The 55245-nt window shown below is 66.2% G+C and carries 52 protein-coding genes and 1 pseudogene (1 of these 53 only partly in view); 24 read left to right on the top strand and 29 right to left on the bottom strand.

Features of this window, described 5'->3' with window-relative positions; translation table 11 throughout:
• Both AB4Y43_RS22250 and AB4Y43_RS22245 read right to left on the bottom strand, forming a co-directional pair.
• Positions 1-535 carry the 5' portion of a peptidoglycan D,D-transpeptidase FtsI family protein gene (locus AB4Y43_RS22250; RefSeq protein WP_368728797.1) on the bottom strand. Its footprint begins 1250 nt before the window's first position, so 535 of the gene's 1785 nt are visible here — the first part of the coding sequence; its start codon is at positions 533-535; its stop codon lies off the left edge, out of view.
• A gap of 208 nt (positions 536-743) precedes the next feature.
• Positions 744-2291 (bottom strand): methyl-accepting chemotaxis protein, encoded by a 1548-nt coding sequence (locus AB4Y43_RS22245; protein WP_368728796.1) that lies wholly within the window; start codon positions 2289-2291, stop codon positions 744-746.
• A 417-nt stretch (positions 2292-2708) separates the two neighbouring features.
• On the opposite strand from AB4Y43_RS22245, the gene aepX reads away from it, so the two are divergent.
• The 3 genes from aepX to AB4Y43_RS22230 are packed head-to-tail and all read left to right on the top strand — an operon-like array spanning position 2709 to position 6688.
• Positions 2709-4415 carry a phosphoenolpyruvate mutase gene (gene aepX / locus AB4Y43_RS22240; protein ID WP_368728795.1) on the top strand — a complete coding sequence of 569 codons (1707 nt, stop codon included), beginning with the start codon at positions 2709-2711 and terminating at the stop codon, positions 4413-4415.
• Positions 4412-5611 carry a phosphonopyruvate decarboxylase gene (gene aepY, locus AB4Y43_RS22235; RefSeq protein ID WP_368728794.1) on the top strand — a complete coding sequence of 400 codons (1200 nt, stop codon included), beginning with the start codon at positions 4412-4414 and terminating at the stop codon, positions 5609-5611. Before aepX ends, aepY begins: the two co-directional genes overlap by 4 nt.
• A gap of 9 nt (positions 5612-5620) precedes the next feature.
• Positions 5621-6688 (top strand): 2-aminoethylphosphonate aminotransferase, encoded by a 1068-nt coding sequence (locus tag AB4Y43_RS22230; RefSeq protein ID WP_368728793.1) that lies wholly within the window; start codon positions 5621-5623, stop codon positions 6686-6688.
• A gap of 63 nt (positions 6689-6751) precedes the next feature.
• On the opposite strand, the gene AB4Y43_RS22225 is transcribed toward AB4Y43_RS22230, so the two are convergent.
• The 3 genes from AB4Y43_RS22225 to AB4Y43_RS22215 are packed head-to-tail and all read right to left on the bottom strand — an operon-like array spanning position 6752 to position 9899.
• Positions 6752-8209 carry a YfcC family protein gene (locus AB4Y43_RS22225; RefSeq protein ID WP_368728792.1) on the bottom strand — a complete coding sequence of 486 codons (1458 nt, stop codon included), beginning with the start codon at positions 8207-8209 and terminating at the stop codon, positions 6752-6754.
• A gap of 23 nt (positions 8210-8232) precedes the next feature.
• Positions 8233-9003 carry an IclR family transcriptional regulator gene (locus AB4Y43_RS22220; protein ID WP_069261780.1) on the bottom strand — a complete coding sequence of 257 codons (771 nt, stop codon included), beginning with the start codon at positions 9001-9003 and terminating at the stop codon, positions 8233-8235.
• Between the two features lie 8 nt (positions 9004-9011).
• The gene (locus tag AB4Y43_RS22215; RefSeq protein ID WP_083245007.1) at positions 9012-9899 is read right to left on the bottom strand and encodes an N-formylglutamate amidohydrolase; all 888 of its coding nucleotides are present in this window, start codon (positions 9897-9899) and stop codon (positions 9012-9014) included.
• A 441-nt stretch (positions 9900-10340) separates the two neighbouring features.
• Here AB4Y43_RS22215 and AB4Y43_RS22210 point away from each other — a divergent pair, with 441 nt between their 5' ends.
• Entirely contained in the window at positions 10341-11441 is a 1101-nt protein-coding gene (locus AB4Y43_RS22210; RefSeq protein WP_368682561.1) for a porin, read from the top strand.
• A gap of 17 nt (positions 11442-11458) precedes the next feature.
• Here AB4Y43_RS22210 and AB4Y43_RS22205 read toward each other — a convergent pair whose 3' ends face one another.
• From AB4Y43_RS22205 to AB4Y43_RS22175, 7 genes are all read right to left on the bottom strand, one after another.
• Entirely contained in the window at positions 11459-12688 is a 1230-nt protein-coding gene (locus AB4Y43_RS22205; RefSeq protein WP_368728791.1) for a PepSY-associated TM helix domain-containing protein, read from the bottom strand.
• Positions 12689-12951: 263 nt separating this feature from the next.
• Positions 12952-13101, bottom strand: a complete 150-nt coding sequence (locus AB4Y43_RS22200; RefSeq protein ID WP_176732810.1) for a hypothetical protein — start codon at positions 13099-13101, stop codon at positions 12952-12954.
• 121 nt (positions 13102-13222) lie between these two features.
• Complete coding sequence (locus AB4Y43_RS22195) at positions 13223-13810, bottom strand: NTP transferase domain-containing protein (RefSeq protein WP_069261784.1); 588 nt, start codon at positions 13808-13810, stop codon at positions 13223-13225.
• Between the two features lie 142 nt (positions 13811-13952).
• On the bottom strand, positions 13953-16184 hold the full coding sequence (locus tag AB4Y43_RS22190; protein WP_368728790.1) for a xanthine dehydrogenase family protein molybdopterin-binding subunit: 2232 nt from the start codon (positions 16182-16184) through the stop codon (positions 13953-13955).
• Positions 16181-17197, bottom strand: coding sequence for a xanthine dehydrogenase family protein subunit M (locus tag AB4Y43_RS22185; RefSeq protein WP_368728789.1), 1017 nt, complete (start codon positions 17195-17197; stop codon positions 16181-16183). The genes AB4Y43_RS22190 and AB4Y43_RS22185 overlap by 4 nt, the downstream gene beginning before the upstream one ends.
• A gap of 16 nt (positions 17198-17213) precedes the next feature.
• On the bottom strand, positions 17214-17930 hold the full coding sequence (locus AB4Y43_RS22180; RefSeq protein WP_368728788.1) for a (2Fe-2S)-binding protein: 717 nt from the start codon (positions 17928-17930) through the stop codon (positions 17214-17216).
• 513 nt (positions 17931-18443) lie between these two features.
• Positions 18444-19412 carry a LysR family transcriptional regulator gene (locus AB4Y43_RS22175; RefSeq protein WP_368728787.1) on the bottom strand — a complete coding sequence of 323 codons (969 nt, stop codon included), beginning with the start codon at positions 19410-19412 and terminating at the stop codon, positions 18444-18446.
• A 63-nt stretch (positions 19413-19475) separates the two neighbouring features.
• Here AB4Y43_RS22175 and AB4Y43_RS22170 point away from each other — a divergent pair, with 63 nt between their 5' ends.
• Positions 19476-20555 carry a zinc-binding dehydrogenase gene (locus AB4Y43_RS22170; protein WP_368728786.1) on the top strand — a complete coding sequence of 360 codons (1080 nt, stop codon included), beginning with the start codon at positions 19476-19478 and terminating at the stop codon, positions 20553-20555.
• Positions 20556-20629: 74 nt separating this feature from the next.
• Here the strand turns inward: AB4Y43_RS22170 and AB4Y43_RS22165 are convergent, their stop codons facing one another.
• On the bottom strand, positions 20630-21925 hold the full coding sequence (locus AB4Y43_RS22165) for an aspartate carbamoyltransferase (RefSeq protein WP_368728785.1): 1296 nt from the start codon (positions 21923-21925) through the stop codon (positions 20630-20632).
• Positions 21926-22114: 189 nt separating this feature from the next.
• On the opposite strand from AB4Y43_RS22165, the gene AB4Y43_RS22160 reads away from it, so the two are divergent.
• Both AB4Y43_RS22160 and dapA read left to right on the top strand, forming a co-directional pair.
• Positions 22115-22240, top strand: a complete 126-nt coding sequence (locus AB4Y43_RS22160; protein ID WP_256094458.1) for a hypothetical protein — start codon at positions 22115-22117, stop codon at positions 22238-22240.
• Between the two features lie 137 nt (positions 22241-22377).
• Entirely contained in the window at positions 22378-23232 is an 855-nt protein-coding gene (gene dapA, locus AB4Y43_RS22155; RefSeq protein WP_368728784.1) for a 4-hydroxy-tetrahydrodipicolinate synthase, read from the top strand.
• Between the two features lie 189 nt (positions 23233-23421).
• Here dapA and AB4Y43_RS22150 read toward each other — a convergent pair.
• The 6 genes and pseudogenes from AB4Y43_RS22150 to AB4Y43_RS22125 all read right to left on the bottom strand — a co-directional run.
• Positions 23422-23652, bottom strand: a pseudogene (locus tag AB4Y43_RS22150) (DUF2866 domain-containing protein); the annotation flags it as partial.
• A 263-nt stretch (positions 23653-23915) separates the two neighbouring features.
• Positions 23916-24116 carry a DUF3562 domain-containing protein gene (locus AB4Y43_RS22145; RefSeq protein WP_028202533.1) on the bottom strand — a complete coding sequence of 67 codons (201 nt, stop codon included), beginning with the start codon at positions 24114-24116 and terminating at the stop codon, positions 23916-23918.
• A gap of 269 nt (positions 24117-24385) precedes the next feature.
• Positions 24386-25447 carry an alkene reductase gene (locus tag AB4Y43_RS22140; RefSeq protein ID WP_069261792.1) on the bottom strand — a complete coding sequence of 354 codons (1062 nt, stop codon included), beginning with the start codon at positions 25445-25447 and terminating at the stop codon, positions 24386-24388.
• A 100-nt stretch (positions 25448-25547) separates the two neighbouring features.
• On the bottom strand, positions 25548-25871 hold the full coding sequence (locus tag AB4Y43_RS22135; RefSeq protein WP_368728783.1) for an ArsR/SmtB family transcription factor: 324 nt from the start codon (positions 25869-25871) through the stop codon (positions 25548-25550).
• Between the two features lie 232 nt (positions 25872-26103).
• The gene (locus tag AB4Y43_RS22130; RefSeq protein ID WP_368728782.1) at positions 26104-27366 is read right to left on the bottom strand and encodes an MFS transporter; all 1263 of its coding nucleotides are present in this window, start codon (positions 27364-27366) and stop codon (positions 26104-26106) included.
• 42 nt (positions 27367-27408) lie between these two features.
• Positions 27409-28878, bottom strand: coding sequence for a M20 family metallopeptidase (locus AB4Y43_RS22125; RefSeq protein WP_368728781.1), 1470 nt, complete (start codon positions 28876-28878; stop codon positions 27409-27411).
• Between the two features lie 130 nt (positions 28879-29008).
• On the opposite strand from AB4Y43_RS22125, the gene AB4Y43_RS22120 reads away from it, so the two are divergent.
• A complete protein-coding gene (locus AB4Y43_RS22120; protein ID WP_368728780.1) occupies positions 29009-29908 on the top strand; it encodes a LysR family transcriptional regulator in 900 nt (299 codons plus the stop codon).
• A gap of 11 nt (positions 29909-29919) precedes the next feature.
• Here AB4Y43_RS22120 and AB4Y43_RS22115 read toward each other — a convergent pair whose 3' ends face one another.
• Complete coding sequence (locus AB4Y43_RS22115) at positions 29920-30501, bottom strand: cytochrome b (protein ID WP_083245009.1); 582 nt, start codon at positions 30499-30501, stop codon at positions 29920-29922.
• A 263-nt stretch (positions 30502-30764) separates the two neighbouring features.
• Between AB4Y43_RS22115 and AB4Y43_RS22110 the strand changes: the two genes are divergently transcribed.
• Together AB4Y43_RS22110 and AB4Y43_RS22105 are read left to right on the top strand one after the other, a co-directional pair.
• Positions 30765-32246, top strand: coding sequence for a methyl-accepting chemotaxis protein (locus tag AB4Y43_RS22110; protein ID WP_368728779.1), 1482 nt, complete (start codon positions 30765-30767; stop codon positions 32244-32246).
• A gap of 144 nt (positions 32247-32390) precedes the next feature.
• The gene (locus tag AB4Y43_RS22105) at positions 32391-32825 is read left to right on the top strand and encodes a hypothetical protein (RefSeq protein ID WP_069261799.1); all 435 of its coding nucleotides are present in this window, start codon (positions 32391-32393) and stop codon (positions 32823-32825) included.
• 202 nt (positions 32826-33027) lie between these two features.
• Here the strand turns inward: AB4Y43_RS22105 and AB4Y43_RS22100 are convergent, their stop codons facing one another.
• Entirely contained in the window at positions 33028-33714 is a 687-nt protein-coding gene (locus tag AB4Y43_RS22100; RefSeq protein ID WP_368728778.1) for an NADPH-dependent F420 reductase, read from the bottom strand.
• 103 nt (positions 33715-33817) lie between these two features.
• Between AB4Y43_RS22100 and AB4Y43_RS22095 the strand changes: the two genes are divergently transcribed.
• Positions 33818-34789 carry a LysR family transcriptional regulator gene (locus tag AB4Y43_RS22095; RefSeq protein ID WP_368605703.1) on the top strand — a complete coding sequence of 324 codons (972 nt, stop codon included), beginning with the start codon at positions 33818-33820 and terminating at the stop codon, positions 34787-34789.
• Between the two features lie 5 nt (positions 34790-34794).
• Here AB4Y43_RS22095 and AB4Y43_RS22090 read toward each other — a convergent pair whose 3' ends face one another.
• Positions 34795-35628: an oxaloacetate decarboxylase gene (locus AB4Y43_RS22090; RefSeq protein ID WP_368728777.1), complete on the bottom strand. Its 834-nt coding sequence runs from the start codon at positions 35626-35628 to the stop codon at positions 34795-34797.
• A gap of 301 nt (positions 35629-35929) precedes the next feature.
• Between AB4Y43_RS22090 and AB4Y43_RS22085 the strand changes: the two genes are divergently transcribed.
• Positions 35930-36925, top strand: a complete 996-nt coding sequence (locus AB4Y43_RS22085) for a LacI family DNA-binding transcriptional regulator (RefSeq protein WP_368625897.1) — start codon at positions 35930-35932, stop codon at positions 36923-36925.
• Between the two features lie 35 nt (positions 36926-36960).
• Here AB4Y43_RS22085 and AB4Y43_RS22080 read toward each other — a convergent pair whose 3' ends face one another.
• A complete protein-coding gene (locus AB4Y43_RS22080; RefSeq protein ID WP_069261804.1) occupies positions 36961-37707 on the bottom strand; it encodes an IclR family transcriptional regulator in 747 nt (248 codons plus the stop codon).
• Positions 37708-37905: 198 nt separating this feature from the next.
• On the opposite strand from AB4Y43_RS22080, the gene AB4Y43_RS22075 reads away from it, so the two are divergent.
• The gene (locus tag AB4Y43_RS22075) at positions 37906-39093 is read left to right on the top strand and encodes an aminotransferase class I/II-fold pyridoxal phosphate-dependent enzyme (protein ID WP_342946669.1); all 1188 of its coding nucleotides are present in this window, start codon (positions 37906-37908) and stop codon (positions 39091-39093) included.
• Positions 39094-39131: 38 nt separating this feature from the next.
• On the opposite strand, the gene AB4Y43_RS22070 is transcribed toward AB4Y43_RS22075, so the two are convergent.
• Both AB4Y43_RS22070 and AB4Y43_RS22065 read right to left on the bottom strand, forming a co-directional pair.
• On the bottom strand, positions 39132-39365 hold the full coding sequence (locus AB4Y43_RS22070) for a hypothetical protein (RefSeq protein WP_069261806.1): 234 nt from the start codon (positions 39363-39365) through the stop codon (positions 39132-39134).
• Positions 39366-39402: 37 nt separating this feature from the next.
• A complete protein-coding gene (locus AB4Y43_RS22065) occupies positions 39403-39867 on the bottom strand; it encodes an Lrp/AsnC family transcriptional regulator (protein ID WP_069261807.1) in 465 nt (154 codons plus the stop codon).
• 136 nt (positions 39868-40003) lie between these two features.
• On the opposite strand from AB4Y43_RS22065, the gene AB4Y43_RS22060 reads away from it, so the two are divergent.
• A complete protein-coding gene (locus AB4Y43_RS22060; RefSeq protein WP_368728776.1) occupies positions 40004-40630 on the top strand; it encodes a LysE family translocator in 627 nt (208 codons plus the stop codon).
• 89 nt (positions 40631-40719) lie between these two features.
• Here the strand turns inward: AB4Y43_RS22060 and AB4Y43_RS22055 are convergent, their stop codons facing one another.
• Entirely contained in the window at positions 40720-41226 is a 507-nt protein-coding gene (locus AB4Y43_RS22055; protein WP_368728775.1) for a DUF1993 family protein, read from the bottom strand.
• A gap of 351 nt (positions 41227-41577) precedes the next feature.
• Here AB4Y43_RS22055 and AB4Y43_RS22050 point away from each other — a divergent pair, with 351 nt between their 5' ends.
• A complete protein-coding gene (locus AB4Y43_RS22050) occupies positions 41578-42174 on the top strand; it encodes a hypothetical protein (RefSeq protein WP_342946667.1) in 597 nt (198 codons plus the stop codon).
• Between the two features lie 352 nt (positions 42175-42526).
• Positions 42527-42796 carry an RNA-binding protein gene (locus tag AB4Y43_RS22045; protein ID WP_069261810.1) on the top strand — a complete coding sequence of 90 codons (270 nt, stop codon included), beginning with the start codon at positions 42527-42529 and terminating at the stop codon, positions 42794-42796.
• A gap of 17 nt (positions 42797-42813) precedes the next feature.
• Here AB4Y43_RS22045 and nadE read toward each other — a convergent pair whose 3' ends face one another.
• The gene (gene nadE / locus AB4Y43_RS22040) at positions 42814-43692 is read right to left on the bottom strand and encodes an ammonia-dependent NAD(+) synthetase (protein WP_342946666.1); all 879 of its coding nucleotides are present in this window, start codon (positions 43690-43692) and stop codon (positions 42814-42816) included.
• 293 nt (positions 43693-43985) lie between these two features.
• Here nadE and AB4Y43_RS22035 point away from each other — a divergent pair, with 293 nt between their 5' ends.
• The gene (locus tag AB4Y43_RS22035; RefSeq protein WP_368728774.1) at positions 43986-45128 is read left to right on the top strand and encodes a L,D-transpeptidase; all 1143 of its coding nucleotides are present in this window, start codon (positions 43986-43988) and stop codon (positions 45126-45128) included.
• A 34-nt stretch (positions 45129-45162) separates the two neighbouring features.
• On the opposite strand, the gene AB4Y43_RS22030 is transcribed toward AB4Y43_RS22035, so the two are convergent.
• Positions 45163-46077, bottom strand: coding sequence for a DMT family transporter (locus AB4Y43_RS22030; RefSeq protein ID WP_368728773.1), 915 nt, complete (start codon positions 46075-46077; stop codon positions 45163-45165).
• A 205-nt stretch (positions 46078-46282) separates the two neighbouring features.
• Positions 46283-47857 carry an ABC1 kinase family protein gene (locus AB4Y43_RS22025; RefSeq protein WP_368728772.1) on the bottom strand — a complete coding sequence of 525 codons (1575 nt, stop codon included), beginning with the start codon at positions 47855-47857 and terminating at the stop codon, positions 46283-46285.
• Between the two features lie 179 nt (positions 47858-48036).
• Here AB4Y43_RS22025 and AB4Y43_RS22020 point away from each other — a divergent pair, with 179 nt between their 5' ends.
• The 7 genes from AB4Y43_RS22020 (at position 48037) to AB4Y43_RS21990 (ending at position 54731) form a co-directional block, all read left to right on the top strand.
• The gene (locus AB4Y43_RS22020) at positions 48037-48792 is read left to right on the top strand and encodes a DeoR/GlpR family DNA-binding transcription regulator (protein ID WP_069261815.1); all 756 of its coding nucleotides are present in this window, start codon (positions 48037-48039) and stop codon (positions 48790-48792) included.
• Positions 48793-49219: 427 nt separating this feature from the next.
• A complete protein-coding gene (gene phnS, locus AB4Y43_RS22015) occupies positions 49220-50302 on the top strand; it encodes a 2-aminoethylphosphonate ABC transporter substrate-binding protein (protein ID WP_368616708.1) in 1083 nt (360 codons plus the stop codon).
• A 168-nt stretch (positions 50303-50470) separates the two neighbouring features.
• Positions 50471-51589, top strand: a complete 1119-nt coding sequence (phnT, locus tag AB4Y43_RS22010; RefSeq protein WP_321931419.1) for a 2-aminoethylphosphonate ABC transport system ATP-binding subunit PhnT — start codon at positions 50471-50473, stop codon at positions 51587-51589.
• Complete coding sequence (locus AB4Y43_RS22005) at positions 51567-52481, top strand: 2-aminoethylphosphonate ABC transporter permease subunit (protein ID WP_069261817.1); 915 nt, start codon at positions 51567-51569, stop codon at positions 52479-52481. The genes phnT and AB4Y43_RS22005 overlap by 23 nt, the downstream gene beginning before the upstream one ends.
• A complete protein-coding gene (phnV, locus tag AB4Y43_RS22000) occupies positions 52471-53346 on the top strand; it encodes a 2-aminoethylphosphonate ABC transport system, membrane component PhnV (RefSeq protein WP_254320699.1) in 876 nt (291 codons plus the stop codon). Before AB4Y43_RS22005 ends, phnV begins: the two co-directional genes overlap by 11 nt.
• A 73-nt stretch (positions 53347-53419) precedes the next feature.
• A complete protein-coding gene (locus AB4Y43_RS21995) occupies positions 53420-54103 on the top strand; it encodes a GntR family transcriptional regulator (protein ID WP_368728771.1) in 684 nt (227 codons plus the stop codon).
• A 73-nt stretch (positions 54104-54176) separates the two neighbouring features.
• Positions 54177-54731, top strand: coding sequence for a phosphonate degradation HD-domain oxygenase (locus tag AB4Y43_RS21990; protein WP_069261820.1), 555 nt, complete (start codon positions 54177-54179; stop codon positions 54729-54731).
• Positions 54732-55245 lie beyond the last annotated feature (514 nt).

Here is a 55245-nt window from a genome sequence, read left to right as displayed (position 1 = left end):
TGAAGCCCACCACGTGCGCCGCCGATTCACCTTCGGGGTAATAGCGCTTCGAGTCGGCGATCAGGGTGATGCCGCCCATGCCCATCTCGTCGATGTGCGCGGCGGTGTCGGCGTCCACCTGGCGCTTGAGCAGCACGAAGGAGCGGTCGCCGGCAACGCGCCGGTCCAGTTCCGCGAGCGGCATGTCGAGCAGGCGCGCGAGCGGCGCGTGCGCGGCGGCATCGAGAAGCCGCGGATTCACCCAGACTTCGAAAGTCGCAAGGCTCACGGCCAGCAGCGCGCCGTTGCGGTCGACGATGCGCCCGCGCATCGCGTCGAGCTCCAGCGTGCGCTGGTAGCGCTTTTGGCCCTGCTTCACGTAAAAGCCGTGATTGGCGACCTGAATCCAGAACGCGCGCCCGGCCAGCGCTGCAAAGGCCGCGAAGGTGATGAACACGATGAACTTCGAGCGCCACGCGGGCAGGCGCGGCGCAAGCATCGGGTGACGGGTCGCGGTGGCGTGCGGGTCGCGCGGCGGTTTCCTGGAACGGATCATCGGCAAGGCGGGGTGGAAGGCAGAATCACATTGTAAACATGATGTAATTGAATTGAAATGATGGGTGCGCACGGCGGCGAGGCAATTGGGCGCGCGAGCGGTGCAGGGGAGCGGGGGAGGCGCAAAGCGAACCGGGCCGCGAATGCGGCCCGGCGGGTAGGGATGCGTACCGGCGGCGAACCGGCGGCGAGCCGGCGTGGCGACAGCGTTACGCGTGCGCGGGCAAGCGGAAGCTCGCGATCGACTCGCGCAGCACGCTCACCTGATCCTTGAGCGAATGGGCGGCGGCTGCCGCCTGTTCCACGAGCGCCGCGTTTTGCTGCGTCACCTGATCCATCTCGCCCACGGCGCGGTTGACCTGCTCGATGCCGGCGCTCTGCTCGCGCGAAGCGTTGCTGATCTCTTCGAGGATCTCGTGCACGCGTCGCACCGACTGCACGATCTCGGTCATCGTCGCGCCTGCGTTGGTCACGAGATGCTGACCTTCGGTCACGGTGCCGGTCGACTTTTCGATCAGCGCCTTGATCTCCTTGGCAGCGGTGGCGGAGCGCTGCGCGAGGCTGCGCACTTCGGCGGCCACCACCGCGAAGCCGCGGCCTTGCTCGCCCGCGCGCGCCGCTTCCACAGCGGCGTTCAGGGCGAGGATGTTGGTCTGGAACGCAATGCCGTCGATCACGCCGATGATGTCGCCGATCTGCTGCGAGCTCGTCGTGATGTCGCCCATCGTGCGCACGACGTCGTCGACTACAGCGCTGCCGCGCGTCGCGACGTCGGCGGCCTGGCTCGCGAGCGACGCCGCATGCTGGGCGCTGTCCGCGTTCTGGCGCACGTTCGCCGTCATCTGATCCATGCTCGACGCGGTCTGCACGAGCGCCGCCGCCTGTTCCTCGGTGCGTTGCGAGAGATCCGTGTTGCCAGCCGCAATCTCGTTCGCGCCCACGTTGATGTTTTCGGCGCCGCTGCGCACGCGCGAGACGGTTTGCACGAGCGCCGTCTGCATCGTCGCGAGCGCGCGCATCAGGCTGGTCTCGTTCGTGCCCTGCACCTGCAGGCGCAAGGTGAGGTCGCCCTCGGCGATGCGATTGGCCGCGTCCACCGCGCCTTCCAGTTCACCGCCGATGCTGCTGCGCACGCTGCGCACCACGAGCACCATCACGGCCGTGGCGGCCCCGCCCAGCAGGAAGGTCATGCCGAGCCAGCGCAGCAGGCTGTCGTAGAACTCGGCGCGCACGTCGTCCATGTACATGCCCGTCACGATCACCCAGTCCCACGGCACGAAGCGGCGGCCGAAGCTCAGCTTGGGAACGGGCTCGCTGTGGCCGGGCTTGGCCCAGAGGTAGTCGAGGAAGCCGCCGTTCGGGCCGCTCGCGGCGTTCACGAGCCCGGTGAACACATGGGTGCCCGCGGGGTCGGTGAAGTCGCTCAGGTTCTTGCCGTCGAGCTCGGGCTTGATCGGATGCATCAGCATGACCGACTGCGAGTTGTTGATGCTCAGATAGCCGTCGGTGCTGTAGCGGATCGAGCCGATCACGGTCAGCGCCTGCTTCTGGGCGTCGGCTTCGGGCATGACGTTGCGCTGCGAGAGCCCGTAGTAGTAGTTGGCGATGCTCGTCGCTTCGTCGACGAGCGTGGTGAGCTGCGCGCGCCGCTCGCGGATCATCGCTTCGCGGCTTTGCCAGGCGCCAAAGGCGACGATCAACAGCAGGCCGATCCAGAGGATCGCGATCATCGAGCGGAGCTTTTTGTTGAGGGTCATGTTCTGCATGGTCGGTCGGATATTTCACAGGGCAGGAGCGGTGCGACTGGCGATGCGTTGCCGCCAGACTGTGTTTACGGCCCACGCAAACGTGCGCGAGACCCAGGGGGAACCCTGCTTAGGCAGCTTTTTCTTCATACAAATCAAAGTCCTTGATCTGGCGCATATGACGCGCTGCTGAAACGCCTGCGAACGCGCCGACAAAAGCCACAAATTTCACAGCAACTCCATGATTCGCCACTCTTTGCAGGGATCGACTGCGGATAGGAATCATTTCCGATATAGTCGCGACTTTGCCCCCGGCCTGCCTGACTTCGAGGCTTGCGATCAAGCCGGGATGAAGGACCTTTACCAACGATGCGACGCACACGGCGCAGCCCCGCTGCGGCCCGCATGACGTCCACTGGAGCAACAAGAATGAACGCACGCGAACCCGCCCTGGTCCCCGCCGCTCTTGCCACATCGCGCAGCGCGCGGCTGCGCCAGATGCTGACCAGCAACGAACTCGAATTCCTGATGGAAGCGCACAACGGCCTTTCCGCACGCATCGCGCGCGAGGCGGGCTTCAAGGCGATCTGGGGCTCGGGCCTCTCGATCTCCGCGCAGTTCGGCGTGCGCGACAACAACGAGGCGAGCTGGACCCAGGTGGTCGACAACCTCGAGTTCATGGCCGACGCGAGCGACCTGCCCATCCTGCTCGACGGCGACACCGGCTACGGCAACTTCAACAACGTGCGCCGTCTCGTGCGCAAGCTGGAGCAGCGCGGCATTGCGGGCGTGTGCATCGAAGACAAGGTGTTCCCGAAGACCAACAGTTTCATCGGCGGCGAAGCGCAACCGCTTGCCGACATCGACGAGTTCTGCGGCAAGATCAAGGCCGGCAAGGATTCGCAGACCGACGAGCACTTTTCGATCGTCGCGCGCGTCGAGGCGCTGATCGCGGGCTGGGGCATGGACGAAGCGCTCAAGCGCGCCGAAGCGTATCGCCAGGCCGGCGCAGACGCGATCCTCATCCACAGCAAGCTTTCGAAAGCTGACGAGATCCTCACGTTCGCGCGCGAGTGGGCGGGCCGCGGCCCGCTCGTGATCGTGCCGACCAAGTACTACAGCACGCCGACCGAGGTATTCCGCAAGGCGGGCATCAGCACGGTGATCTGGGCGAACCACCAGATCCGCGCGGCCGTTTCGGCCATGCAGGCCGTCACCAAAACGATTTACGACACGCAAACCCTCGTCGATGTCGAAGACCGCATTGCTACGGTCAACGAAATTTTCCGCTTGCAGGACGCCGACGAATACTCGGAAGCCGAAGACCGCTACCTCAGCGCCACGTCGCGCGGCGCGGGCTCGGCGATCGTGCTGGCCGCGAGCCGCGGCTCGGGTCTCGACGCCTACACGGAAGACAAGCCCAAGGTCATGCTGCCGGTCGCGGGCAAGCCGCTCCTGCGCTGGCTCGTCGACGCGTTCAAGAAGCAGTCGGTCAACGACATCACCGTGGTGGGCGGCTACAAGGCCGAAGCCATCGACACGGCGGGCATCAAGCTCGTGCGCAACGAGCGATTCGCGCAGACGAACGAACTCGCTTCGCTCGCGTGCGCGGTCGGTGCGCTCGACAACGACACGGTGATTTCGTACGGCGACCTTGTGTTCCGCAGCTACATCCTGCGCGATCTAGTAGAAAGCGAAGCGGACTTCAGCGTGGTGGTGGACTCGTCGCCCGAGTCGGAGAACAGCAGCACGCGCGACTTCGCATGGTGCTCGGCCGCCGACGAGCGCGATCTGTTCGGCAGCAAGGTGATCCTCGAGCGTGTGGCGAGCGACCCGGCCGCGAACGGCGCGGCCCCGCACGGCCGCTGGATCGGCCTCGTGAACGTGCGAGGCGCGGGCCGTGCGAAGCTCGCGAAGAAGCTCGCGCAGCTGCAGACGTGCGCCGACTTTGACACGCTCGACATGCCGGCGCTGCTCAACGCACTGATCGCAGACGGGGAGAAAATCGAAGTGCAGTACGTGCACGGCCACTGGCGCGGCGTGAACGACCTCGAAGACTTCCGCCGCGCGGGAGATTTCGCTCAGGGCGTCTATACGCACGCGCAAACGCCGCTGGGCGCGGAGGGCCAGGCATGATCGAAGCCGCACAATTCGTCGAAGCGGCGCGCTCGCGCGGCTTCGAGTGGTACGCCGGCGTGCCGTGCTCGTACCTCACGCCGTTCATCAACTACGTGCTGCAGGACGACTCGCTGCACTACGTGAGCGCGGCCAACGAAGGTGACGCGGTCGCGGTCATCGCGGGCGTCGCGCTCGCGGGCAAGCGCGGCATCACGATGATGCAGAATTCGGGCCTCGGCAACGCCGTGAGCCCGCTCACTTCGCTGACATGGACGTTCCGTCTGCCGCAACTGCTGATCGTGACGTGGCGCGGCCAGCCGGGCGTGCCCGACGAGCCGCAGCACGCGCTGATGGGCCCGGTTACGCCGCAGATGCTCGAAACGATGGAAATTCCGTGGGAGACGTTCCCCACGGAAGCCGACCAGATCGCGGCGGCGCTCGATCGCGCCATCAAGCACATGGACGCAACGGGCCGCCCGTACGCGCTCGTCATGCAGAAGGGCAGCGTGGCGCCGTACGAACTCGAGGGCGGCGGCGCGATGCCGGCGAAGCACGCGCTGCCGGTCGCGCAGGTCAAATGGACCGGGCGGACGCCTGATCAACTGCCCACGCGCCAGCAGGCGCTCGAGCACGTGATCGCGGCGACGCCTGCCGAGTCGACGGTGCTCGTCGCCTCGACGGGTTTCTGCGGCCGCGAACTCTACGCACTCGACGACCGCTCGAACCAGCTCTACATGGTGGGCTCGATGGGCTGCGTCACGCCGTTCGCGCTCGGTCTCGCGCTTGCGCGGCCCGACCTCAACGTGGTCGCGCTCGACGGCGACGGCGCGGCGCTCATGCGCATGGGCGTTTTCGCCACGCTCGGCGCCTATGGCCCCGCGAACCTCACGCACGTGCTGCTCGACAACGGCGTGCACGATTCGACGGGTGGCCAGGCCACCGTGTCGGCGCAGGTGTCGTTCGCGAACGTTGCCGCCGCGTGCGGTTACGCCGACGCCGTGGAAGGCGACGATCTCGCCATGCTCGACAGCGTGCTCACCGCCGCGCGCGAACGTGCGAAGCGCGCTTCGGATGTCGAAGGCACGCGCTTCGTACGCCTGACGATTCGCCGCGGTACGCCCGATGGCCTGCCGCGCCCCACGATCACGCCGCCCGATGTCAAGACGCGCCTCATGCGCCACATCGGCGCCGCCGTCGTCACGTCCGCTGAATAAGGAACTACCATGCTGCTGCTCAATCCCGGCCCGGTCACGCTCACCGAACGCGTGCGTCAGAGCCTCCTCCAGGAAGACCTGTGCCATCGCGAAAGCGAGTTCTTCGACGTGCAGGAAGAGGCGCGCACGCGTCTCGTGAGCGTCTACGATCTCGACCCCGCGCAATGGCAGGCCGTGCTCATGACGGGCTCCGGCACGGCTGCGGTCGAAAGTATGATCTCGACGCTCGTGCCCGCGAACGGCAAGCTGCTGATCGTCGAGAACGGTGTGTATGGCGAGCGCATCACCGCGATCGCGAAGCAGTATGGCATCGCGCATGAAGTGGTTAAGCACGACTGGATGCAGGCGCCGGATCTCGCGCGCATCACGGCCGCGCTCGACGCCGACAAGTCGGTCACGCACGTCGCGATCATTCATCATGAAACGACCACGGGGCGCCTGAACGATCTGCGCACACTGGGCGAAGCGTGTTGCGCGCGCGGCGTGCAGATGCTCGTGGACGGCGTGAGCAGCTTCGGTTCCGAAGCGATCGATTTCGGCGACGCGAGCATCGCGGCGGTGGCGGCCACGGCGAACAAGTGCCTGCACGGCGTGCCGGGCGCGGCCTTCGTCGTCGCGCGGCGCGGCGCGCTCGCGCAAGCGCATAGCCGCACGTACTATCTCGATCTCAAGCGTCTTGCCACGCTGCAGGACCAGCGCAATACGCCGTTCACGCCTTCGGTGCACGCGTACTACGCGCTCGTCGAGGCGCTGCGCGAACTCGCTGACGAAGGCGGCTGGCAGTCGCGTCACGCGCGCTATGCGGCGCTTTCCGAGCAGGTGCGCGCGGGGCTCGCTGCGCGCGGCATGGAAAGCGTGCTGCCGAAGGACGAATCGTCGGTGGTGCTGCGCGCGTTCCGCTTGCCCGCGGGCGTCGATTATCCCGCGCTACATGACGCGCTCAAGGCGCGCGGTTTCGTGATCTATGCGGGGCAGGGCGGCTTGTCGGCGGAACTGTTCCGCATCTCGACGATGGGCGACATTCACGCCGCCGATGTCGAGCGCTTGCTGGCCGCGTTCGATGAAGTGACGCGTTGAGGGCGTAGTTCGCAAGCGACTAACGGGCGGCTTCGGCTGCCCGTTTGCTTTTGTAGTCGCGCTTCAATATCCCGTGACTACCGCAAGCGCAAGGGTCGCAGAAGACAGCACGAGCAGCACGAGAAAGAGCGGCAGAATGAAGCGTATCCACTCGCCGAAGCCCACGCGCGCCGTGGCGAGATACGCGAGCAGCATGCCGGAGGTGGGCGTGACCATGTTCGTGAGGCCGCCGCCCAGCACGAATGCGAGCACCGAGGTCTGCCCGCTCACGCCCGAAAGCTGTGCGATAGGCCCGATGATCGGCATGCTCACCGCTGCCTTGCCCGAAACCGAAGGAATGAACACGTCGAGCAGCATCTGCACGGCCATGAGTCCGTTGGCGACCCAGACGCTCGAGCGTCCGTGCGCGAGGCGCGTGAAGTAGTCGATCAGCGTATCGAGCACGAAGCTGTTCTGGAGGATCAATTCGACCGATGCCGCAAGCCCGATCAGGAGACCCGCGAGTACCATGCCCTTCATGCCGTCGACAAAGGCCTCGGACGCGCTGCGCGAATCGAGCCGCCCGACGAGCGCTGTCACGATGCTGATCGCCACATAGAATGCGGAAAGCTCGACGTTGCCCCACTTCAGTTCGCGCGTGCCGAACACGAGTGCAGCGGCCGCAAAAGCGAGGATGACGAGCGTCGCCTTGTGGCGGCGCGAGAGCGGCGTAGGCGCATGCAGCGCCTCGACGGCGGCCTCGCGCCGATAGCCGCTGCGACGCACATAGAGCAGCAGATACGCGACGCCGATCGTCAGAAACACCACGAACACGCCGAGCCGCAACGCCAGCCCGCTAAAGAGCGGCACGCCGACGATGGGCTGTGCCACCGCGAGAGAAAGCGGATTCGTAACCGACGCGATATAGCCGATCTTCGCCGCGATCGCGACGAGCGCCACTGCGAACAGATTCGAGAGGCCCAGTCGCTTCGCGAGCAGCATCACCATCGGGATGATGACCAGGTACTCCGAAATGAATCCGAGCAGGGTGCTGCCAAGCCCGATCAGGATCATGAGCAGCGGCGCGAGCACGTAGACGTTGCCGGCGGTGAGCTGGAGCAGGCGGTCGATGCCGGCGTCCACTACGCCCGTGCGTTTCATGACGCCGAACATGCCGCCCACGAACATCACCATGACGATGAGCGGCGCGTTCTTGATGAGCCCGTTCGGGATGGCGACGAACACGGAGACGAGGCTCGCGGGCGCCGCATGATCCAGCGTGCTCTTTGTCACTGACGGCGCGACCAGCGTGGCGAGATCGCTGCTTTTCGGCACCACGTGGTAGGTGCCCGGAATCACCAGCTTGTCGTGGCGCTCGAAGCGGCCCGCGTCGACGAACCAGGTCATCGCCAATGCGGAGGCGAGTACCCAGAGCATCATGACGACAGGGTGCAGCATCTTGCCGTGCGGCCTGGTTTCCGGTTTTGCGTCTTCGGTGGGCGTCGTGTCTTCGCGCGGGGAAGAGGGCGGAGCGGCGATCATGATAAGGATTCCTCTGTGCGTACTCAGGCGGAAAGCGCCGCGGCGCGTGCGCCCGCATAGCCGAGCTCGGCGGAGATCGCATCGGCGCAGGCTTGAAGACGTTCGAGGTAGTCGGGAATCTCGGCGCGGCCGATGCGCATTTCCGGCCCTGAAATGGCGACGGCCGCCACCGTCGCGCCCGACATATCGCGCACCGGCGCGGAGATCGCCACCGCGCCGGCCGTCACTTCGCCGAGACTCACGGCGTAGCCCTTGCGCGCGATCGCATCGAGTTCCTCGACAAGCGCGATCAGGTCCGGCGCCTCGGGCATCTTCTTCATGCGCGCGAGATAGTCGGTGCGCACGGCACCGGGTGCGAACGCGAGCAACACCTTGCCCGAAGCGCCGTGGTTGATCGACCGGCGGTTGCCCACCGCGCCTACTGCTCGCACCTGGTGCGTGGTCTCGCATCGCGCGACGCAAACCGTCTCGAGGCCCTCGCGCACCCGCAGCACGATCGTCTCGTTGATCGCCTGGTTGAGCGCGAGCATGTGGCGCGAGGCCGAGCGTACGAGCGTGTTTTGCTGCGTGGCCGCCACGCCTAACACGAAGGCTTGCGGGCCGAGCGCGTAGGTGGAGGTTTGTGCGTCCTGTACGACATAGCGGTGCAGCTCCAGCGTGCAGAGCATGCGATAGGTGCGCGATTTGTTGATACCCAGCTGCGTGGACAGTTCCGTTACGCCAAGGCCGGGATGCTCGGCCACATAGCTGAGCAGTTTGAGCGCGTTGTCGACGGCATCGACGATATAGGTCATGGCTATGCTCACTTTGCGTTGAGTCGCGCGCGCGCCCAGTCGGCGAGGGCGTCGGCGAAGGCGTCGAGGTCGCGCTTGAGCGTGTCGAAACCCGCATGCTTCGAACACGTCGCCTCATCCATGTAGAGCGCGCGGTTCAGTTCGATCTGGATGCTGTGCCGGTTGCGCGCCGGATCGCTCACGGCGCGCAGCAGGTCGCCGCCCTGGTAAGGCTCGTTGATCTGCACGCGATAGCCGGCGGCCGCAAAGTGCTCGGCGACCCATTGCGTGAAGGCCGGATCCGACGTCGTGCCGCGCCGGTCGCTGATGACGAAATCGGGGCGCGCCTCGCCCGAGTCGACGTTCATTTCGTTGCCGCGCGATTTCATGGAGTGACAATCCACGTGCCATAGCGCGCCGTGTTGTGCGTAAGCCGTTTCGGCCGCCTGAGCGAGCGCCGCGCGGTAGGGGCGGTAATACGCGTCGATGCGGTGCCGGACTTCATCGACAGAAAGCTTGCGATCGTAGAGCGGCATGCCGGGCAGCGCGTAGCGGCGGATCAGTCCCATGCCGCGTCGCGTGTACGGCTCGGGCGCGAGCGGCTCGGGCCAGGGCTCGGCGAGCAGTTCGGCGTCGATGTCGGTGATGGCGCGGTTCGGGTCGATATAGGCGCGCGGAAAGCGTGCGCCGATCAGCACGCCGCCGCGCGCGGGAACGCCGCCCCACAGTTCGTCGACGAACGCGTCCCACGAGGTGAGGATCGCCTCGCGCGGCGCGACGGTGCCGAAGTCGTCCGGCAGCGTAATGCCGCTATGCGGGGAGTCGAACACGATAGGCAGCGGCGCAGCCTGTGCCGCAACGGTGAAGCAGGGCGCGTGTTCGTCTGCCTGGGGGGAAAGAAGGCTGGTGTTCGTCATCGCTAGTCAGTTACTTGTCGTCTGTTTTAGTGAATAAAACAGCGTTTTAATTTCAAGAGACAGCGTAGCGCGCGGTAAAAATTGGGCCGATTGGGGTTTCCCCTGGAATGGCTCGGTAAAAACGGTGAAATGAACCAACTGTAAAGGATTACAGCGATTTTGACGGACGCCGCGACGCCGTGCGTCGTGTCGCGGGTTTTTGACAGCTTCTTGACGGGACGGAAAGCCGGCCCGAATAATTAATAATACGCTGTTTTAAACAATAAAACAAGCGGGTGAGGCAAGCATCGCTAACGGGGAGTACGAGCAGGCAACCGACGCTCTGCGCTGCACAGCGATGCCGTTTCATCAGGACTGCAAAAGATAGATCGCACCTCGCGGCGCGCATCTGGAGATCAACGTCAATTGATGGCACATCGAATGCCAGAAGGAGAAAAACGCATGTTTCACGCATCCCGGCACACCCTCGCACTCGTCATCGGCGGTCTCGGTCTCGCGGCCTCGCACGCTAACGCGCAGTCGAGCGTCACGCTCTACGGCATCGCCGACGGCGGCTTCACCTACACGAGCAACCAGGGCGGCAAGTCGAACTTCCAGGCGACGGCCGGCAGCGAGCAGGGCTCGCGCTGGGGCCTGCTCGGCAGCGAAGATCTGGGCGGCGGCAATCGCGCGATCTTCCGCCTCGAGAACGGCTTCAACCTGCAGACCGGCACCGCGAGTGCGAACGGTCGCATCTTCGGCCGCCAGGCGTGGGTGGGCCTCGCGAGCGACCGCTGGGGCTCGCTCACGTTCGGGCGCCAGTACAACGCGGCGCAGGACTCGCTCGAACCGCTGCAGATGGCCGTGGAGACGTCGCAATACGGTACGCACCCGTTCGATACCGACGACCTGAACAACACGTTCCGCACCGACAACTCGGTCAAGTACGTCACGCCCAAGTTCCACGGCCTGACGATCAACTCGATGTACGGTTTCAGCAACAACGCGGGCAACTTCGGGACGAACCGTTCATGGAGCGTAGGCGCGAGCTATGCGGGCGGGCCGCTGCAGTTCGGCGCAGCGTATGTGCAGCTCGATCATCCGGCCACGGACACGACCGGCGCGATTCCTTCGGACAACTACTTCACGTTCCTGAAGGGCATTACGCAGCAGCGCATCTGGGGCGCGGGCGGTGTGTACACCTTCGGCAATCTCGGCGTGGGTGCGATGTACACGAACGTCGCGTTCGAGCTGACGCCGCAAAGTCAATACCAGCACTATCAGAACGCGGAAGTCAGCCTGCGCTATGCGATCACGCCGTCCATTCATGCCGCGATCGGCGAAACCTGGACGGGCGTGAATGCGAACGGCCAGAAGGATAGCTGGCACTACTGGCAGACGACCAGCGCGCTGCAATACTTCCTCTCGAAGCGCACGGATGTCTATCTCGACCTCATCTATCAGCGCGCAACGAACGCCGTGGCGCAGATCGAAGGGACGTCGGGCGCATCGAGCAACGGCAACCAGTTCCTCGCGGTGACGGGCATCCGCCACAAGTTCTGAGTGGCTGACCCGGGCGGTCAGTTCGCGGCGCGCTCGCGCGTGCCGATCGTGCTGGCCGCCTTCGCCTGCTTCGCGGGCTTGCGCCGCGCACGCGCTTTCTTGAGCCAGATGAGCACGCCGGTCACGCTGAGCATCGCGACGACAACGCCGGTAATGCTGATGGCGATACGTCCCGGCAGCCCGGCAATGCGGCCCGAGTGCAACGGAAACTGCGCCTGCATGAAGATATCGCCTGCGCTGCCGCGGCCCGGAATCTGCCTGCCGAGCACCTGGCCCGTGCGCGCGTTCATGATGAGCCACGCATTGCCGAGGCCCGCGTCACCGTGATCGTTGCCCGCCTCGAAGTAGCCCACGCCATACACGCCGGAGGTGGGCAGCCCGAAGAGTCCCCCCGGCGGCGCTGTGATGCCTTCCCGGCGGCCCATCCCGGCGGCTTCCGCCACGATGCGTTCGCGCGCGGCGGTGGCTTCAGCGGGCGTGAGCGCGGGGCCCGGCGCGACGATGCGGAACGGGTCCGGCGCGAGCGTCGAGAACACCGACACCACGGGGCGCACGACCTGCGTGCCGAGGTTCATCGAAATCGATGTCACGGCCACCACGATCAGGAGTCCCCAGAGCCACACGCCGCCCGAGCGGTGCAGATCGAACGTGAGCGCATACCCGCCGCGCTTCACGCGAAAGGCGAGCGACTTGCGCCAGCTTTTCAGGTTCGGGAACGCGAGGACGATCGCGATGAAGCCGTCGAGCAGCCATACCATCCCCACCACGCCCATCGTCCACACGCCGAAGTCGATGCCCATCTTCGTCGGCATGAATAGCGTGTAGTGGAGTTGGTAGAGGAAGGGGATCAGGTTCTGGCGCGCAAGCGAAGCCTTGCCCCACATGCGGCGGCCTTGCTCCTCGCCCGTGACGGGGTCGAGCGCGACCTGGTTGAAGTCGAGCGCGTAGGGCGCCTGGCTCGCGGGGTTCAGGCGCGGCGCGACTTGCGCGATCCAGGTATGGCCAGGCTCGACGGAAAGCGGCATGAAGGTTACGACCGCATGCGGTTCTTCGGCCTCGAGACGCTTCGCGAGTTCGAGCGCAGGCAGCGGGGTGCCCGGCGTCGCGCTACGGAAGAACGTTGGATTGAGCAGCGCGTCGAGTTCGTGGTCCCACGCGATCACCGCGCCGGTCAGTCCGGCGAGGAACAGGAAGGCTGCGGTGCCAAGACCGAACCAGCGGTGCAGGCGGACCAGCATCGGTCTCATGCAAAACCTCGGCTCGCCGGCCGGCGCGCGGGGGCGAACGCAATCACGATTGGGCTCACGGCAATCTTGAAAAATACTGCAAATAGGAATCGTTTGCATTCTACGGATCGACCGTCGAAGGCGCAAGCTTTGCGAAAGGCGAGGATATGGGGGCGGAAGAAGCGCGGAGCGCGCAGAAGCGGACGTGGCGCTTGCGAGATGTCGTCGCGAGCGCCGCTACGACCATGAGACGCGATGCCTGGCCGCAGCGGCCGGGCGTGCGATCACACGGGGTCCTTGTCCGGCGGCCCCTCGGGCTGCTGCGGTTCGTCCTTGTGATGGCCCGGTGCCGGTGGGGTGAGCGGGTCGCGTTCGGGGTCCCGTGTCGGATCGGCGAGTGGATCGGGAAGCGGATTCGTGTGCGAGCAGATCATCGCGAGGTCCTCTTGCGCTAAAGCGTGCGGACGTGTGGTGCGCGTCAACCTATAGCGTAGGCGATCGATTGCATGCCTGGCACTCGCAATTGAACAATCGCCGCGCGCGAGTGCGTGCGAATCAGAGCCCGTCGAGGTCGGCCGGCGTGTCGACGTCGCGCAGAATGCCCGGATCGTCGACTTCGATGCGTGTGAGCGGGTGGGTGCTCAGCAGGGCGCGTGCGCCCGCGTCGCCGTCGAGCGCGACGAGCGCTGCGCGATGCGCGTAGCCGAAGCCCACCGGATGTCCGCGCTGCCCGCGATAGAACGGCGCGACGAGCGACGCGCCGCCATCCAGTGTGCGCGCCACGGCTTCGATCGATTCGACGGCAATGCAGGGCATGTCGGCCAGCGCGACGATCCAGCTTTCCGCTTCATGATCGGTTTCCACGCCCGCAGCGAGGCTCGCGCCCATGCCGCGCGCGGCGTCGGGGGCGAACACCACCTCGCAGCCCGCGTCGTTGAGCACATGCGCGAGTGTTTCCGCCCCGGGACGGACAACGGCGATCACTTTGGGTACGACGCGTAGCAGCCGTTGCGCGGATTCGCGCGCGACGCATGTGCCTTCAGGGAGGGGAGCGAGGAGCTTGTTGCGCAGTCCGTTGGGATCGAAGCGCGAACCGGTGCCGGCGGCGAGCAACACGCCGGTGGCGAACGAAGCATAGGCCATGGCTGTGATACGCCGCGAAGAGGGTGAGCAGTGATTGTGCGGCGCAAGCGCGCGTGAGGCAAGCCCCGCGCGCGGCATAGGCCTTGCTCTGTCCTGCATTTGCCGACTGCGCATGCACTATGCGGGTGCAGACCGGTGCCGGTCACACAAGCGAATTCATCTGTGGAACGACCTTGTCGAGCGTAATCGGCAAATCGCGTACGCGCACGCCCGTGGCGTGATACACGGCATTCGCAATCGCCGCCGGCACGCCGGTAATGCCGATCTCGCCGATGCCGCGCACGCCAAGCGGATTGAAGCGCAGATCGGGTTCGCCGACGAACAGCACGTCCAGCTCGCCGATGTCCGCGTTCACGGGCACGTGATATTCCGCGAGATTGTTGTTGGCAATGCGGCCCACGCGCGTGTCGAAGAGGCCCTCTTCGTGCAGGGCCGTGCCCACGCCCCATACCATGCCGCCCATCAACTGGCTGCGTGCCGTTTTTTCGTTGAGCACGCGTCCCACGTCGTACGCGCCGACGATGTGCGCCACGCGCATCGTGCCGGTATCGGCATCGACGTGCACTTCGGCGAATACCGCGCCGAATGAGTGAAACGCATACTGCTGCTTCTCGGCGCCTGGCTTCGTCGCGACCTGCGCCTCGAGCGGCTGGCCGCCCGCGCGTGCGATGACGGCGGCGGCCGGGTCGCGTCGCGAGCTGTCGCTGCGGCTTACGACCCAGCCGTCCTGCACGGTCACGTCGTCGGCGGCGAGTCCGTAGACGGGCGAGCCGCGATCGGCGCGCGCGAGCGCAATGAGCTTGTCGCGTACGGCCATGCACGCGGCCTGCACGGCGGGCGAGACACTCGCCGCCGACTGCGAGCCGCCCGAAACCGGCGCGATCGGCAAGGTCGAATCGCCCAGCGCGAAGCGGATGCGGTTGGGCGGGAAGCCCAGCGCGTCGGCGGCCACCTGGGTCATCACCGTGTAGGTGCCGGTGCCGATGTCCTGGGTGCCCGACGCGACTATCGCGTTGCCGTCGGGCAGGATGCGCGCCACGGCGGCGGCTTCGCTGCGGTTCGCGGGATAGGTCGCGCTCGCCATGCCGAGGCCGATGAGCGTGTTGCCGTTGCGCATGGCGCGCGGCGTGGCGATGCGCCGTGACCAGTTGAAGCGTTGAGCGCCCGCCTCGTAACACTGGCGCAGCGCTTTCGACGACCACGGCTTGCCGTCCTGCGGCTCGCTTTCCGCGTAGTTCTTCAGGCGCAGCGCAACCGGGTCCATTTTCAGTTGCCACGCCAGCTCGTCCATGGCCGATTCAAGCGCGAACGAGCCGGTGGTTTCACCGGGCGCGCGCATGAAGGTCGGTGTGCCGACATTCAGGGGTACGACACGATGGCTCGTGCTGCAATTGGGCACCGCGTACATCATGCGCGTGACGAGGCCGCACATCTCGAGCCAGTCTTCGAAGGTGGACGTGTGGGCCAGCGTGTCGTGGCGCAGGCCCGTGAGCGTGCCGTCCGGGCGCGCGGCGAGCGACAGATGCTGCTCCGTGTGCGGGCGCGAGCCGACGGGGCCGAACATCTGCGGCCGAGCGAGCGCGAGCCTCACGGGGCGTCCCGTCTGCTTCGCGGCCATTGCGCACAGGCTCACGTGCGACCACGACGAACCCTTGCAGCCGAAGCCGCCGCCGAGGAACGGCGAAATCACGCGCACGTTGTCCGGCGCGATGCCGAACACGGCCGCCACCGCGTCGCGCGCGCCGCTCACGCCCTGGGTGGCGTCGTAGAGCGTGAGATCCGGGCCGTCCCAGTGCGCCATCGTCGCGTGCGGCTCCATCGGGTTATGGAATTGCGTGGGCGTGGTGTAGACGGCATCGAAGCGCACCGCGCCTTCATGCAACCCGGCTTCGACGTTGCCGCGCGTCGATTCGACCGGGCGCCCCATTGGGCTGGGCGGCGCGTGCGCGTCGCCTTTCGCGCGATTGAAGTCGAGCGTGGCCTGCGTCGGCGCGTAGGCGATGTCGACGTGACGCGCGGCATCGGTGGCGTGTTCCAGCGTGTCGGCAACCACGACTGCAACGGGCTCGTTGCTGTAGCGCACGACGTTGTCCTGTAGCAGCGTGAGGTGCCGTCCCGCTGGTGGTTTGAGCGGCGAGCGCCCGCCGTTGGGCAGCCGCATCGCGCTCTGGTACGTCATGACGAGCAGCACGCCGGGCATGGACTGGGCGCGGCTCGAGTCGATCGACGTGATCGTGCCGCTCGCAATCGTGCTGGTCACGAGCACGGCATGGGCGAGCCGCGTTTCCGGGAAATCGCTCGCGTAGAGGGCGCCGCCCGTGACCTTGAGCATGCCGTCGATGCGGTCCATCGGTTGTCCGGTCAGCGCGCTCATGCGAAATCTCCGGTGTTGTTGCCTTGCGTGCCGGTGGCGGCGAGCAGCGTCGAGCGGATGATCGCGCGTTGCGCGAGTCCGACCTTGAACGCATTGCCGCTCAGCGGCTTCGCCTGCGCGAGTTCCGCCGCGGCGGCCTCGCGTAGCGTCGACGCGCTGAGCGTCTTTCCGGCGAGATGCTGTTCCGCCACGCTCGCGCGCCACGGTCGGTGCGCCACGCCGCCCAGCGCGATGTGCGCCGCGCGGATGCGGTGGCCGTCGAGTTGCAGCGCGCTCGCGACCGAGACGAGCGCGAACGCATAGCTCGCGCGGTCGCGGATCTTGAGGTAGTGCGCGTGCTCGCTGAACAACGGCGGCGGCAGGTCGACCGAGGTAATCAGTTCACCTGATTGAAGTGTCGTGTCGAGATCGGGCCTGTCGCCGGGCAGGCGATGAAACGAGGCGAACGGGATGGTGCGTGCGCCGCCCGGTCCGCTCACTTGCACGGTGGCGTCGAGCGCCGCGAGCGCAACGCTCATATCGGACGGATTGACGGCCACGCATTGTGCGCTTGCGCCGAGGATCGCATGCATGCGATTGAAGCCGCCGATCGCTGCACAGCCGCTGCCGGGCGCACGCTTGTTGCATTGGGCGAACGCGGTATCGTAAAAGTACGGGCAGCGTGTGCGTTGCATGAGATTGCCGCCCATGGTGGCCATGTTGCGCAGCTGCGGCGACGCGCCGGCGAGCAGCGCCTGCGAGAGCAGCGGGTAACGCGTGCGCACGAGCGTGTGATTGGCCGCGTCGCTGTTGCTCACGAGCGCGCCGATGCGCAGGCCGCCGTTGGGCAGCGTTTGAACTTGATCGAGCGCCTCGATGCGCGTGATATCGATGAGCGTCACCGGATGCGCGATGCCGCCTTTCATGAGATCGAGCAGATTCGTGCCGCCGCCGATGAACGCCGCACCGGGACGCTGCGCGGCGGCAATCGCGCCGTTCACATCGGCGGCGCGCTGGTATGAGATGGCATCCATTTGTGTGCCTCCGTACTCAGGCGCTGGCCGTGTGCGCGTCGCGCACGGCGGCCACGATGTTGACATAGGCGCCGCAGCGGCAGATGTTGCCGCTCATGCGCTCGCGTATTTCGGCATCGCTCAGTTGGGCGGGGCGCGTGCGCACGTCGGGTGTAGCGGCGCTCGCTGCGCCTGCCGCGAATTCGCTCAGGCATGCCGTGGCCGAACACAGTTGGCCCGGCGTACAGAAGCCGCACTGGAAGGCGTCGTGCTCGATAAACGCACGCTGCACGGGACTGAGCGTGGCCACGCCCGCGAGCCCTTCGACCGTGGTGATGCGCTGGCCTTCGTGCATCACAGCGAGCGTGAGGCAACTGTTGATGCGCCGTCCTTCGACGAGCACCGTGCAAGCGCCGCACTGGCCGCGATCGCAGCCCTTCTTCGTGCCGGTGAGTCCCGCGTAGTCGCGCAGCGCATCGAGCAGCGTGACGCGCGGTTCGATATGCAGCGTGTAGGCGCGGCCGTTGATGTCGAGCCTGACCGGCTGCGCGGGCGCGGGCGGCGGCGCTTCGGTGGGGGCGGTGGCAGGCGGCGCATTCTGGGCATGCAGATGAGGCGTCGCGCTCAACGCGGCAGCGGCAGCCGCCGATTGCAGGAAGCGGCGGCGGGTGACGTCGGCGGGCGCGCGGGAGGGGGAAACTTGGGAGGCGTCGTCGCAATCGCACGGCGCATCGAGGGGACGTTCGTTGGACATGGCGATCTGCGGACTCCAGGATGAAGACAGTACATAATCCGGGACTTCAGGCGCTGGCCGCGCGGCGTTGCGCAGGGCTTCGTCGCGCAGCGGCGCGCCTCTTTCGTGCAGCAATTCCGATGCCGCGGTGGCTCGACCGGGCACTGCAGAACTGCAAAGTGCACTTCTCGAACACGAAAGTAAAGCGCTTACGTGTGAATTTTTCGCTGCATATTGCTTGATGGCGCAACGCTGTCGCATGGCTGGCGCCATTCCGGCGCGAAGCTGGCGCCATGGACAGAAATGCAATGCCGCAGGCGGGAAAAGGGTATTGAAAGATGATTGCGCGACGAGTCGTTCCGCGCAACGCCTACGCTATGCGCGGTCTTCCTGAAAGTTGAGGTGTCGGCCTGGCTATCTGGTGCTTCACGCTCGACCACAATGGTACGGTGTCCTTCCGACACGCCGTAGACCGCAGCGGCGGTGCGCTTGCAGACATTCGCCTTATCGATCGACTGAGGAATTGCGCACGAGTCAATCGAGAGGATCGCTAACCATGTCGGCGGTGCTCAGCGCAGCCACGGCCTCGCGCAGCCACACGAGCGCCGGATCGGCGTGATTGCGTGGGTGCCATGCCGCATGCATCGAAAAGCCGCGTGCCTCGAACGGCAGCTCGAACAGATCCACGCGGTCCTGGTAGCGTGCGGCGAGCCGATAAGGCAGCGTTGCCACGTAGTCTGTGCGAGTGAGCACCTCGGGCACGAGCGTGAAGTGCTGTACTGAGTGCGCCACGCGGCGGCGTCGGCCGAGCGCTTCGAGATGTTCGTCCATGAAGCCGAAGAAGCTCGCGCCGCTGGTCGAAACGAGCACGTGCTCGAGCGCGCAATAGCTGTCCAGGTCGAACGGGGCTGCGCCGCGCGGGTGCCCTTTGCGCTGCGCCACGACGAAGTGTTCGTCGTAGAGCTTTCTGGCCTTGAGTGTTGGCGGCACCTGTTGCGCGGAGCCGAGCAGCAAATCGATTTCGCCGCGCTCGAAGCGCTCGGCGAGCGAGCCGGATTCAATCGCGATGAACGCCAGTTGCAAGCCGGGCCCAGCCAGACGCGGCCACGCGATCATCAGCGGCAGGCCGAGCACGGCCACGCACTGGTCGCTCGCGGCGACCACGAAGCGCCGTGTACCCGTGAACGGATCGAAGGCGCTCTCGCGGCGCACCACCGTTTCGAGCGTCTTGAGCGCCGCATGCAGCGGCTCCATCAGTTCGAGCGCGCGCGCCGTGGGGGTCATGCCGCGGCCATTGGCGGCGGGAAGGAGCAGCGGATCGTCGAAGAGTTGGCGCAGCCGGGCAAGCTGCGCCGAAACAGCCGGCTGCGTGAGATTCAAGCGCGCGGCGGCGTGCGTCACGTTCAACTCGGCGAGCAGGGCGTCGAGTGATACGAGCAGGTTGAGGTCGATACCGGAGAGATCAATCACGGTGATGGGTGGAATGTCGGCGATTGATTTCAAGAATACGTCTCGCTCGCCTAGAGTTCAATCCGTCCGATGAACACCTTTCCACTAGGAGAAGCCATGAAAGCCTGGATGCTCGATCAACCCGGTCAACCGCTCGCACTGCGCGACTTGCCGCAACCCGAACCGCGCCGCGGCGCGCTGCTGGTGCGCGTGGAGGCCGTGCCGCTCCTGAGCTATACGCGCCAGTACGTGCAGGGCAAGCTGCCCTACGGCTACCCGCAGGGGCCGTTTTCGCCGGGGACCAACGGCATCGGTCGGGTGCTAGCGGTCGGTGAAGGCGTGTACGGCTATCGCGTCGGCCAGCGCGTGGCGCTGAGCCCCTACTGGATCGCCGACGAAGCGCTGCGCGAGCCCGCCCAGGCGCTGCTCGGGCTCACGGCGATCAGCCCGGACAGCGGGCCGATGCTCCGCGATTATCCGCACGGCACGCTGCGCGAGGCCGTTGAGTTTCCGGCCTCGACGGTATTTCCGCTCGATGGCCTCGATCATGTTCCTTCGGCGCAGCTCGCGGCGCTCGGCAAGCTCGTGGTGCCGTTCGGCGGCCTGCGGCGCGGCCGGCTCGCGGCAGGCGAAACCGTGGTGGTGAACGGCGCGGCCGGCGCGTTCGGCTCGGCGGCCGTGCTCGATGCGCTCGCACTCGGCGCAGGCCGTGTGGTGGCGCTCGGACGGCGCGCGGCGGCGCTGGCGCCGCTCGCGAAGCTCGGCGGCGGGCGTGTGGTCACCGTCGCGCTCAGCGGTGAGATGGCGCGCGACGTGGAGGCCATCCGTGCCGCCGCGAACGGCGGCGCCGATCTTGCCTTCGACATGGTGGGCCACGCCACCGACCCGGGCGCCACGCTCGCTGCGCTGCGCAGCCTGCGCCGCAACGGCCGCATGGTGCTGATGGGCAGCATGGAGGTGGATCTGCCGATCAAGTATGGAGAGATGCTCATCAACAACTGGGAGTTGATGGGCCACTTCATGTACAGCGGTGCGGACTACCGTGCGCTGATCGCGCTCGTGCAGTCCGGGCAACTGCCGCTCGATGCGATCGAAGTCCAGCGTCACCCGTTCGATGCGCTGGAGACCGCGATCGACGCGGCGGAAAAGGCGGAAGGGCTGATCTGCGTGACCGTCTGCACGTCGCAAGGCGCTTGAGCGCGCCATAAACAAATCGGCCCGCAAGCCCGATTGACGCTTGCGGGCCGATGACGTTGCGAGTGCAGCGAGGTTCAGTCGATGCCGTGGAACACGGCGTCGTCCGGGCCGAGGTAGGCAGGCGGACGCCAGACAGCGTCGCGCATCGAGTGCTGCACGAGATTTTCCACGCCCAGCAGCACCGCGAAGATCGCCATGCGCACCGGAATGCCGTTGTCGGTCTGGCGGAAGATCGCGAGGCGCGGATCGTGGTTCAGATCGGTCGAGAGATCGTTGGCGCCCGGGCGGCTATCGCGCGGCAGCGGGTGCATCACGAGCGTTTCAGCGCTGCAGCACTCGTCCATCGTTGCCTGGTTGATCTGGAATTCGGGCGTGTAGCCTTCGAACGACTCGTCGGCGAAGCGCTCCTTCTGGATGCGGGTGGCGTACAGCACATCCGCACCGCGCAGACCCGCGCGCAGGTCGTGCGTCTGCTCGACCACATGGCCGTTGGTCGAAATCTTGTCGACGATGTACGCCGGCATTTCGAGCTGCGGCGGCGAAATGAGCGTGAACTTGATGCCGCGATACAGCGCGAGCAGCTTCACGAGCGAGTGCACCGTGCGGCCGTACTTGAGGTCGCCCACGAGCGCGATATGCGCGCCGTCGACGATCTTGCCCAGACGCGAGAACTCGCGCTGGATCGTGTAGAGATCGAGCAGCGCCTGGCTCGGGTGCTCGCCGGGACCGTCGCCGCCATTGATCACGGGGATGTTCACGGCGCGCGCGAATTCGGCCACCGAGCCTTGATCAGGATGCCGAATCACCATCGCATCCACGTAGCCGGCCATCACGCGGCTCGTGTCGTAGATCGATTCGCCCTTGGCCATCGAGGAGAACGTGAAGCCGGTCGTGTCGCACACCGAACCGCCCAGGCGGCAGAACGCGGCGCCAAAGCTCACGCGCGTACGCGTGCTGGCTTCGAAGAACAGGTTGCCGAGCACCGCGCCTTCGAGCACGCGCGAGATTTTCCGGCGGCGCGCGATGGGCTGCATGATGTCGGCGACGCGGAACAAGGCCTCGACGGAGTCGCGCGAGAACTGGTCGACGGAGAGCAGTTGCGGCTTGCCCTCGAACTGCATCTGGCTGGCGAGCGAGCGCGCCGAGTCTACGCTTTGCGTATAGTCTTCGCGCGGCTCGCCGTTGCCGACGATTTCCGAAACGAAGCGCTCGACGATCTCCGGCATGGCGCGCGATTCCTGCGACTCCTCGGGCAGCAGCCACGTGTCGAGCGCACGACGCGACACGCCGATGCGGCTCGCAAATGCGTCGCGGGTCATGTTCAGACGCCGCATGGCGTCACGGAGGAAGGCTTGTTGCGGAACGCTCATGCTGGCACCCGTGATTTCTGGTTAATGTACGCGGTGCGTATATTAGTTCGGTGGTGTGAGAAGTCAAGTTCTTTTGTCGGAGGAGCGCTCGAGAAACCGTTCTGCGCGCGTGAGACCGTACCGCGCGCGCAGCCCGCCGCTTGCTGGCACCCGCCCGCAACTGCGCGATCTTGGGTTAAACTGCGCGACATGCTACGTAACCCGCTCCGCCACGACCTGCCGAATCTCACCGCCGCCACGCGCGCGGTGTCGTCGCTCGCGCAGGCCACTTCGGTGTGGGTGAAAGCCAAAGCCAAAAAACAGCCGCTCATCTGACCGGAGTCTGCTGTTCCGTCAGATGTGCGACGGAACGGCCAGTCGAAGGCGCCCTGCCTTCCGCCTCACTCACGGCTTGCTTCCCTCCTGCGCACCGCTGAACGGACCTTCCATACGGTCGAGTTCAAGGGAAAGTCATGTCTGAGTTTTCGGGTATCTGGATTCCGCTCATCACGCCGTTCAACGCCGGTGCAATCGATCATGCGTCGCTCGACGCGCTCGTGCGCCACTACGTCGAGGCCGGCGTGGCCGGCTTCGTCGCGCTCGGCACGACCGGCGAACCCGCCGCGCTGAGCGACACGGAAGCGGACGACGTGCTCGCCACCGTGCTGGCGTCGGCGAGCGGCCTGCCGGTCGTGGCGGGCGTGAGCGGCAATCACACGGCGGCCGTCTGCGAGCGGATCGCGGCGCTCAACGAGCAGCCCGTCGCGGGCGTGCTGGCGGCCGCGCCTTACTACATCCGCCCATCGCAGGCGGGTGTGATCGGCCACTTCGCGGCGCTCGCCGATGCAAGCCGCAAGCCCCTGATCGTCTACGACATTCCCGCGCGCACGGGCGTGCGCATCGAGTTGCCGAGCCTGCTCGAACTCGCCGCGCACGAGCGCATCGTCGCGGTGAAGGACTGCGGCGGCTCGCTCGACAAGACGCTCGCGCTGATTCTCGACGGCCGTTTGCAGGTGCTCTGCGGCGAGGACATCGACATGTTCGGCGCGATGTGCGCGGGCGCGAGCGGGGCAATTGCGGCGTCGGCGCATTGGCGGCCGGAGCGTTTCGTGGGGATGGCGCGCGCGTTGCAGGAAGGGCGTCTCGCCGATGCGCGCGCGATCTGGCACACACTCGTGCCGCTCGTGCGTGCGGCGTTCGCGGAGCCGAATCCGGGCCCGGTGAAGGCGGGGCTCGCTGCGTGCGGGCGGATCCGCAATGAACTGCGCGCGCCGATGACGCGTGTGAGCGATGAGCTGGAGGCGTCGCTGGTGCGCCTCGTGGTTTGACGCTGCCCGTGCGGGAAGGGTGCGTGGTGGGATGAGATGCTGGGGCAGGTGCGGCGTGCGCCGGTTCTTGTGCGCCGCCCGGAAGCGGCGCGTCTAGCGCGCCGCGCGTGCGCTCGCGGCGCCGGACGCGCGGCGGCGGCGCGAGCGAGGGCGTTCGACTGCAGCGGGTTCGCCGTTCAGCAGAATGCGGCGGCCGGGCACGTGCTGCGCAACGAGGCGGGCGATATCGAGCGCCGTGCTCTCGGCGGGCACGACCTGACGGCGGGCGCTGTCATCGAGCGGCGTCGTCCATTCGACGAGCCGGTAAGCGCGGCCCCACGGATGCTGGAGCGGCGTGGACACCCGGCACGACGCGACCGTCGAAGCGGCGCCGTCGCGCAGCAGGGACTGCAGGTGCACTAGTACATCGTCTTCAACCATGACCTCGCTCCTCCTAAGCTTGCCGCGCAAAAAAACGCCGCCGATGTTCCGGCGGCTCAACAGGGGTTGAGCCTATGTTTGCAGCAAAGAATTAAACCAACCTTAAGAGAGGGCTTGGGCGCCGGCAGCCCGAGTGTGACCGGCACGGCCGATGGCGGCGCCGGCGCGAGCCCTATGCGGGCGCGCACCAGCCAGAAAAATGCTGTGGGGCGGAGCGGCCGGCCTGCGTGTGGCCGGCGCAAAGACAAGCTGACAGACGGCGATTAGTGCGGTTTCGTGCCATTTTGCCGCAGCGTCGCACGCGTCTTGCGGGCGGCGAAAAGCGGCAGATAGTCCTGGATGCGCGCTTGCGCTCGATATTCATTGAGCGTGTCGGCGTAGATGCGCGCGACCGTTTCCTCCGGCGTGTTGGTTTCTTCGGCGATGGTATGGACGATCTCGGAAGCATCGGCGGTCTTCGGCATGACTTGGCTCCGGTCAGCGAGGTGGGGTTGGCAGGCGGGTTTCAATTCAAGGACATCCGGACGCGGGATACCAATTGAATCCACCTATCGCGCAAAACCGCCATACGCGCATCACAAGCGTGAACTGTCTGAGCATTGACGCTTGCTCGCGCGAGCCCTGTATTTTCGGGGCTTCCAGCGCAAAAACGGCCACGGCGAGACAGAATGTCTGCGCCGTGGCCGCCTGATGGCATGCGGCCATGGGCCGCACGCGCTCTGCTTATGTCACCTTACGCCGCGGTTTCGAGCGACGGGTAGTCCGTGTAGCCCGTTTCGCCGCGCGCGTAATACGTCGACGGATTCGGCGCGTTGAGCGGCGCGTTCAATTCGAAACGGCGCGGCAGGTCGGGGTTGGCGATGAAGAGCTGCCCCCACGCGACCGCGTCGGCTTCGCCTGCCGCGAGCACCGCTTGCGCCGATTCAAGCGAGAACTTTTCGTTCGCGATGAACGGACCGCCGAATTCGGCCTTCAGCTGCGGCCCGAGACGGTTGTCGCCAAGCGATTCGCGCGCGAACAGGAACGCGATCTTGCGCTTGCCGAGCTCGCGCGCCACATACCCGAACGTCGCCGCCGGATTCGAATCGCCCATCGTGTGAGCGTCGCCGCGCGGTGCGATGTGCATGCCTACGCGATCCGCGCCCCACACATCGATACAGGCGTCGGTGATTTCAAGCAGCAGGCGCGCGCGATTTTCGATCGAGCCGCCATAGGCGTCCGTGCGCTGGTTGGTGGTGTCCTGCAGGAACTGGTCGAGCAGATAGCCGTTCGCGCCGTGAATTTCCACGCCGTCGAAACCGGCCGCTTTCGCGTTGATCGCGCCCTGGCGGAACGCGGCGATCACGCCGGCGATCTCTTCGGTTGCGAGCGCGCGCGGCGTGACGAAGCCGCGTTGCGGACGCACGAGGCTCACGTTGCCTTGCGGCGCAATGGCGCTGGGCGCCACCGGCAGTTCGCCGTTCAGGAACACAGGGTCGGACACGCGACCGACGTGCCACAGTTGCAAGAAGATGCGGCCGCCCGCGGCATGCACCGCATCGGTCACGATCTTCCAGCCTTCCACTTGCTCCTGCGACCAGATGCCCGGCGTTTCGGCATAGCCGACGCCTTGCGGCGTCACCGAGGTCGCCTCGCTGATGATGAGGCCGGCCGTGGCGCGTTCGGCGTAGTACTTCGCCATGAGTTCGTTGGGCACGCGCACTTCACCGGCGCGTTGACGCGTGAGCGGGGCCATGATGATGCGGTTCGGCAGCGTGAGGTCGCCGATCTGGATGGGGTCGAAAAGCGTTGCCATGTAGGGTCACCTTGTCTGCGGGCGCGGCCCGCGGGCTGAAAAGCGATACAGGAATCGAAACGGACGATGCGTATTCAGCAGATGTTTCGTCGCTGAAGCATCACAACTGCGCGTTCATATGGGCGATAAACGCCTCGATGACCGGCTCGTTGCGCTTGAAGAACACCCACTGCCCCACGCGTTTGGACGTGACGAGTCCCGCCTTCTGCAAAACGGCCAGATGCGCGGACACCGTCGATTGCGAAAGCTCGCAATGCGCGTCGATCTTGCCCGCGCAAACGCCGTTTTCGAGCGGCAGCTCCTGGTCGCCAAAGTGCACCTGCGGCTCGCGCAGGCACGCAAGAATCTCGCGGCGCACCGGATTGGAGAGCGCCTTGCAGATCGCGTCGACGTCTAGAGCGGGAATGGTAGGGGAATTCTTCATCGAGGCTGCATCGTAACTGTCCGAATCATATATCGGATTTCTACGATATGGGCGATGGCACTGATTTCAATAGGGTTGTCCGTACATCTCGCGTTCCCTCCCCGCTTTCGCGTGGTCTAGCGCGATGCAAAACACCGGGAAACAACGCCTGGCAGTCGGTAAATTCGCCGGCCCGAGCCCATTGCATCGCGTGGATCACCGCTGCGTTAGCAGCGACCCGCACGCATTCGATTCAAGCCGTCGCCTGCTGCGCAACCTTGGTCGTGACGCGCACGCGGCTCACATACGCCAGCGCGGACAAACTGATCATGGCGGTCGCAATCAGCCAGTAACTCGGCGCGCTCTTGTCGCCGGTGGCGCTCAGCATCCAAGTGACGATGGCTGGGGTAAAGCCGCCGAACACGGTCACGCCGATGTTGTAGCCGATCGACATGCCGGTGGCGCGCGTCGCGGCCGGGAAGATCTCGGCCATGAGCGCGGGCAGGGCGCCGAAATAGATCGACTTCAGCAGCGCGAGCCACGCAATCAGCACGAAGAGCGCAACCGCACTCGTATGGCCGGTCGCCCAGGCGAAGCCCGGGTACGCGCTCGCGAGGAAGAGCAGCGCGACACAAGTCATCTGCGTGCGCCGCCCGATGCGGTCGGACAGATGCCCCGCGAACGGCGTGACGATGGTGAGGATCACGCCGCCCGCCATCGTCGCCGCGAAGCCGGTTGCCGCAGGCAGATGCAATTGGCGGATCGCGAACGTGGGAATGTATTGCAGCAGATAGTTGACCGCCGTCGAAACAGTCATCAGGCCGATCGCCGTGAGCACGAGCCGCTTTTGCTGGCCCAGCACTTCGCGCACGGGCGTTTCGGTACGCGCGCTGCGTTTGAAGTCCTCGGCGTCTTCAATGAAGCGGCGCAGATAGAGGCCCACCGGACCAATCAGTAATCCGAAGAAAAACGGCAGACGCCAGCCCCAGGCGGCGAGGTCGGCGGGCGCCATGAGGCGGGCGAGTCCATAGCCGAACGAGGCCGCGAGCAGCGTGGCGAGGCCTTGCGTCGCGAACTGCCAGCTCGCGAGAAAACCGCGACGGTGCGGCGCATGCTCGATCAGCATGGCCGTGGACGCACCGAACTCGCCGCCCGCCGAAAAGCCCTGGATGAGCCGCGCGGCGAACACCGCGAGCGGCGCGGCAAGGCCTATCGTCGCGTAGTCGGGAATCAGCGCGATGATCGCCGTGCCGACCATCATGAGGCTGACCGAGAGCATCAGCGCGGCCTTGCGTCCGCTACGGTCGGCATAGGCGCCCAGTACTGCGCCGCCGAGCGGCCGCACGAGATACGATGCGCCGAAGGTGCCGAACGTGAGCAGCATCGAAACGGTCTCGTTGACCGCCGGAAAGAAGTGCTTGCCGATGTACACCGCGAAGAACCCGTAAATGGCGATGTCGAACCATTCGAGCGCGTTGCCGGCGGAGGTGGCGATGACGAGCCTCGCAAGGCTCACGGGTTGTTTGCGGACATGGCGGCATGCACCTTTATTGGGTCGTCAGGCGAAGGCGTCGGCGGGTTGCGTCGCGCGTGCTTGCGCTTGCGCCGATGCGCGGCTTGCGGCGAGACGCGCGGCGTCGTCGCCGAGGTCCCACCAGAGTCCGGCCATCACGGCGAGCGCCTCGCGTGCGACGGAGCCGAGCAGGTGTTCGTTCGGCGCGTGCTGCGCGCAGGCCGGATACGAGTGCGGAACCCAGAGCGTCGGCAGGCCGAGCGTGTACGCGAATACGTCGTTCGGCACCGTGCCGCCGAGGTTCGGCAACAGCGCCGGCTTCTTTCCGGTCGACGCGCGCAGCGAATCGAGCGCCCAGTGCACCCAGGCATCGTCGGGGTCGAGCCGCGTCGCGGCGGACGTCTGCGTGACGCGCACCTGCACGTCGTCAAAGCCGAGCCGCGCGAAGTGCGCTTCGAGATGCTCGCCCACGCGCGCGGCGTCCGTGCCCACCACGAAGCGCAACTGGCAAGTGGCCTTGGCCGTGGGCGGGATCGCGTTGACGGGCGCGTCGGGGTTGCCGGTCTTGAACGCGAGCACTTCGAGTGTGTTCCAGGCGATCACGCGCTCGGTGGGCGTGAGGCCGGGCTCGCCCCACTCGCGATCGATCGCGGGGGCGTCGTCGTCGCCGCCGAGCACGATGTCGGCAAGCGCCTCGCGCACGCTTGCGGACACGGGCGGCGGACGCAGCCCGTCCACGGCGATGGCGCCGCGCCGGTCGACGAGGCTCGCGATCGCGTGCGACAGCACGATGGCTGGATTGCGCAGCGCGCCGCCCCAGTTGCCCGAGTGATGCGCACCGCGGCGCAGATCGACGAGCAGTTCGAACGTCACGCCGCCGCGCGAGCCGAGGAACAACGTGGGGCGTTCGGCCAGCACGCGGGGGCCGTCGGAGGCGATGAACACGTCCGCCGCAAGTGTGTCGCGATGGGCGGCGCACACGGCATCGAGGCCCGGCGAGCCGATTTCCTCGCCGGTTTCGAAGATCACCTTCACGTTGTAGCCGAGCTTGCCGCCGCGCGCGTCCATCACCGCGGCGAGCGCGGCGAAGTTCACGGAGTGCTGGCCCTTGTTGTCGGCGGTGCCGCGGCCATACCAGCGGTCGCCTTCCACGGTGACGGTCCAGGGCGCGAGACCCTCGCGCCACTGCTCGTCGTAGCCGCGCACGACGTCGCCGTGGCCGTAGGTCAGCACACTCGGAAGCGCGGGGTCTTCGATGCGCTCGGCGATCAGAAACGGCGCGCGCGCGCCTGCGGGATTCTCGACCACGCGGCACGTGAAGCCGAGCGACGAGAGGGAGGGCATCACCTCGTCGGCGAGATAGGCGACGAGCGCGCGGGCCTGCTCGGGATTCTGGCTTTCAGTGCGAAAGCCCACGCGGCGCTGGAGGTCGGCGAAGAAAGCGCCGGAATCATAGATGCGCACGGCGCGGTCGATGGCGGTTTGTCGGGTCTCGATCAAAAGGGCTCCTCTCATGCCTGGGTGCAGGGGATGAAAGCAGTCTAGGAATGCCAAAAATTCGCAACAATTTCAAAATTTGCGGATAGCATTGCCGAAACGGCAACGCAAACAACGCCCACTAAGCGCCCACTGAACGGATAAGCCGATGCTTCATGGAATCGCCTTGCGCTACTTCGTCGAGGTCGCGCGCACCGGGTCGCTAGCCGCGGCCTCGGAGAACCTGCACGTCGCCGTCTCGGCGATCAGCCGGCAGATCAGCAAGCTGGAGGAGGACGTGGGGACGGCGCTCTTCGAGCGCATGCCGCGTGGGATGGTGCTGACCGAATCGGGCGAGCGGCTGGCCGAGCACGCGCGGCGTGCGCTGCTGGAGGGTGACGCGGTGCTCGCCGAAATCGCCACGGCCAAGGCGCTCGGGCACGGCATCGTCCGAATCGGCTGCACGGAGGGCTTTACGCGCTCTTTTCTGCCCCACGTGCTCGCGCAGCATCACGCCGCCGCGCCGCACGTGCATTTCAATCTGCGCTCGGGTACGCCTTCGCAGGTCGAGCAGTGGGTGGCCACGGGCGAGGCGGACCTGGGGCTGGCGTTTTCGAGCGGAGACCCCGCGAAGGTCTACGTGCAGTACAGCGCACAGGCGCCGGTCTGCGCACTGCTCGATCCGGGGCATCCGCTGGCGCAGCGCCGCTCGCTCACGCTCGCGGACCTGCGCGACTATCCCGTCGCGCTGCTCGAACGCGGCAACACGGCGCGCCAGCTATTCGACGAATGCTGCGCGCGGCACGGCATCAAGCTCGAACCCATTCTCACGAGCAACAATTCGAGCGCGCTGCACGCGTTCGCTGCGCTGGCGGGCGCGATCACGCTCGGCAGCCGGCTCTCGCTGTCGGGACTCGCGGACGATCTTTCGCTGGTGGCGAAGCGCTTCGACGAACCGACGCTCAACCAGCGCAACCTGTGTGTGATGACGATGCGCGATCGGCGGCTTTCACGCCCCATCGAAGGGGTGCTGAGGGCGCTGATCGGTGCGGTCGAACGGGCGTTGTGACGGCCGGCGCCTCAGCGCTTGCCCGCGCGCCCCGTCATGCGTCCCAGGATGTCCACGCGCTGCACCAATTGATGGTAGATCACCGCGAGCACGTGCCCGGCGATCAGTACGTACGTCAGGTACGCCAGCCAATAGTGGATCTTCGAGCCGAGATGGCCGAGCGCCTTGTCTGCCGGCACGACGGCGGGGACCTGATACAGCCAGAACCAGTTCACCGGATGGCCGCCGCCATACGAGTTGATATATCCACTGATCGGCATGGCAAAGAGAATCAGATACAGCAGGCCATGGCCGATATGCGCGAGCTTCTGCTCGAACGCCGGAATGCGTTGCGGCAGCGGCGGCGCATTGCCCGCAAGCCGCGTCACCACGCGGATCAGCGTGAGCAGCAGGACGGTCAGGCCAATCGATTTGTGGAAATTCACCCAACTGCCGTGCGACGGGTCATGACGGTCCATCGTCGTCATGTACCACGCCACCGGGATCACTACGAACATGCATAGCGCGCTCAGCCAGTGCAGCACGCGCAGCGTCAAGCCATAGGTGGGACGTGCGAACGACAACGCAGAAACGGATTGCGGGCTTCGGGACATGGTAGAGGGCCTTTTCGCGATCGAATTGACCTAGCCTGCCACAAAAACAGCACTGCGGAACATCCCCGGGCGATGCAGTTTTGTTAGGTCCCGTTACAACGGCTGGCGCCAAAATGACATTGGATGATAAGTCAACCATAATTCCTCAATGGATTTCCCTTATCTAGCTGCCGGTACGCCTGCCGATAACTGCGTAATGTGATTCGGCCTGTCTGCCTCACTCTGGCCATAAGTTGCATTGTCAATCAGGAGTCGAGAATTCCATGCCCAGCAATTTCGCAGAAGCCCCGTTTGGCGAGGCCTACGCCCCAGCCAATGCCGCTCGACGGGTAGCGGCCGTCGAAAGCCCGCTCATGAACGCGCGCAAACGAGCCGACAGGGCTTGCGCGCTGGTCAACTGGATTCTTCTGGCGGGCGCCTTGGGGATCGGCTTGCACTTCGACGCGCTCACGCCCGTGCTCGTCGTCGGGTTGCCGCTAGCGCTCGTTTCCACGGCGCTCGCGCTTGCGTTGCCGGGGCTCAAGATCACCAGAATGAGTTCCGCGCTCACCTTCATGGGCGGCGCGGCCCTACTGATCGACGTGGGAGGCGGGCAGGACGAGTTTCACTTCGTCGTGTTCATCCTGCTCTCGCTGCTGCTCGCCTATCGCGACGTGCAGGTGGTGCTGCTCGCTACCGGCTTCATCTCCATCCAGCAACTCGCGTTCAACTATTTTCAGGCATGGGGGTGGCCGGTCAGGGTCTATTCGCAGACGGGCTTCGACGTCGTGGCGCAGCACTGGGCGTTTCTCTGGCTGCAAACCTTGTTCATCGCGGCGATTTCGGCGCGCCAGGAGCGCGACGCAAACATCGCGGGCGAACTCGCGGCCATGTCGGAGGGGATCGGCCAGGCCTCGGGTTACATCACGCTGGGCGAGCAAACGAGCCGGCCCGCGAGCGATGTGGCCGGCGCATTCCACGCCACGCTCGCTGCCGTGCGTAAAACGCTGCTGCAGGTGCGCGACAGCGTGAGTGAAGTTTCGGAGTCCGTAGCAGGAACCAGCGCGCGTAACGCCGTCCTTTCCGAGCGGACCGAGCAACAGCGCCATTCTCTGGAAGGCATGGTCGCGGCGATGGAGCAGCTCAAGCAAAGCGTGCATGAGAGCGTCGATCACGCAATGGCGGCGAGCGAGCTGGCGGGCTCCGCGAGCGAAGTCGCGACCCAGGGGCGCGGGGCGATCAAGGCGGTGATCGATACGATGGGCGACATTTATCGTTCGTGCGAACGCATTACCGACATCATCGGCGTGATCGACGGCATCGCGTTCCAGACCAACATTCTCGCGCTCAACGCGTCGGTCGAGGCGGCGCGCGCGGGCGATCAGGGGCGGGGATTCGGCGTGGTGGCGGAGGAGGTCCGCACGCTGGCCCAGCGCAGCGCCTCGGCTGCGAAGGAGATCCGGGCGCTGATCGGGGAGTCGGTCGAGCGCGCACGCACGGGCAACGGTCTCGTCGAAAGCGCGGGCAATACGGTGGGCGAGGTGCTCGAAAGCGTCACGCGTCTGTCGGCCATCGTTCACGAAATGGCGACGGCCACCGGCGCGCAGCGCGCGGGCATCGACCAGCTGGGCGAGAACATCGCCCACATCGACGCGGCGATACGCGAAAACGCGGCGCATGTCGCCGACACGGTGGAGCAGGTCGAGCAGCAGCATCGCCAGACGGCCTTGCTCGCCAGCGCGGTCAAGGTGTTCAGACTGGATTGAGCGGCGTCGCGACGCGTTTTCGGGGCGCGACCCGAAGAAGACCATTTTGTTACACCTCTTACGGCGCTTGGCCTCCGGCGTTACAAAGCCCTTTCACGTTGGCCGCTATACTCGGTTCCGTCTCAAAAACGTAAGAGAACAACTATGTCGAAGAAAATCATCCAGATGGTTGCCGTTGCTGCGCTGACTGCTGCAGCCTCGCTGCCGGCGCTCGCCGGCGATATGAACAACGCACTGGGTGGCGCGCTGGGCGGCGTCGCCGGCGCGGCTCTGGGCGGCGCCGTGGGCGGCAGCACCGGCGCGGTGATCGGCGGCGCGGTGGGCGGCGGCGCGGGTGGCGCGGTCACCTCGAACCGTCGCGAACGCACGGGCGCCATCATCGGCGGCGCGCTCGGCGGCGGCGCTGGCACTGCCGCGGGCAATGCCATGGGCGGCCGCACGGGCGGCCTGATCGGCGCGGCCGTGGGCGGCGGCGCGGGTTCGGCGCTCGGCGGCAATGTCTCGCGATCGAACTCGTACGCCGACGACTATTCGCGCGGCTATCACGGCAAGCACCACAAGCACCGTCACTACGACTAAGCACAGCTTGCCGGGCGCAACGGCTAAGCGCCGCTGCGCCTCGTCATTTCGCGCCGCTGTATCCCGCGGCGCTCGCCGGGCCGTTCTGGCCCGCGCGCAACTCCCTCCCTGCTTATGCTAGACCGCATCCGGGTGCCTGGCCGCGTTGGCTTCGTGCTGTTTGATTCGGTATGCCAGGCGATTTCCCCGGTATCGGTGAGCGTCAATCCTGTCGCGGTTTGCGGCGCCACGAGCCATGTGGCAGTTCCTTGTCTCGCTCGGCCGCGGTGAGCGCGGCGCGCAGTTGCGTCTGGTTGAGCGGAATGCAATAGGCCGGTTTTGCGCGCTCGAAACGCCAGCTGTCGGCAAGCGAACCTGCGTCGAGCACATCGAAATCGAGCTGTGTGTGCAGCGCGGCCACGAGCGCCTTCGCCGCTTCGTCGTCTGCCGCGACGGGTAGCGCGCGCCGTCCGCCTTCAACAGGCGGCCGCTCTTCGCGCGGCAGGTCGTACGCAAGAATCGCACTGAACGCCTTGACCACCCGTGCGCCATTCAACTGCTGCGCAACGCGTTCGCTCGTCGCCTCGCGGTGTTCGTCGAACGCGGCAATGGCACCGTCGCGCGCCGGATAGTAGTTCATGGTGTCGATGACGACTTTGCCGGCGAGCGATTTGACCGGTATCTCGCCAAGCGCGGCCAGAGGCAGCGCCGCGATCACGATCTCGCCGAACGCCGCGGCTTGCTCCAGCGTGCCGATTTCGCAGCCCAGCGCCGCCGCCTCTGCCGCGCGCGCCTTCGGATCACGCGACGAGAGCATCACCTCATGCCCCGCCTGCGCGAGCAGTTTGCCCAGCGTCGAGCCGATCTCGCCCGCGCCGAGAATGCCGACAGCCAATCGATGTTCGTTCATGGGAAGCCCCGTGGTTTGCAATGGAGCCTCCAGCGTAGCGCCGAAACTGTCATGCGATAATCGGACACCCGGGTGAAACACTTGAAACGTGGGATTTCCAATCGTGGACAAATTGACCAGCATGACCGTGTTCGTGAAGACCGCCGAATCCGGATCGTTCACGGCGGCGGCACGCATGCTCGCGATGACGCCGCAGATGGCGGGCAAGCACGTCGACGCGCTGGAAAAGACGCTAGGCGTGCGGCTGCTGCAGCGCTCGACGCGCAAGCACGCGCTCACGGAGGCCGGCCGCGCCTATTTCGAAGCCTGCCGCCGTGTGCTCGAAGAGGCGGCCGCCGCGGAGGCCGTCGCGCTCGCGCAGACCGGCCACCCGCAAGGCACGCTGCGCGTGACGGCGCCCGTCTCGTTCGGCGCTTTCCGGCTTGCGCATGAAATCAAGGCTTTTCTCTCGGATTGCCCGGACGTGAAAGTCGATCTCGTGCTGAGCGATCGGCAATTCGACCTCTTGCAAGATGGTTTCGATGTCGCGTTTCGTATCGGCGCGCTGCCCGACTCGCAACTGGTCGCGCGGCCGCTCGCGCCATATCGGCTCGTGCCGTGTGCCGCGCCGGCCTATCTCGCCGCGCACGGAACGCCGGCGCATCCGCGCGAACTCGCGCAGCACGTGTGCCTCGATTACGCATTCGACAGCTTTCCGGCGCCCCAAACGTGGATCTTCAAGGACGGCGACACGCAGATCGAAGTCGAGCCGCGCGGCCAGCTGCGCAGCAACGACACCCGCGCGTTGGTCTCGGCGGCGGAGGCGGGAGTGGGAATCGTGCTGGCGGGCGAGCCGAACCTCGCGCCTTCGGTGGCGGCGGGGCGGCTCGTGCCGCTGCTCGAGGCGTATGCCGCGCCGGTACGGCCCATGCATCTGCTTTACGCGGATCGCCGCGCGCAGGCTCCCAAGCAGCGCGCGTTCGTGGCGTGGGCGCTGGCGTGCTTTGGCGAAGCGGGCAGCGTCGCCGGCGCGCGGGCGCCTGCGTCCCCGCTCGTTCGTCGTTCGGCGCGCAAGCCGCGCACCGAACGCACATAGCGTGATTAGCTCTCGCGACGGAAGGCGGCATTGAGCGTCGCGCCGGGGGCCGCGCCTTCGAAGCCGTCGAAACGCCCTTCGGTGAGCCGTTGCGCCGCGTGCATGAAGCCGCCCCATGCGGTGCGGGCGAGCGCGCCGCCCACGCTCACACGGCGCACGCCCAGCGCGGCGAGATCGTCGAGCGTGAAGGCCGACTTCGCGCCGATCAGCACGTTCACCGGCTTCGGCGCGACAGCGGTGACGACGGCCACGATCTGCTCGCGTGTCTGGATGCCGGGCGCATAGAGGCAATCCGCGCCTGCCTGCGCGTACGCCCGCAGGCGAGCGATGGCGTCGTCGAGATCGGGCACGCCCGCCACGAAGTTCTCCGCGCGGCCGACGAGCACGGTGTCGCCGCCGCGCGCGTCGATGGCGCGCCGCGCCGCCCGCATGCGCTCGACGGCGATCTCGATCGGCAGCAGCGGCGCTGCGTCGTCGCCAGTCGAATCTTCCACGGAAAGCCCGGCGACGCCGGTCTCGACGGCGAGGCCGACGCTTGCTTCGACGCCTGCGGGATCGGCGCCAAAGCCGCTTTCGAAGTCGGCGTTCACGGGCAGGTCGGTTGCCGCGACGATCTCACGCAGGTGCGCGAGGATCGCGTCGCGCGGCAAGGTGTTGTCGGCGTGGCCGCGCGACCAGGCGAACCCGGAGCTGGTAGTCGCGAGCGCCTTGAAGCCGAGACTCTGGAGATAACGCGCGCTGCCCACGTCCCACGGGTTCGGCAGCACGAAGCAACCGGCGGCGTGCAGCGCACGAAACTCGGCGCGTTTCTCGGCGATGGTGCGGGCGGGTCCTGACATGGCAAGTTTCCTCCTGGCTCGTGGGTGGGCGGCGGGGTGTCTGCGCAGGCGTGCGTATTCTCTGGCGCCCGTCACCGATTGTGACCGAATTCCTGGATTCCCGAATCGAACGGCGTTCGCCTGCGCCGCGATTTCGGTGAAGATAAGGATGGCGAATTAAATGAACGCCTACGAAGGCGATGGCATGCAAAGGCGCGAAACGAGGAAAAGAAGGGCGCAGCCGTTATGATATGCGTTCTTTTTATTTTGCCGCCCAGCCGCGATGTCCAAAACCAGCGCTCCGAAAGCCACGCCGCCCCGCATGTCCGATGTCGCCCGTCTCGCGGGCGTTTCGAAGATGACGGTGTCCCGCGTGATGGCAGGGCGCAGCGCGTCGGAGGCGACCCGCGAGCGCGTGCAGCGCGCCATCGACGAGCTGGGCTACGTGGCCGACGCTGCCGCCGGCGCGCTTTCCTCGGGACGCTCGTCGTTCGTCGCCGTGCTCGTGCCGTCGCTTTCCAGCTCCAACTTCTCGGACACTGTGAGCGGCCTGACCGCCGTGCTCGAACCGCAAGGGCTCGAACTGCTGATCGGCGACACCGACTACTTCCTCGATCGCGAGGAGCGTCTCGTACGCCAGATGCTGCGCCATCAGCCGCGCTGCATCGCGCTCACGGGCGCGCAGCATACGGACGCCACGCGCACGCTGCTGCAGCGCTCGGGCGTACCGGTCGTCGAAATGTGGGACCTGCCGACGGAGCCGATCGACATGGCCGTGGGCTTTTCCAACGTGAGCGCCGCGCGCGAGATGGTGCGCTATCTCGCGGACAAAGGTCATCGCCGCATCGGCTTTCTTGGCGGCGCGGGCGACCTGGACCGGCGCGGCCTCGACCGCCTCAAGGGCTTTCAGATGGAGATGAAGGCGCTCGGGCTCGAAAGGCACCGCGTCGTGCAACTCGGCGACTCGCCGGTCACGATGAGCCACGGCGCACCCGCCATGGCGGAACTGCTCGAGCGCTGGCCCGACACACAGGCCGTGATGTGCGTGAGCGACATGTCGGCGTTCGGCGCGATCATGGAGTGCCAGCGGCGCGGCCTCAGCGTGCCCCGCGATATGGCGGTTGCCGGCTTCGGTAACTTCGAGATCGCGGCGTGCTGCCATCCGGCGATCACCACGATCTCGGTCGATGCCTACGGCATTGGTCAGCGCACAGGCGAGGCGATCGTCGCGGCCCTCGCGGCAGTGGACGGCGCGAGCGCGTCGCATCCCTTGAAGACACGCATCCAGTACGCCGTCATGCCGCGCGAGAGCGCTTGAGCACGCGACGCGAGCGTGCTCAAGCGCTCGCGTCGTTAAAGTCCCTTGGCGATGCGCTGCGCCATCTCGACCACCGCGATGGCGAGCCGTTTTTCGCGCCGCGCGTCCAGCCGCTCCAGCGGCAGGCTCGCGCTGACCGCCACACGCTTGCCGAGCGCCGTCACGCCGACGAACGCCGCGAAGCACGCGATGCCCGCCGTCACTTCTTCCCGCTCGTGCGCGAGGCCCGAGCGCCGTATCGCCGCGAGCGCCGCAATGAGGTCCTGCTTGCGCGTGATGGTGTTGGCCGTCACAGCGGGCAGTTGGCGCGGCAGGATGGCGTTGACCTCATCATCGGAAAGACTGGCGAGCAGCGCCTTGCCCAGCGCGCTGCAGTGCGCGGGCAGCCGCGAGCCGAGATCGGAGACGAGACGCACGGGTCGCGCGGGGTCCTCGCGCGCGAGATACACGACCTCCGCGCCGTCCAGCACCGCAAGCTGAACCACTTCGTTATGCGTCGCGACGAAAACGGTCGCTTCCTGGCGGAATACTTCCTGGAGCCGATCGTGCCGAACGTAAGCGCTGCCTAGCTCGAACAACGTGAGACCGACGATATAGCCGTCGGCGCGCTTTTCGATCCAGCGGCGGCGCTCGAGCGAGTCGAGCATCAGGTAGAGCGTGCTGCGCGAGAGGCCGGTGGCCTGCGCGATTGCCGCCGCGCGCATCGGGCCTTGAGCGTGCGCGAGCACGTCGAGAATATCGTGTATGCGCCGGAGCGCCGGGACTTCGTAGGGTGAGGACATGGAGCTGCGTGCCGGGTTTGCCGGCAAAAGATCATCCAACAGGCTGGAAATACTAACACCACGTTGGATGCGCGCATGAGCGCATCGACATTTCTCAGCGGCATCGTTCCTTGGTATCGTTGCACACACGCATCAACGGGAACGGTTTGAACGCCATGGCGCGCGAGGCGCGCCGCATGTTCGGGAGAGTTGCGAAAGATGAAGTATTCGAATCTGGTCGAGCGGTTGCAGGGCCGTCGCACGACAGCGTGGGAGATCCATCACGCAGCGGTGCAGGCCGCTGCGCGTGGCGAGGACGTGATCGTGCTGAGCGTGGGCGACCCCGACTTCGGCACGCCCGCGCCCATCGTCGAGCGCGCCGTGGCCGCGCTGCGCGAAGGCGATACGCACTACTCGGCCATCATGGGCCGCGAGCCGCTGCGCGAAGCAATTGCTCGCGAGCATACGCAGCAAAGCGGGCGCGTGGTGGGGGCGCACAACGTGATTCTCTGCGCGGGCGCGCAGAACGGCTTGTTCGCATCGTCGCTCTGTTTGCTGGAGGTCGGCGACGAAGTGCTCGTGCCCGAGCCGATGTACCTGACCTACGAGGCCGCGATCCGCGCGTCGGGCGCAACGCTCGTGCCGGTGCCTGTCGATCCCGAGAACGGTTTTCATCTCGACTGTGACGCGCTTGATGCAGCCGTCACGCCGCGCACGCGCGCGATCTTCTTCGCGACGCCGTGCAACCCCACCGGCGCGGTGATGCCGCGCGCGCACCTCGAACGCGTCGCGCAACTGGCGAAGCGGCACGACCTGTGGGTGCTCTCCGACGAGGTCTACGCCGACCTCACGTTCGAGCGCGAGCACGTCAGCATCGCCGCGCTCGACGGCATGGCGGAGCGCACGGTCACGCTCGGCAGTCTCTCGAAGTCGCATGCCATGCCGGGCTGGCGCCTCGGCTGGGTGATCGCGCCGGAAACGATGATTGCGCATCTGGCGCGGCTCGCGCTCTGCATGCTCTACGGGTTGCCCGGTTTCATCCAGGAGGCGGCGATCACGGCGCTCGACAACCGCGCGCAGATCGTCGCTGAAATGCGCGAGATCTATCGCCGCCGGCGCGACATCGTCTACTCGCGGCTGGCGGGCGTACCGGGGCTCGAGTGCCTGTTGCCGGAAGCGGGCATGTTCATGATGATCGACATCCGCGGCACAGGCCTCGACACGCACGCGTTCACCTGGCAGCTGTTCGAAGCGCAGAAGGTTTCCGTGCTCGACGCGAGCGCGTTCGGAGAGACCGCAAACGGCTATGTGCGGCTGGGTTTCGTCGTGGACGAAGCGAGGCTCGTCGAGGCCTGCGAGCGGATCGCGGCGTTTGTCCGGGAGCGTGCCGCAGCCGCGACGCGCTAGCGGGTCTTTCGCCGGGCGCGCAGCAAACGCGGGCAAGCTCAGCGTTCGCCGTCGAAAAGATCGTTGAGCATCTCGTCGAAGGCGGCCTGGGCGTCTTCCAGTTCCTGGAGCGCCATGTCGAAGGTCTGCAGTGCGAACTGCGACGGCTTGCCGTCGCCTTCCGGCGGAAACTGCGATTGCAGCGAGGTGAACGCCGACTTGACGCGCTGGGTCGCGGTCAGGACGCGCTCCATGGCGGCGGCTTCTTCGGCTCGTGCCTGTTCTGGGGTCATCGAAAGCTCCGTTATTGCGTGAATGGGTTGGGTGCGTTCAGGGCAGGGGCAGTCCGCCCTCGGCCTTCACTTCGCGCAGCGACAGCGCCGATTCGACCGAGGTGACACCGGGCAAGCTGCGCAGCTGGTCGCGCATGAAGGTGCCATAGTCGTCGAGATCGCGGGCCACCACCTGCAAAATATAGTCCGCCGTGCCGGATACGTTGTGGCACGACAGAATGCGCTCGATCGCCAGCACCTCGCGCTCGAAGCGGTCGGCGAGCGCGCGGTCGTGCACGGCGAAGCGCACCGAGACGAATCCCACCACGCCATAGCCGAGCGCGCGGCGCGACAGCACGGCCCGGTAACGCTCGATATAGCCCTCCTGCTCGAGGCGTTTGAGGCGCCGCGCGCACGGCGTTTCGCTCAGGCCCACCGTTTCGGCGAGGCGTGCGTTCGGCATGCGCCCATCGGTTTGCAGCGCGCCGAGGATCGCCCGGTCGAGTTTGTCGAGGTCGCTCATGGCGGTTAGGGGAGTTCTGGTGCGGAGGCGAAAATTTTAGCGCATTCCGCCAATTTATGGCTTGCATGCTATGAAAATCGCCAGAAATCGCTCTGCGTGTAGCGGCAAGATAGAGCCTCTTTCACGCGAGCCCACCATGATTTCCGCCCACCTGCTGTTGATGTTCATTGTCGCGCTGATTATCGTCTGCGCGCTGCCCGGCGCCGACATGGCGCTCGTGATGCAGACCAGCATGAGCCGCGGCACGCGCAGCGGCTTCGCGGCGGCCTGCGGCCTGGGGCTCGCGCGCGCGACCCATGTGACGCTGTCGGCCTGTGGTCTCGCCGCCTTGCTGCGCAACGCGCCGTGGCTTTATGAAGTCGTGCGCTACGTGGGGGCAGCGTATCTCACGTGGATCGCCGTGCAGATCTTCCGCGCGCCGGCGTTCGCGATGCCCGAACACGAGGGCGGGGCGGTGGCGCGGCCGCGCCGCGCCGATTTCGCCAAGGGCCTGCTCACGAACCTGCTGAACCCCAAGGCGTTACTGTTCTGCTCGGTGCTGCTGCCGCAGTTCATCCGACCGGAGGCGGGCTCGGTCTGGCTGCAGGTGTCGGTGCTGGGCGTGCTGCTGGTTGCCGTGTGCGCGCTCTTCGACGTGATCTATGTGCTGGGCGCCGCGCGCATCGCGGTGTGGCTGCGCGGCAATCCGCTCGCGCAGACGGTCCAGAAGTGGGCGTTTTCGTCCGCGTTGATCGGTTTCGCGCTGCGGCTTTCGCTCGATTGAAGCCGCCGCCGGCAAAGGCGGTTGCAAGAAGGCGTGCGGCGCGCGAGGCGCCGCACGCTTTTTTTATTGCTCGTGTTTCGCGGCGCGCGTTAGCGCCCGCCAAGATAGTCGAGCTTGCCGAGTTCCACGCCGTTGTGACGCAGGATGTCGTAGGCCGTGGTGACATGGAAGAAGAAGTTGGGCAGCACGAAGCCCAGCAGATAGCTCTGGCCCGTGAACTCGATCGGGCCACTGCGCATCTTGAGCGTAATGCTGCGCGCTTCCGTGCCGTCGATCTGCTCCGGCTTGAACGTGTTCAGATAGTCGATGGTCTTCTGGATACGGGCGTGCAATTCGTCGAAGGTGACCTCGACGTCCTCGAATTTCGGGGCCTCCACACCGGCGAGGCGCGCCGCGCAGCCCTTTGCGGTGTCGGTGGCGATGTGGATCTGACGCATGAGCGGCAGCATGTCGGGGAAGAGCCGCGCGCCCGTCAGCACGGAGGGGTCGATCTGCTTTTCCGCCGCGTGCGCCTGCGCCTTGCCGATGATGTTTTGCAGATTGGTGAGGCCGCGCACGAGCACGGGCACCGATGCTTGATACATGGAAATGGACATGGGGTTTCCTCGTTTCTTCGAATGCGCGCGATACGCTCCGCTTTGGAGCTGACCGGGCGGCCCATTATGCGCTATCGCGTCGCGTGCTGCCATCGGCCAAATGGCCAGCATGAGCGCGACGGCCAGGCATCTCGGCGGGCGCATAGATTACCTGGGATTACAGAGCAAAAATTCCTTGTCAAACCTCGAGGTTGCGAGCGCTTGCGGCGAGGCGCTGGGGGCTGGCGCGCGATGTGCGGAACAGCATGCCCACGGGCCGATGTGCGCAATTGCCCTGACAATATTTGATTGTGGTTTAATAGCCCGGCACCAACCATCCATTGCGCATCGTGCTGCACGATGCGATCAACCATGAACGCAGAAAAGGCAGCAATACGCCGCATCGCGCGCCGCATGGCAGAAGGCAGTGTTTGTCGCACTGGCGCGTCGCACTGGCGCGCGCGAGTGTTGCGTGTTTCGCTGCTGGCGCTCGCGACTGGCAGCGCGGCACAGTCCGCATTCGCGCAGGATCCTCGGCTACTCGATACGCGCGTCACACAGGAGTCGGTGACGGACACGATCTGCCGTCCGGGCTACGCCGACACCGTGGCGCCGCCGTTCGACGAGACCATGGCACTGAAGGATCGCATGCTCGCGGCGCGCGGCATCGACGCCGACGACGGTGTGGGCTACGCGCTCGACCGGCACGTGCCGATCGTCCTCGGCGGGTCGCCGGACGCCACCGCCAACTTCGACCTCATCCCATGGGGCGGCCACGCCGGCGAGCGCCGCAAGTCGCTGCTCACGGTGCGCCTGAAGCGTTGCGTGTGCGCGGGGCGCATGACGCTGGCCCAGGCGCAGGCCGCGATCACCGGCAACTGGGTGCACCAGTACGATCGCCTCACCCGCATGGAGTGCGGCGGGTCGGCAGACGAAACGACCTCGGCGAGCCGCGACGGCGGGTCCTGAAGCGCAGTTTCGCGCGCACTTTTCCTCCCTCGGGCACGCTGATTGCGGCCAGATCACACATGGGCAGCAGACAATCGGGCGGCAACGGTTAGCCATCTGGCGCCAGACAATATGCCGCAGCGCACCGCTCAGCAAATGCGACTATGCTGACATTCATCAACAACAGGGAGTCACAACAATGCTTACGTCCAGCCTTTTATTGCTTGGCGTCGCTGCCGTGCTGGGCCAGGTGGCGTGGACCCGTGCTCGCGCTCGTGCGAGCCTGCAGCCCGTGCGCGTACGCGCGACGCAACCGCGCCGGTTCCGCTAAACGCTGCACGTCGGGTCCGAAAATCCCGCGAGGTAGGCCGTCATGCATCTGACCGTCTGGAATGTTCCCGAAACCTGCAGCGAGCAGGACGTGCGCAGCTTTTTCGAGCGCGAACTCGGCAAGTACGCCAAGGGCATTACCGTTTATGACGCGGGCACGCCCAACGCGCACGCGGACGTCGAACTCGATTCCGAAGTGCCCTACGTGGCCGATGCCGTGGCGCGCGAGCTTCAGTCCCGTCGCCTCGCAGGCGTTGCGCTGAGGGTGAGCGCGCCGCCGTTCGAAGACGAAGAGCCGCCGCAACGCAACTGAGCCGTTCGCGCCGCGCTTCAGCGGCCGTCGTCGGCGCGGTCGTACGGTGTATAGGGCAACGCCCGCTTGTGGCGCGTCGACTCGTAAAAGCGAAAGATCGTCTCGTACGTGCGTTCGCTCACCGGTTTACCTTCCAGAAAGTCGTCGATCTCGTCGTAGCCGATCCCGTAGGCGTCTTCGTCAGGATGCAGCGGGCGCAACGTTTCCAGATCCGCAGTTGGCGTTTTCTCCACCAGCGTGGCCGGGACGCCCAGCGCCCGCGCGAGCGCGCGCACGCGGCGCTTGTTCAGGCCCGCGAGTGGCAGCACGTCGGCGCCGCCGTCGCCGAACTTCGTGAAAAAGCCCATTAGCGATTCCGCCGCGTGATCCGTGCCGATCACCAGTCCCGCTCGCGCGCCGGCCACCGCGTACTGCGCGATCATCCGCTCGCGCGCCTTGATGTTGCCGTGGAGCTTGTCCTGCTCGCTTCCGTCGGCGAAGGCGAGGCCGCTTGCCGCGAGCGAGGCGAGCATCGCGTCGGCGGCGGGGCGCATGTCGACGGTCAGAATTTCGTCCGCCGCGATGAAGGCGAGCGCGGCGGCGGCGTCCGCTTCGTCGCGCTGGGTGCCGTAGGGCAGACGCATCGCGATGAAACGTGCCGACGTCTGGCCCTGCGCGCGCAGCCTTTCCACGCTCAGTTGCGCGAGGCGCCCCGCCGTCGCGGAGTCGATGCCGCCGCTGATGCCCAGCACGAGCGTGTGCAGCCCGCTCGCCAGGAGGCGCTGCCCGAGAAAGCGCACGCGCTGCTCTATTTCGGCATGTGCGTCGAAGTGTGCGGCGACGTTCAGCTCGGCGATGATGCGGTGCTGGCGGGCGAGGCGATCGGCTTCCGGGTTGGCGTCCGATTGGGGGAGCATGAGCGGTTCCTCAATTGGCTGCACACGCGACATACGCGCGCAGTCTGCGTTGTCTGGTCTAATGTCGGCTGGTCGTGGCGCTGTCAGTGACGCCGCATGGCACGGCGCCCGACGTATCCGACTTCAGACAAGACGCACAATCGGCCGGACTCACGATGAACGACAATTTTTCGCGGCGCATGGGCGCTCGCGTACGCGGTGGCGTCCGGGGCGACGCCCCGAAACTTCCCCATCATAGAACGCGGTGGTTGGGCGCGCCGGCGCGCCGCGCAATAGCGACCGTACTCTGCACCTTGTCTTGCGCTTCGTGGGCGGCAAGCGCCGCTTACGCCTCCGATGCCGAGACGGCTTCCGGCGCTCACGTTACCTCTGGCACCGTGCGCAGCGCGCCGGCGCAGTCGGCGTCGAAGCCGGCCGCTTCGGGCGCATCCGTTGCATCGGCTGCTTCGGGCGCGCCGGCGGCTCGGCCGGTTGCCACAGCGGCGTCGGCAGCTTCCGCTGCTTCCACGCCCGAGCCTGTTTCGGCGGCCTCGGGCGTTTCGAGTGCGTCTGCTGCTTCGTCGGCACAGCCGGCTTCCGCGGCCTCGGCCGCGTTGGCCGCTTCCGCGCCTCCCGCGCTGGTGCTGCCCGTTCACCGGATGCTCACGCCGGAGGAAGCCGCAGAGGAAACCCGCGGCGCGCTCGAAATGCGCAAGCGCTTCGCGCGCGACGTCAACCGGCGGCTGCATGTGCCGCTGGCCGAGCAGCGCGCCTACGGCCAGCGCCTGCAGGCTGCGCTCGACGAGAAGAACCTCGGCGCGCTGGCGGGCGAGTTCGTCATCCTCGTCGATCGCAGCGCGAATGTGCAGGCGCTCTTCATCTACTTCCGCGCGATGCCCGACGAGCCGTGGCTCATGATCGGCGCGTCGCCGGTCGCGACGGGACGCCCCGGCGAGTATGACCACTTCCTCACGCCGCTCGGCGTGTTCGAGCACACGCCGCTGAACATGGACTTCCGCGCGGAAGGCACCATGAACCAGAACAACATCCGCGGCTATGGCCGGCGCGACATGCGCATCTATGACTTCGGCTGGGTGGACGGCGAACGCGGCTGGGGCGAGGGCGGTTATTCGCAGATGCGCTTCCAGATGCACGCCACCGACCCCGACCGCCTCGAGCCGCTGCTCGGCATCCGCCACTCGAAGGGCTGCGTGCGGATACCCGCGACGCTCAACGCGTTCATCGACCACTACGGCATCATCGACGCCGAATACCAGGCGCTGGTCGATGCGGGCAAGTCGCTCTGGGTGCTCCACTCGGACCGCGAGATCACACCGTGGGCGGGACGCTTCGTCGTCGTGGTCGATTCGGAGCGCAAGACGCGTCCGGCGTGGTCGCCCGCACCCGGCGGCAAGGCGCGTGCGAAGGTGCCGGCCGGCGCCGACACCGCTGACTAAGCGTGTCATCCGGGCGGTCGCGCCAGCGCATGCGCTACGCGCGCCGCGCGAGCAGCACGCCCGCTAGCGCGACGCCGAAGCCCGCCATTTGCACGGGCGTGAGCGTTTCGCCGAACAGCAGCCAGCTTTCGAGCGCCGCAAGCGGCGGCGCGAGAAAGAGCAGCGCCGTGGCGCGGGCGGCGTCGCCGTGGCGCACCATCCATACGAGCAGCGTCACGCCCACGCCCGAGAGCATCGCGATGCCCCATGCCAGCGAGAACCACAGGGTCGGCGTGGCGATCCAGCGCGTCTCGTCGAGCACGAGCGCGAGCACGGCGGCGACGATCGCCGCGCCCAGATTCTGCACGGCGCTCGCGCTGCGGATGTCGGCTTGCGCGAGCGACGTCTTCTGATAGAGCGTTCCCGCCGTGATCGATCCGACCGATACCACCGCGACCACCACCACGAGCAGCGGATTCGCATGAGCGTGCATGGGCGCGGTCGCGGCAGCGGCGTCCGCGATCTCGCCGCCGCCGGCGTGCATCGCGGCGTACAGCTTCGGGCTCAGCACGAGCACGACGCCGGCGAGGCCGAGCGACATGCCGGTCCAGCGCAGCGGCGGCAGGCGCTCGCCGAACGTGCGTGCCGCGATGGCGGCCGTCAGGAGCGGCTGGAGCGCGCCGAGGAGCGCCATCACGCCCGCGCTCAAACCTTGCGCGACCGCCCAGTAGCCCGCGCCCAGATAGACGCCCTGCAGGAGCGCGCCGGCGAAGAGATGCTTGCCGATTTCGCGTCCGCGCGGCCAAGGCGCGCGCATGACCAGCGCGACGATCGTGAACAGCGCCGCTGTGCCTGCGAAGCGCGCGAGCAGGAACAGGTTGGGATCGGCGTAGGGCGCAATGGCGCGCGCGACGACGAAACCCGTCGACCACAGGAAGACGAAAAGGGTGGGTGCGAAGGTGGCGAGCATCGGTGTCGAAGTGGACGCGCGCTGACGCTGCGCGCGCGGAGAAACACGAAAGGCTCGGAGTATCGCGCAACGTGCGGGTGGCGGTCTTGTTCAGGACTGCACCGGCCCGGGCTGGCGCCGCTAGATGAGTAGAATGCAACTAACTGCCTAGCTCGTGCCACGCCAGCCAATGCAAACGACGTCATGGCGGAAACACTAGCGGCCGCTAGCTTCCAAACAATACCGCGGTCACGCCGATCAAGCCGCCGCAGAGCGCGCAGGCGAGCAGCAGCGCGCGCGTGCGCCGATGCTCGCGGCGCCAGGCATCGAGCAAGGCGGCCTGCTGCGCGGCCTGTCCCGCGGCGGGACCGTGTCCGCCCTTCGCTTGATGCTCGAGGAAGCGGAACACCATCTGCGGCACGCGCGGGGCGATTTGCGCAAGATGGGGCAATTCCTGCGAGAGTCGCCGGATCCAGCCCTGGTGGCCGAGATCTCGCCGCGCGATGTCGGCGAGCGTGTGCCGTGCGATGCCCCACGCGTCGACGCCCGGATGAATCGAGCGGGCCAGCTGCTCGGCCTGGCCGAACGCGCGCTGCGCCGCCACGAGGCGCGGCGAGACTTCACCTCCGAACGGCTGCACCGAATGCAGCAGATGATGGAACAGCGCACCCGCGCTGCGCTCGTCGGTGTCGCTCGCGAAATGCGCTTCGCTGCGCGTGCGCAATTCGGCCTCGATCTGCTCGGTGCGTGCATGCGTGGGCACATGACCGGCCACGTGATGCAGCGTGGCGAGCCGGCCGTAGTCCTGTTCGAACAACGCGGTCGCACCGTGCACGAAGAATTCGCGTTCAGGCGAAGAAAGGCTCGTCATCAGCGCCGCGCCCGCGAGCACGAGGCGGCCGCGCGTCTCGGGTTCGACGCTCACCGCGACCCGGCTGGCGTCGAGGGCCGCATGAAAGAACCCGTGCTCGAAGGCCTGGCGCGTGACCACTTCGATCAGATGGGCCGCCACCTGCGTGACGTTGATGTGGTGTTCGGCAAGCCCGGCGATGTCGGTCGCGCGCACGGTGTCGATGTGCTGCACCGCGATCGTCTGGGGGGTGCAGAGGTCCCAGATCACGTCCGGCACGACGATGCGCGGATCGTCGCCAAGCTGGTGACCGCTCTGGCTCAGGTTCGCGGCCTGGGCGCGCAGGTCGAAGCGGTGCTGCAGGTCGTCGCGCAGCGCCTGCGCGAGCGTGTGCAACTGCAGCTTGCGCGCGGCGCGCGAAAAGCGCTCTATCCAGCGGGCCACGGCGCACAGGAGCGCGGCGTCGTCGTCGACTTCCTGAACCTGTTTGGCGCGCAGCACGCGCAGCGTGATCGTCTGATGGCCGTTCACCGGCAGCGCGAGCCGCGCGATGTGCGTCTGCTCGCACCAGCCGTTATGGGCCGGCTTGGGGTCGATCCACGTGAATACCGTCTCGGGCGGCTTGCCGAGTGCGGCGCGCAGCGTGGTGTCGAGCGCGTCGCCCGCAAGGGGCTCTTCGAAATGCTCGATGGCGTCGATCGCGTCGTGCAAGGTCGCGCCCGCGAGTGCGGGGCGTGTGGCGAGCGTTTGCGCGAAGGCCGCGGCAAGCGGCGCGAGACGCGGCAGCGAACCGTGCAGGCGCGAGGCAAGGCGCGGGTCGCCGTGCAGGTTCGAGGCGAGCGTGAGGAACCAGTGCAGCTTGTGATGCTCGGGCGCGGCGAGCCAGATCAGCCTGAAGCCATAACGCAGTGCACAAAACAGCAGACGCAATTGACGAAGTCGTGAACGCATGAATTTCAAGGGTCATCGCGTGAGCGCGCGGTCCCCACGAGATTAGCAGGGATGGGGACGCGATGGCAGGGCAGTCTCGTTCTGCGCATGCGTAATACAATACGGCGGCTTTTCCGCATTCACGTCGGACTCACATCATTCCCAGCGTTATTTCCACGCACTACCCCGCGCCCACCGAGATGCTCGCAGAACAACGTCACCAATACATCCTCTCGCAAGTGAACCGGACAGGCGCGCTTTCCGTGGCGGATCTCGTGCGCGAACTGCGCGTCTCGCGCGAGACGATCCGGCGCGACCTCAATACGCTCGCAGAGCGAGGGCTGCTCGTCACGACCCACGGCGGCGCGCTCTCGAGCGACCGCCGGGAGCCCGATCTCGACGTGCGCGAAGCCGCCAACGCGAGCGCCAAGCGCGCAATCGGCGAACGTGCGGCGGAGTTCGTGCCCGACGGCGCCTCGGTCATCATCGATTCGGGCAGCACCACGCATGCGCTCGCGCGCGCGCTCACGGACCGCCATCGGCTCACGGTGTATACCAACGACTGGCGCATCGCGCTGTTGCTCGGCCGCCGCAACGAGAACCGCGTCACGCTGCTGGGCGGCGAGCTGTCCGACCACGAGGAAGCCACCTTCGGCCTCGACACCGTGCAGCAGCTTGCCCAATACCACGCCGATTTCGCGTTCGTCGGCGCGGGCGGCATCACCGCCGACGGCTGGCTCACCGACTACTCGCGCATGGTCGCCGAGGTACGCAGCCGCATGCTCGCGGCCACGGCCTGCGCGATCGTCGTCGCCGACCATTCGAAATTCGGGCGCGTCACGCCCGTGCGCATCAACGGCTTCGAGCAGGCGCGCTACGTCATCACCGAGCTTGCGCCCGAAAAGAGCATCGCGCGCGCGATTACGGCGCGTGGGCCCGAACTCGTCATCGCCTGACTCTCCCTGCGGCGCGGCGTGGCGCGCGCTGCGCTTGCCCGTCTACACGCCTGCATGGCTGCCGTCAGCACCTTCCCGGCAGAATTAGCACGCCTATGTGGCTTGTCGAATATTGGCGAATTGTGGAATTTTTTGACAAACGCCACAATCGTCATGCGCGTGTCATCAAAACCTGTGATTCTTGCGGGGCCCGTCCAGATGGGCCGGTCAGCGAGGCGAGCGGCAATTCCGCGGCTTCGCCTGGCCGGTCGGTTCAGGTGGAAAGTGTCGGATTGTAGACAATCTGCAATCGCGATACGAGACCACCGCGGGGCGGGCAATGACAGGCGGCGCAGTCCGCCGAAGTTCGGATTGTTCAGCTCAGTTCGATCCATTCAACAAACGCATCGGGTATCCCGAGCACCTGGTTTTGCCTTCGGAGAGTGACATGAACCACACGAATTCCCATCGCGCGGGTTTTGCACGCAAGCTGCTGCCGATCGCGGCCGCCGCGGCGCTTCTGGGCGCAGCAGCGAGCGCGCATGCCGCCGACGCCGTCGTGCTGTACACGGCCGACGGCCTCGAAAATCTCTACAAGGACGTGCTGCCGGCCTTCGAGAAGAAGGAAGGCGTCAAGGTCAACATCGTCACGGCGGGCAGCGGCGAAGTGGTGAACCGCGCGAACGTCGAGAAGGACTCGCCGAAGGCCGACGTGATCGTCACGCTGCCGCCGTTCATCCAGACGGCGCAGCAGAGCGGCCTGCTCCAGCCGTACCAGAGCGTGAACTACAAGAACGTGCCGACGATCGCGAAGGCGACCGACGGTTCGTGGGCGACGTTCGTGAACAACTACTTCTCGTTCGCGATCAATCCCGATGTCGTGAAGAACGAGCCGAAGACGTTTGCTGACCTGCTGCACCCGGACTACTCGGGCAAGGTCGCGTACTCGAACCCGGCCACGGCTGGCGACGGCATGGCCGTGATCATCCTCACGACCTCGCTGATGGGCGAAGACAAGGCGTTCGACTACCTCAAGAAGCTCGAGCAGAGCGCGAAGTTCCACACCAAGGGCACGGGCTACCTCGACGTGCTGCTCTCGCGCAACGAAATCGCGGTGGCCAACGGCGACCTGCAGATGGATCTCGACGACGCAGCCAACGGCGGCCTCTCGCTCAAGCCGATTTTCCTCTCGGCCGACGCTGGCGGTCATCCCACGACGTTCCAGCTGCCGTACGCTATCGGCCTGATCAAGAACGGCCCGAACCAGGCTGAAGGCAAGAAGCTGATCGACTACCTGATGTCGACGGACGTGCAGTCGAAGGTGCCGGACATCTTCGGTATTCCGGGCCGCACCGACGTGGCGCTCACGGGCAAGAACGGCGAAGCCGTCAAGCAGGCCATCCAGGGGGTGAAGCTGATCCCGGTGGACTGGAATCAGGTGATGGCGAAGAAGGCCGACTGGACGACGCGCTGGAAGACCGAAGTGATCGGCTCGTCGGGCAAGCAGCTCGAAGTCGTGAAGCCGAAGTAAGCAGCAGCAATTTGTAATTTTGTATGGGATGGGACCTGGTGCTTCCGCGCCAGGTCCCATCGACAGCTTTGCATAGGACCAGAGTCAGGCGCTTTGCATGGGACCGGAGTAAGCGCTAAAGCGCCAACTCTGGTCGACAGTTAAAGCGCCCACTCCGGTCGATAGGAGATGAACCCGGTGAATACCGCAAGCCTCGCGCCGGCCGGCATGGCCCGCGCGCTGCCGGATGTGTCCGGACTGACTGACGCCACGGACGCCTCCGGCGCTGCGGGCGTGCAGATCGACCACCTGAGCGTGCGCTTCGGCGCGCGTACTGTCCTCGACGATCTGTCGCTCACGATCCGACGCGGCGAACTGTTGACCGTGCTGGGCCGCAGCGGCTGCGGCAAGACGACCTTGCTGCGTTTCATCGCGGGGTTCATCGAAGCCGACGGACTCGCGGGCACGCTCACCGTGGCGGGCCACGATCTGACCCATGTGCCGCCGCATCAGCGCAACCTGGGTTTGCTGTTCCAAAGCTATGCGCTCTTTCCGCATCTCTCGGTGTTCGAGAACGTCGCGTTCGGGTTGAAGGCGCGCCGCGTACCGTCGCGCGACATCGCGCGGCGCGTGGCCGACGCGCTCAAGCTCGTGCAGCTCGGCGACGCGGGGCACATCATGCCCGCGCAGCTCTCGGGCGGCATGCAGCAGCGCGTGGCGCTCGCGCGTGCGCTCGTGATCGAGCCGGACGTGCTCCTGCTCGACGAGCCGCTCTCGGCGCTCGACGCCAATCTGCGCGCCTCGGTGCGCTCCGAATTGAAGGCGCTGCACGAGCGGCTGCCCGACCTGACGATCGTCTGTGTGACGCACGATCAGGACGACGCGCTCGTGCTCTCCGACCGTACGCTGCTCATGCGCGATGGCCACATCGCGCAGCTGGGCACGCCGCAGGAACTCTACGACACGCCCAACGACGCCTACGTGGCCCGTTATCTGGGCGCGGCGAACCTGCTGCCACCGAACGTCGCGTTCCCGGTGGGCGATGCGCGTCACGACGTGCGCGACAAGCTCGCATGCCTGCGTCCCGAAAGCCTGCGCATCGTGCCGCTCGGCGAAGGCTCGCTGCACGGCACGATCGAATCGGTCGAGTGGTATGGCTCGGTGCTGTCGGTGCCGGTGCTGCTCGACGCGATGCCGAACGAACCGGTGCTCGTCACCATGCAGCGCGGCCACGGCATGACGCCGGCGAAAGGCATGCGTGTGTCCCTGCGTTACGAGGCTGACGATGTCGTCCTTATCAACCCCTGATTCCGCCCAGGCTCTGCCCGGCGCCGATGCGCACGCGGCCGCCGTGCGCCGCCGCGAACGGCGTGCGCAATGGCATATCGCGTTTCTGCTCGTGTTCGTGCTCGGGCCGCTGGTCGTCTATCCGCTCGTGCGGCTCGTGCTGCTGAGTCTTTCTGGCGCGCATGGCTTGAGCTTCCACGCGTACGAGACGTTCTTCGGCAATCCCGATTCGCGCGGCGTGATCGCCACGACGCTGTGGATCCTGTTCCTGAGTGCGGGTCTGGCTTCCGTGCTGGGTGTCGCGCTCGCCGCGCTGCTGTTCTTCAAACCGTTTCCGGGCGCACAGCTCGTCACGCGTTTTCTGGAACTGTTCGTGGCGTTCCCGTCGTTTCTCGTCGCGTTCACGCTGATCTTTCTGTACGGCTCGCAGGGCTCCGTGAGCATCGGGCTGCAACGGCTCTTTCATTTGCAGGCGCCGCCTCTCGACTTCCTGTTCGGCATCGGCGGGGTAGTGCTCGCGGAAGTGGTGTTCTACGCGCCGTTCGTCGTGCGCCCGACGCTCGCCGCGTTCGCGCTGCTCGACATGCGCCTGATCGAAGCCGCACGCAGTCTCGGTGCGAACAGCCGCATGGTCGCCCTGCGCGTGATCCTGCCGCTCGCTTGGCCGGGTATCGCGGCGGGCACGATCCTGTGTTTTCTGCTGACGTTCAACGAGTTCGGCATTCTGCTCGTGCTCGGCAGCGCGCACCTCATCACGCTGCCGGTGGCAATCTACAGTTCGGCCACGGTCGACCTCGATCTGCCGACGGCCGCCGCAGGCGCCGTGGTCATGCTCGCGATGTCGCTTTCCCTGTATGCGCTGTATCGGCGCGTGAATCGACGCAGTCATGGAGGCGCACGCAATGTCAACTAATCCCGTCGCCGGTTCCGACCGTATCGCGCTGCCGCCCAAGCATCTTCGCGCGCGGCCTGTCGAGCGCAGCCTCTTCTCACGCATTGCCAGCGCGGCTCTGCTTGGCTTCGCGGCGCTGCTGTGCTTCTGGCTCTTCGTGTTGCCGGTGATCGTCGTCGCGCTGTCGAGCGTCGCGTCGCACTGGTCGGGCACGATCTTGCCCGACGGTTTCAGCACGCGCTGGTTCGAGCGCCTCGGCTCTACCGACTTCGATGCGCTCGCAACGAGTCTCGAAGTCGGCTTCGGCGTGGCGGTGCTCGGCACGGCACTGGGTCTGTGGCTCGCACTCGCGCTCGAAGGGCGCGACCGGCGCGGTCTGGGCGCGGTCGTCGACACGCTCGCGATGGTGCCCAACGGCGTGCCGAGCGTGGTGCTCGGCCTCGCAGTGTTGATCGCCTATCACAAGGCGCCTGTGGATCTGTCGAGTTCTGCAGCGATCGTCGTGTTCGTGCAGCTGGCTCTGGTGCTGCCGTTTTGCTATCGATGCGCTTCGGCCGCGCTGCGTCCCGAGCTGACCGTGCTGCGCGAAGCGGCAGCGAGTCTCGGTGCGCCGCCTTCGATGGTGCTGCGCCGCGTGGTGCTGCCGCAGCTCGTGCCGGCCATCCGCGCGAGTCTCGCGCTGGGCTTCGCGCTGTCGCTGGGCGAACTGGGCGCGACGCTCACGGTCTATCCGCCGGGGTTTGCGACGGTGCCGATCGTCGTGGTGGGCGCAGTCGAGCGCGGTTATTACCTGCCGGCATCGGCACTATCACTGGTCTTGTTGCTCGTCTCGCTGGGGGCGCTGCTGCTGATCGCGGCGCGTGTGCCGCGCCGGCGAGCGGACTGAGCGGATGGATGCCATGCGGTTCGATGCGCCGCAGGCGCGCAACAGACGGCCAAGGCAGGGCATGCAAGATCCGATGAGCGATGAGCGTGCGAGTAGCGGCAACGCGGGCGATCCTGAGGCGTTGTCCGACATGACGCCGCTTGCCATGGTGCGCCAGCATTCGCTGACTGCCCTGGTGCGCGACGAGATCGAGCGACGCATCGCGGCGGGCGTGCTCGCACCCGGCGACAAACTCAACGAAGCCGACTGGGCGGCACGCCTCGCCGTCTCGCGCGGACCGGTGCGCGAAGCGTTTCGCGCGCTGGAGCAGGCAGGTCTCGTGCGCAACGAGAAACATCGCGGTGTGTTCGTGCGCAGTGTCGGCGCGGCTGAGGCTCAGGAACTGGGCGTAGTGTGCGCAGCGTTGCGCGAAGCGGCGTGCCGGATGCTGGCGCCGCGCATCGACGCGGCGCAGGTCGCGGAGTTGCGCGAGCATCTCAACGCGATGCGCGACGCGGTGGTCGCCGAGAAGGGTGAGGCGTTTCTGCAAGCGCGCGACGCGTTTCGCGCGTCGCTCTTGGCAGCGGCGGGCAACGCCAGGCTGCGCGAGACCTATGAGCGGACCGTGAGCGAATTGCGGCTCTCTTCGCAGCGTGCAGCACCGACGCACAGCGCAATGGATGCATCGTATGCAGGGCATCGCGCGCTGTTGAGCGCGCTCGCATCGCGCGACGCCGACGAATCGGCCACGCGCATGCGCGAGTCCTGCGGCGACTGAGAGCGGAAGGAACGATGGACGGCGCTCAGGTGTGGGCCGTCGCCGAATTCACGTCATAGAGGAGTTGAAGAAGATGGCACTGAGCCTCGCGGATATTCGTGGGCTGTTCGAGACGTATGGTGCGTTGGCTTATAGCGGCGAACCGGTCACGCAACTCGAACACGCGCTGCAAAGCGGTGCGCTGGCAGAAGAAGATGGCGCGACCGAAGAACTGACCGCCGCGGCGTTCCTGCATGATCTGGGTCACCTGCTCAATCGTCAGGGCGAAACGCCGACCGAACGCGGCATCGACGATCTGCACCAGTACTATGCGTTGCCGTTCCTGCGGCCCGTGTTGCCCGATAGCGTGCTGGAACCGATCCGCCTGCATGTGGATGCGAAGCGCTACCTCTGTGCCGTCGATGAAGCGTATTTCGGCTGCCTCTCCGCAGACTCGGTGCGCAGCCTCGAATTGCAGGGTGGCATCTTCAATGAAGATGAGGCGCGCGATTTCGCTGCACGCCCCCACGCCGAAGACGCGGTGCGCCTGCGCCGCTGGGACGATCTCGCGAAGGTGGCGGGCAAACCGACGCCGGATCTCGACCACTATTTACAGCTCGTCGAACGCGTCATGCAACGCCACGTTTGAGGCGATTGCGCTCCCGCGCTTTTCCGATTTTCACGCGAGTCAAAAAACCGCTTGCAAGATGTCATCTGCGTGACTAGAATTCCGGTCTTTCGCGCTTTCGATGAAGGCGCGGGGAGACGGGAAGCCCGGGGCGAAAGCCTTGTGGCGACTGGGTCTGCGGGTGATTCGAAGTTGAGCGGCAGGTTGAACGAAGTAAAAAAACCTGTTGACAGATCGCCAGACAGTCTTCATAATCTCGTTTCTCTGCTGCTGACGCAGCAACGCAGAAAGAAGCCGGTAGTTGAGCAGTTTTAACGGCGCTTTCGCGATCGATCTTTAAAAATTTACAGCCGATAAGTGTGGGCGCTTGATGCGGTGGCGGCCTGGTCTTGTTCTTCGGAATGAAGCCGGGAGCAGCAAAAGTATCAAGAGTCTCACACTAAAGTAAGTCAGGTTTTTGAATTTATTCAGAACCTGTCAGCTTTGAGTGAGCGACCGGTCTCGAGAGAGACCGAAAACAGTAACAGGTATTGAA

This window comes from Paraburkholderia sp. BR10872, assembly GCF_040965835.1.
GTDB classification, from domain to species: domain Bacteria; phylum Pseudomonadota; class Gammaproteobacteria; order Burkholderiales; family Burkholderiaceae; genus Paraburkholderia; species Paraburkholderia nodosa_A.
This window is presented reverse-complemented; position numbering and strand designations above follow the sequence as displayed.

What these genes read in the sequence shown, in the direction of transcription:
- AB4Y43_RS22245 (WP_368728796.1), bottom strand. Translation starts at nt 2,291, where the DNA reads ATGACCCTCAACAAAAAGCTCCGCTCGATGATCGCGATCCTCTGGATC.
- aepX (WP_368728795.1), top strand. Translation starts at nt 2,709, where the DNA reads ATGAACGCACGCGAACCCGCCCTGGTCCCCGCCGCTCTTGCCACATCG.
- aepY (WP_368728794.1), top strand. Translation starts at nt 4,412, where the DNA reads ATGATCGAAGCCGCACAATTCGTCGAAGCGGCGCGCTCGCGCGGCTTC.
- AB4Y43_RS22230 (WP_368728793.1), top strand. Translation starts at nt 5,621, where the DNA reads ATGCTGCTGCTCAATCCCGGCCCGGTCACGCTCACCGAACGCGTGCGT.
- AB4Y43_RS22225 (WP_368728792.1), bottom strand. Translation starts at nt 8,209, where the DNA reads ATGATCGCCGCTCCGCCCTCTTCCCCGCGCGAAGACACGACGCCCACC.
- AB4Y43_RS22220 (WP_069261780.1), bottom strand. Translation starts at nt 9,003, where the DNA reads ATGACCTATATCGTCGATGCCGTCGACAACGCGCTCAAACTGCTCAGC.
- AB4Y43_RS22215 (WP_083245007.1), bottom strand. Translation starts at nt 9,899, where the DNA reads ATGACGAACACCAGCCTTCTTTCCCCCCAGGCAGACGAACACGCGCCC.
- AB4Y43_RS22210 (WP_368682561.1), top strand. Translation starts at nt 10,341, where the DNA reads ATGTTTCACGCATCCCGGCACACCCTCGCACTCGTCATCGGCGGTCTC.
- AB4Y43_RS22205 (WP_368728791.1), bottom strand. Translation starts at nt 12,688, where the DNA reads ATGAGACCGATGCTGGTCCGCCTGCACCGCTGGTTCGGTCTTGGCACC.
- AB4Y43_RS22200 (WP_176732810.1), bottom strand. Translation starts at nt 13,101, where the DNA reads ATGATCTGCTCGCACACGAATCCGCTTCCCGATCCACTCGCCGATCCG.
- AB4Y43_RS22195 (WP_069261784.1), bottom strand. Translation starts at nt 13,810, where the DNA reads ATGGCCTATGCTTCGTTCGCCACCGGCGTGTTGCTCGCCGCCGGCACC.
- AB4Y43_RS22190 (WP_368728790.1), bottom strand. Translation starts at nt 16,184, where the DNA reads ATGAGCGCGCTGACCGGACAACCGATGGACCGCATCGACGGCATGCTC.
- AB4Y43_RS22185 (WP_368728789.1), bottom strand. Translation starts at nt 17,197, where the DNA reads ATGGATGCCATCTCATACCAGCGCGCCGCCGATGTGAACGGCGCGATT.
- AB4Y43_RS22180 (WP_368728788.1), bottom strand. Translation starts at nt 17,930, where the DNA reads ATGTCCAACGAACGTCCCCTCGATGCGCCGTGCGATTGCGACGACGCC.
- AB4Y43_RS22170 (WP_368728786.1), top strand. Translation starts at nt 19,476, where the DNA reads ATGAAAGCCTGGATGCTCGATCAACCCGGTCAACCGCTCGCACTGCGC.
- AB4Y43_RS22165 (WP_368728785.1), bottom strand. Translation starts at nt 21,925, where the DNA reads ATGAGCGTTCCGCAACAAGCCTTCCTCCGTGACGCCATGCGGCGTCTG.
- AB4Y43_RS22160 (WP_256094458.1), top strand. Translation starts at nt 22,115, where the DNA reads ATGCTACGTAACCCGCTCCGCCACGACCTGCCGAATCTCACCGCCGCC.
- dapA (WP_368728784.1), top strand. Translation starts at nt 22,378, where the DNA reads ATGTCTGAGTTTTCGGGTATCTGGATTCCGCTCATCACGCCGTTCAAC.
- AB4Y43_RS22145 (WP_028202533.1), bottom strand. Translation starts at nt 24,116, where the DNA reads ATGCCGAAGACCGCCGATGCTTCCGAGATCGTCCATACCATCGCCGAA.
- AB4Y43_RS22140 (WP_069261792.1), bottom strand. Translation starts at nt 25,447, where the DNA reads ATGGCAACGCTTTTCGACCCCATCCAGATCGGCGACCTCACGCTGCCG.
- AB4Y43_RS22135 (WP_368728783.1), bottom strand. Translation starts at nt 25,871, where the DNA reads ATGAAGAATTCCCCTACCATTCCCGCTCTAGACGTCGACGCGATCTGC.
- AB4Y43_RS22125 (WP_368728781.1), bottom strand. Translation starts at nt 28,878, where the DNA reads ATGAGAGGAGCCCTTTTGATCGAGACCCGACAAACCGCCATCGACCGC.
- AB4Y43_RS22120 (WP_368728780.1), top strand. Translation starts at nt 29,009, where the DNA reads ATGCTTCATGGAATCGCCTTGCGCTACTTCGTCGAGGTCGCGCGCACC.
- AB4Y43_RS22115 (WP_083245009.1), bottom strand. Translation starts at nt 30,501, where the DNA reads ATGTCCCGAAGCCCGCAATCCGTTTCTGCGTTGTCGTTCGCACGTCCC.
- AB4Y43_RS22110 (WP_368728779.1), top strand. Translation starts at nt 30,765, where the DNA reads ATGCCCAGCAATTTCGCAGAAGCCCCGTTTGGCGAGGCCTACGCCCCA.
- AB4Y43_RS22105 (WP_069261799.1), top strand. Translation starts at nt 32,391, where the DNA reads ATGTCGAAGAAAATCATCCAGATGGTTGCCGTTGCTGCGCTGACTGCT.
- AB4Y43_RS22100 (WP_368728778.1), bottom strand. Translation starts at nt 33,714, where the DNA reads ATGAACGAACATCGATTGGCTGTCGGCATTCTCGGCGCGGGCGAGATC.
- AB4Y43_RS22090 (WP_368728777.1), bottom strand. Translation starts at nt 35,628, where the DNA reads ATGTCAGGACCCGCCCGCACCATCGCCGAGAAACGCGCCGAGTTTCGT.
- AB4Y43_RS22085 (WP_368625897.1), top strand. Translation starts at nt 35,930, where the DNA reads ATGTCCGATGTCGCCCGTCTCGCGGGCGTTTCGAAGATGACGGTGTCC.
- AB4Y43_RS22080 (WP_069261804.1), bottom strand. Translation starts at nt 37,707, where the DNA reads ATGTCCTCACCCTACGAAGTCCCGGCGCTCCGGCGCATACACGATATT.
- AB4Y43_RS22075 (WP_342946669.1), top strand. Translation starts at nt 37,906, where the DNA reads ATGAAGTATTCGAATCTGGTCGAGCGGTTGCAGGGCCGTCGCACGACA.
- AB4Y43_RS22070 (WP_069261806.1), bottom strand. Translation starts at nt 39,365, where the DNA reads ATGACCCCAGAACAGGCACGAGCCGAAGAAGCCGCCGCCATGGAGCGC.
- AB4Y43_RS22065 (WP_069261807.1), bottom strand. Translation starts at nt 39,867, where the DNA reads ATGAGCGACCTCGACAAACTCGACCGGGCGATCCTCGGCGCGCTGCAA.
- AB4Y43_RS22060 (WP_368728776.1), top strand. Translation starts at nt 40,004, where the DNA reads ATGATTTCCGCCCACCTGCTGTTGATGTTCATTGTCGCGCTGATTATC.
- AB4Y43_RS22055 (WP_368728775.1), bottom strand. Translation starts at nt 41,226, where the DNA reads ATGTCCATTTCCATGTATCAAGCATCGGTGCCCGTGCTCGTGCGCGGC.
- AB4Y43_RS22050 (WP_342946667.1), top strand. Translation starts at nt 41,578, where the DNA reads ATGAACGCAGAAAAGGCAGCAATACGCCGCATCGCGCGCCGCATGGCA.
- AB4Y43_RS22045 (WP_069261810.1), top strand. Translation starts at nt 42,527, where the DNA reads ATGCATCTGACCGTCTGGAATGTTCCCGAAACCTGCAGCGAGCAGGAC.
- nadE (WP_342946666.1), bottom strand. Translation starts at nt 43,692, where the DNA reads ATGCTCCCCCAATCGGACGCCAACCCGGAAGCCGATCGCCTCGCCCGC.
- AB4Y43_RS22030 (WP_368728773.1), bottom strand. Translation starts at nt 46,077, where the DNA reads ATGCTCGCCACCTTCGCACCCACCCTTTTCGTCTTCCTGTGGTCGACG.
- AB4Y43_RS22025 (WP_368728772.1), bottom strand. Translation starts at nt 47,857, where the DNA reads ATGCGTTCACGACTTCGTCAATTGCGTCTGCTGTTTTGTGCACTGCGT.
- AB4Y43_RS22020 (WP_069261815.1), top strand. Translation starts at nt 48,037, where the DNA reads ATGCTCGCAGAACAACGTCACCAATACATCCTCTCGCAAGTGAACCGG.
- phnS (WP_368616708.1), top strand. Translation starts at nt 49,220, where the DNA reads ATGAACCACACGAATTCCCATCGCGCGGGTTTTGCACGCAAGCTGCTG.
- phnT (WP_321931419.1), top strand. Translation starts at nt 50,471, where the DNA reads ATGAACCCGGTGAATACCGCAAGCCTCGCGCCGGCCGGCATGGCCCGC.
- AB4Y43_RS22005 (WP_069261817.1), top strand. Translation starts at nt 51,567, where the DNA reads ATGTCGTCCTTATCAACCCCTGATTCCGCCCAGGCTCTGCCCGGCGCC.
- phnV (WP_254320699.1), top strand. Translation starts at nt 52,471, where the DNA reads ATGTCAACTAATCCCGTCGCCGGTTCCGACCGTATCGCGCTGCCGCCC.
- AB4Y43_RS21995 (WP_368728771.1), top strand. Translation starts at nt 53,420, where the DNA reads ATGAGCGATGAGCGTGCGAGTAGCGGCAACGCGGGCGATCCTGAGGCG.
- AB4Y43_RS21990 (WP_069261820.1), top strand. Translation starts at nt 54,177, where the DNA reads ATGGCACTGAGCCTCGCGGATATTCGTGGGCTGTTCGAGACGTATGGT.